The organism is Amycolatopsis sp. WAC 04197 (assembly GCF_003947475.1).
GTDB lineage: Bacteria > Actinomycetota > Actinomycetes > Mycobacteriales > Pseudonocardiaceae > Amycolatopsis > Amycolatopsis japonica.
In genome coordinates this window covers 1-55880 of record NZ_QHJK01000002.1, presented here as the reverse complement: position 1 = coordinate 55880, position 55880 = coordinate 1, and the positions used below count along the sequence as shown (strand labels likewise).

The 55880-nt window shown below is 68.0% G+C and carries 55 protein-coding genes (1 of these 55 running past the window's edge); 34 read left to right on the top strand and 21 right to left on the bottom strand.

Annotated elements, in window-relative coordinates:
- From DMC64_RS07320 to DMC64_RS07305, 4 genes are all read left to right on the top strand, one after another.
- A protein-coding gene (locus tag DMC64_RS07320; protein WP_125732985.1) for an acyl-CoA dehydrogenase crosses the window boundary here: on the top strand, positions 1-1836 show its 3' portion. It extends 9 nt beyond the left edge of the window; only the last 1836 of its 1845 coding nucleotides appear in the window; its start codon lies beyond the left edge, outside the window; the stop codon is at positions 1834-1836.
- Positions 1837-1960: 124 nt separating this feature from the next.
- The gene (locus tag DMC64_RS07315) at positions 1961-2236 is read left to right on the top strand and encodes a GlsB/YeaQ/YmgE family stress response membrane protein (RefSeq protein WP_037334416.1); all 276 of its coding nucleotides are present in this window, start codon (positions 1961-1963) and stop codon (positions 2234-2236) included.
- A gap of 73 nt (positions 2237-2309) precedes the next feature.
- Positions 2310-2603, top strand: coding sequence for a GlsB/YeaQ/YmgE family stress response membrane protein (locus DMC64_RS07310; protein ID WP_038521684.1), 294 nt, complete (start codon positions 2310-2312; stop codon positions 2601-2603).
- A 22-nt stretch (positions 2604-2625) separates the two neighbouring features.
- Positions 2626-3342 carry a leucine-rich repeat domain-containing protein gene (locus DMC64_RS07305; RefSeq protein WP_125732984.1) on the top strand — a complete coding sequence of 239 codons (717 nt, stop codon included), beginning with the start codon at positions 2626-2628 and terminating at the stop codon, positions 3340-3342.
- A gap of 3 nt (positions 3343-3345) precedes the next feature.
- Here DMC64_RS07305 and DMC64_RS07300 read toward each other — a convergent pair whose 3' ends face one another.
- From DMC64_RS07300 to DMC64_RS07290, 3 genes are read right to left on the bottom strand one after another with little or no spacing between them, the layout of a single operon-like run.
- Positions 3346-5190, bottom strand: coding sequence for a VanW family protein (locus tag DMC64_RS07300; RefSeq protein ID WP_125732983.1), 1845 nt, complete (start codon positions 5188-5190; stop codon positions 3346-3348).
- Positions 5191-5220: 30 nt separating this feature from the next.
- Positions 5221-5514, bottom strand: coding sequence for a co-chaperone GroES (locus DMC64_RS07295; RefSeq protein WP_007032412.1), 294 nt, complete (start codon positions 5512-5514; stop codon positions 5221-5223).
- A gap of 40 nt (positions 5515-5554) precedes the next feature.
- On the bottom strand, positions 5555-7363 hold the full coding sequence (locus DMC64_RS07290; protein ID WP_125733644.1) for an NHL domain-containing thioredoxin family protein: 1809 nt from the start codon (positions 7361-7363) through the stop codon (positions 5555-5557).
- Between the two features lie 179 nt (positions 7364-7542).
- On the opposite strand from DMC64_RS07290, the gene DMC64_RS07285 reads away from it, so the two are divergent.
- Positions 7543-8112 carry a hypothetical protein gene (locus DMC64_RS07285; protein WP_038521697.1) on the top strand — a complete coding sequence of 190 codons (570 nt, stop codon included), beginning with the start codon at positions 7543-7545 and terminating at the stop codon, positions 8110-8112.
- 141 nt (positions 8113-8253) lie between these two features.
- On the opposite strand, the gene DMC64_RS07280 is transcribed toward DMC64_RS07285, so the two are convergent.
- Both DMC64_RS07280 and DMC64_RS07275 read right to left on the bottom strand, forming a co-directional pair.
- Positions 8254-8715: an SRPBCC family protein gene (locus tag DMC64_RS07280; protein ID WP_125732982.1), complete on the bottom strand. Its 462-nt coding sequence runs from the start codon at positions 8713-8715 to the stop codon at positions 8254-8256.
- A 35-nt stretch (positions 8716-8750) separates the two neighbouring features.
- The gene (locus DMC64_RS07275) at positions 8751-11096 is read right to left on the bottom strand and encodes a hypothetical protein (RefSeq protein WP_037334397.1); all 2346 of its coding nucleotides are present in this window, start codon (positions 11094-11096) and stop codon (positions 8751-8753) included.
- A 276-nt stretch (positions 11097-11372) separates the two neighbouring features.
- On the opposite strand from DMC64_RS07275, the gene DMC64_RS07270 reads away from it, so the two are divergent.
- From DMC64_RS07270 to DMC64_RS07245, 7 genes are all read left to right on the top strand, one after another.
- Complete coding sequence (locus DMC64_RS07270; RefSeq protein WP_233629597.1) at positions 11373-11786, top strand: DUF3558 family protein; 414 nt, start codon at positions 11373-11375, stop codon at positions 11784-11786.
- The gene (locus DMC64_RS43195; protein WP_233629596.1) at positions 11783-11962 is read left to right on the top strand and encodes a hypothetical protein; all 180 of its coding nucleotides are present in this window, start codon (positions 11783-11785) and stop codon (positions 11960-11962) included. The genes DMC64_RS07270 and DMC64_RS43195 overlap by 4 nt, the downstream gene beginning before the upstream one ends.
- Positions 11963-12011: 49 nt before the next feature.
- Positions 12012-12620, top strand: coding sequence for a DUF3558 domain-containing protein (locus tag DMC64_RS07265; protein WP_125732981.1), 609 nt, complete (start codon positions 12012-12014; stop codon positions 12618-12620).
- Between the two features lie 337 nt (positions 12621-12957).
- Entirely contained in the window at positions 12958-13461 is a 504-nt protein-coding gene (locus tag DMC64_RS07260; RefSeq protein WP_125732980.1) for a hypothetical protein, read from the top strand.
- Positions 13462-14064 carry a DUF3558 domain-containing protein gene (locus DMC64_RS07255; protein WP_125732979.1) on the top strand — a complete coding sequence of 201 codons (603 nt, stop codon included), beginning with the start codon at positions 13462-13464 and terminating at the stop codon, positions 14062-14064.
- Positions 14061-15269, top strand: a complete 1209-nt coding sequence (locus tag DMC64_RS07250; protein ID WP_125732978.1) for a hypothetical protein — start codon at positions 14061-14063, stop codon at positions 15267-15269. Before DMC64_RS07255 ends, DMC64_RS07250 begins: the two co-directional genes overlap by 4 nt.
- A 1-nt stretch (position 15270) precedes the next feature.
- Positions 15271-16014, top strand: coding sequence for an ESX secretion-associated protein EspG (locus tag DMC64_RS07245; RefSeq protein WP_125732977.1), 744 nt, complete (start codon positions 15271-15273; stop codon positions 16012-16014).
- On the opposite strand, the gene DMC64_RS07240 is transcribed toward DMC64_RS07245, so the two are convergent.
- The 3 genes from DMC64_RS07240 to DMC64_RS07230 all read right to left on the bottom strand — a co-directional run bounded on the left by DMC64_RS07240 (position 16011) and on the right by DMC64_RS07230 (position 18452).
- On the bottom strand, positions 16011-16766 hold the full coding sequence (locus tag DMC64_RS07240; protein ID WP_037334383.1) for an amino acid ABC transporter ATP-binding protein: 756 nt from the start codon (positions 16764-16766) through the stop codon (positions 16011-16013). The genes DMC64_RS07245 and DMC64_RS07240 overlap by 4 nt on opposite strands.
- Positions 16763-17566 carry an amino acid ABC transporter permease gene (locus DMC64_RS07235; protein ID WP_037334379.1) on the bottom strand — a complete coding sequence of 268 codons (804 nt, stop codon included), beginning with the start codon at positions 17564-17566 and terminating at the stop codon, positions 16763-16765. The genes DMC64_RS07240 and DMC64_RS07235 overlap by 4 nt, the downstream gene beginning before the upstream one ends.
- A 70-nt stretch (positions 17567-17636) precedes the next feature.
- Positions 17637-18452 carry a basic amino acid ABC transporter substrate-binding protein gene (locus DMC64_RS07230; RefSeq protein WP_037334376.1) on the bottom strand — a complete coding sequence of 272 codons (816 nt, stop codon included), beginning with the start codon at positions 18450-18452 and terminating at the stop codon, positions 17637-17639.
- A gap of 148 nt (positions 18453-18600) precedes the next feature.
- Between DMC64_RS07230 and DMC64_RS07225 the strand changes: the two genes are divergently transcribed.
- Genes DMC64_RS07225 through DMC64_RS07215 form a run of 3 tightly spaced genes read left to right on the top strand, consistent with a single transcriptional unit; the run spans position 18601 to position 22060 of the window.
- Complete coding sequence (locus DMC64_RS07225) at positions 18601-20262, top strand: circularly permuted type 2 ATP-grasp protein (protein WP_199754932.1); 1662 nt, start codon at positions 18601-18603, stop codon at positions 20260-20262.
- Between the two features lie 11 nt (positions 20263-20273).
- Complete coding sequence (locus DMC64_RS07220; RefSeq protein ID WP_016338202.1) at positions 20274-21221, top strand: alpha-E domain-containing protein; 948 nt, start codon at positions 20274-20276, stop codon at positions 21219-21221.
- A complete protein-coding gene (locus DMC64_RS07215; RefSeq protein ID WP_037334373.1) occupies positions 21218-22060 on the top strand; it encodes a transglutaminase family protein in 843 nt (280 codons plus the stop codon). The genes DMC64_RS07220 and DMC64_RS07215 overlap by 4 nt, the downstream gene beginning before the upstream one ends.
- Here DMC64_RS07215 and DMC64_RS07210 read toward each other — a convergent pair.
- Both DMC64_RS07210 and DMC64_RS07205 read right to left on the bottom strand, forming a co-directional pair.
- Positions 22057-23061: an iron chelate uptake ABC transporter family permease subunit gene (locus DMC64_RS07210; RefSeq protein WP_125732976.1), complete on the bottom strand. Its 1005-nt coding sequence runs from the start codon at positions 23059-23061 to the stop codon at positions 22057-22059. The genes DMC64_RS07215 and DMC64_RS07210 overlap by 4 nt on opposite strands.
- Complete coding sequence (locus tag DMC64_RS07205) at positions 23058-24089, bottom strand: iron ABC transporter permease (RefSeq protein ID WP_233629595.1); 1032 nt, start codon at positions 24087-24089, stop codon at positions 23058-23060. The genes DMC64_RS07210 and DMC64_RS07205 overlap by 4 nt, the downstream gene beginning before the upstream one ends.
- A gap of 66 nt (positions 24090-24155) precedes the next feature.
- Here DMC64_RS07205 and DMC64_RS07200 point away from each other — a divergent pair, with 66 nt between their 5' ends.
- Positions 24156-25154, top strand: coding sequence for an ABC transporter substrate-binding protein (locus DMC64_RS07200; protein WP_125732975.1), 999 nt, complete (start codon positions 24156-24158; stop codon positions 25152-25154).
- On the opposite strand, the gene DMC64_RS07195 is transcribed toward DMC64_RS07200, so the two are convergent.
- Together DMC64_RS07195 and DMC64_RS07190 are read right to left on the bottom strand one after the other, a co-directional pair.
- Positions 25151-26008, bottom strand: coding sequence for an alpha/beta fold hydrolase (locus DMC64_RS07195; protein ID WP_125732974.1), 858 nt, complete (start codon positions 26006-26008; stop codon positions 25151-25153). The two genes, DMC64_RS07200 and DMC64_RS07195, sit on opposite strands and share 4 nt — an antisense overlap.
- Positions 26009-26092: 84 nt before the next feature.
- A complete protein-coding gene (locus DMC64_RS07190) occupies positions 26093-27505 on the bottom strand; it encodes a M20/M25/M40 family metallo-hydrolase (RefSeq protein WP_199754931.1) in 1413 nt (470 codons plus the stop codon).
- Positions 27506-27878: 373 nt separating this feature from the next.
- On the opposite strand from DMC64_RS07190, the gene pdhA reads away from it, so the two are divergent.
- From pdhA to DMC64_RS07175, 3 genes are read left to right on the top strand one after another with little or no spacing between them, the layout of a single operon-like run.
- The gene (pdhA, locus tag DMC64_RS07185; RefSeq protein ID WP_125732972.1) at positions 27879-29084 is read left to right on the top strand and encodes a pyruvate dehydrogenase (acetyl-transferring) E1 component subunit alpha; all 1206 of its coding nucleotides are present in this window, start codon (positions 27879-27881) and stop codon (positions 29082-29084) included.
- A gap of 1 nt (position 29085) precedes the next feature.
- Positions 29086-30078, top strand: a complete 993-nt coding sequence (locus DMC64_RS07180) for an alpha-ketoacid dehydrogenase subunit beta (RefSeq protein ID WP_125732971.1) — start codon at positions 29086-29088, stop codon at positions 30076-30078.
- 16 nt (positions 30079-30094) lie between these two features.
- The gene (locus DMC64_RS07175) at positions 30095-31441 is read left to right on the top strand and encodes a dihydrolipoamide acetyltransferase family protein (RefSeq protein WP_125732970.1); all 1347 of its coding nucleotides are present in this window, start codon (positions 30095-30097) and stop codon (positions 31439-31441) included.
- Positions 31442-31504: 63 nt separating this feature from the next.
- On the opposite strand, the gene DMC64_RS07170 is transcribed toward DMC64_RS07175, so the two are convergent.
- The 3 genes from DMC64_RS07170 to DMC64_RS07160 are packed head-to-tail and all read right to left on the bottom strand — an operon-like array spanning position 31505 to position 36595.
- The gene (locus DMC64_RS07170; RefSeq protein ID WP_125732969.1) at positions 31505-32857 is read right to left on the bottom strand and encodes a hypothetical protein; all 1353 of its coding nucleotides are present in this window, start codon (positions 32855-32857) and stop codon (positions 31505-31507) included.
- Positions 32850-33854, bottom strand: coding sequence for a hypothetical protein (locus DMC64_RS07165; protein WP_125732968.1), 1005 nt, complete (start codon positions 33852-33854; stop codon positions 32850-32852). Before DMC64_RS07165 ends, DMC64_RS07170 begins: the two co-directional genes overlap by 8 nt.
- Positions 33855-33856: 2 nt before the next feature.
- Complete coding sequence (locus DMC64_RS07160; RefSeq protein WP_199754930.1) at positions 33857-36595, bottom strand: hypothetical protein; 2739 nt, start codon at positions 36593-36595, stop codon at positions 33857-33859.
- 172 nt (positions 36596-36767) lie between these two features.
- Here DMC64_RS07160 and DMC64_RS07155 point away from each other — a divergent pair, with 172 nt between their 5' ends.
- The 3 genes from DMC64_RS07155 to DMC64_RS07140 all read left to right on the top strand — a co-directional run bounded on the left by DMC64_RS07155 (position 36768) and on the right by DMC64_RS07140 (position 40230).
- Positions 36768-37337: a TetR/AcrR family transcriptional regulator gene (locus tag DMC64_RS07155; RefSeq protein WP_125733640.1), complete on the top strand. Its 570-nt coding sequence runs from the start codon at positions 36768-36770 to the stop codon at positions 37335-37337.
- A 32-nt stretch (positions 37338-37369) separates the two neighbouring features.
- On the top strand, positions 37370-39298 hold the full coding sequence (locus DMC64_RS07150; RefSeq protein ID WP_125732967.1) for an ABC transporter ATP-binding protein: 1929 nt from the start codon (positions 37370-37372) through the stop codon (positions 39296-39298).
- Between the two features lie 449 nt (positions 39299-39747).
- Positions 39748-40230 (top strand): FxsA family protein, encoded by a 483-nt coding sequence (locus tag DMC64_RS07140; protein ID WP_038521751.1) that lies wholly within the window; start codon positions 39748-39750, stop codon positions 40228-40230.
- Here DMC64_RS07140 and DMC64_RS07135 read toward each other — a convergent pair.
- Both DMC64_RS07135 and DMC64_RS07130 read right to left on the bottom strand, forming a co-directional pair.
- Positions 40227-40817 (bottom strand): SCP2 sterol-binding domain-containing protein, encoded by a 591-nt coding sequence (locus DMC64_RS07135; RefSeq protein ID WP_063274062.1) that lies wholly within the window; start codon positions 40815-40817, stop codon positions 40227-40229. The two genes, DMC64_RS07140 and DMC64_RS07135, sit on opposite strands and share 4 nt — an antisense overlap.
- An 86-nt stretch (positions 40818-40903) precedes the next feature.
- Positions 40904-41539, bottom strand: coding sequence for an SCP2 sterol-binding domain-containing protein (locus DMC64_RS07130; RefSeq protein WP_125732966.1), 636 nt, complete (start codon positions 41537-41539; stop codon positions 40904-40906).
- 128 nt (positions 41540-41667) lie between these two features.
- Between DMC64_RS07130 and DMC64_RS07125 the strand changes: the two genes are divergently transcribed.
- Positions 41668-42333 carry a TetR/AcrR family transcriptional regulator gene (locus tag DMC64_RS07125; RefSeq protein ID WP_016338219.1) on the top strand — a complete coding sequence of 222 codons (666 nt, stop codon included), beginning with the start codon at positions 41668-41670 and terminating at the stop codon, positions 42331-42333.
- On the opposite strand, the gene DMC64_RS07120 is transcribed toward DMC64_RS07125, so the two are convergent.
- Both DMC64_RS07120 and DMC64_RS07115 read right to left on the bottom strand, forming a co-directional pair.
- Entirely contained in the window at positions 42316-43161 is an 846-nt protein-coding gene (locus DMC64_RS07120) for a MaoC/PaaZ C-terminal domain-containing protein (protein ID WP_037334328.1), read from the bottom strand. The two genes, DMC64_RS07125 and DMC64_RS07120, sit on opposite strands and share 18 nt — an antisense overlap.
- 2 nt (positions 43162-43163) lie before the next feature.
- Complete coding sequence (locus DMC64_RS07115; protein ID WP_125732965.1) at positions 43164-44498, bottom strand: 3-oxoacyl-ACP reductase; 1335 nt, start codon at positions 44496-44498, stop codon at positions 43164-43166.
- Positions 44499-44590: 92 nt separating this feature from the next.
- Here DMC64_RS07115 and DMC64_RS07110 point away from each other — a divergent pair, with 92 nt between their 5' ends.
- The 4 genes from DMC64_RS07110 to DMC64_RS07095 all read left to right on the top strand — a co-directional run bounded on the left by DMC64_RS07110 (position 44591) and on the right by DMC64_RS07095 (position 48174).
- Positions 44591-45880, top strand: coding sequence for an acetyl-CoA C-acetyltransferase (locus DMC64_RS07110; RefSeq protein ID WP_125679467.1), 1290 nt, complete (start codon positions 44591-44593; stop codon positions 45878-45880).
- 68 nt (positions 45881-45948) lie between these two features.
- The gene (locus DMC64_RS07105; RefSeq protein ID WP_037334320.1) at positions 45949-46902 is read left to right on the top strand and encodes a daunorubicin resistance protein DrrA family ABC transporter ATP-binding protein; all 954 of its coding nucleotides are present in this window, start codon (positions 45949-45951) and stop codon (positions 46900-46902) included.
- Positions 46899-47702, top strand: a complete 804-nt coding sequence (locus DMC64_RS07100) for an ABC transporter permease (protein WP_037334316.1) — start codon at positions 46899-46901, stop codon at positions 47700-47702. The genes DMC64_RS07105 and DMC64_RS07100 overlap by 4 nt, the downstream gene beginning before the upstream one ends.
- 100 nt (positions 47703-47802) lie before the next feature.
- A complete protein-coding gene (locus DMC64_RS07095; protein ID WP_125732964.1) occupies positions 47803-48174 on the top strand; it encodes a YciI family protein in 372 nt (123 codons plus the stop codon).
- A 60-nt stretch (positions 48175-48234) separates the two neighbouring features.
- Here DMC64_RS07095 and DMC64_RS07090 read toward each other — a convergent pair whose 3' ends face one another.
- The gene (locus tag DMC64_RS07090) at positions 48235-48741 is read right to left on the bottom strand and encodes a DoxX family protein (RefSeq protein ID WP_037334313.1); all 507 of its coding nucleotides are present in this window, start codon (positions 48739-48741) and stop codon (positions 48235-48237) included.
- Between the two features lie 131 nt (positions 48742-48872).
- Positions 48873-49904: a glycerophosphodiester phosphodiesterase family protein gene (locus DMC64_RS07085; RefSeq protein ID WP_038521772.1), complete on the bottom strand. Its 1032-nt coding sequence runs from the start codon at positions 49902-49904 to the stop codon at positions 48873-48875.
- A 71-nt stretch (positions 49905-49975) separates the two neighbouring features.
- Between DMC64_RS07085 and DMC64_RS07080 the strand changes: the two genes are divergently transcribed.
- The 7 genes from DMC64_RS07080 to DMC64_RS07055 all read left to right on the top strand — a co-directional run bounded on the left by DMC64_RS07080 (position 49976) and on the right by DMC64_RS07055 (position 55516).
- Entirely contained in the window at positions 49976-50737 is a 762-nt protein-coding gene (locus DMC64_RS07080) for a MerR family transcriptional regulator (protein ID WP_125732963.1), read from the top strand.
- Positions 50738-50849: 112 nt separating this feature from the next.
- Positions 50850-52040: an ATP-binding protein gene (locus DMC64_RS07075; RefSeq protein ID WP_007032375.1), complete on the top strand. Its 1191-nt coding sequence runs from the start codon at positions 50850-50852 to the stop codon at positions 52038-52040.
- A gap of 256 nt (positions 52041-52296) precedes the next feature.
- Positions 52297-52446 carry a hypothetical protein gene (locus tag DMC64_RS42940; RefSeq protein WP_007032374.1) on the top strand — a complete coding sequence of 50 codons (150 nt, stop codon included), beginning with the start codon at positions 52297-52299 and terminating at the stop codon, positions 52444-52446.
- 234 nt (positions 52447-52680) lie between these two features.
- Positions 52681-53604: a helix-turn-helix domain-containing GNAT family N-acetyltransferase gene (locus DMC64_RS07070; RefSeq protein WP_125732962.1), complete on the top strand. Its 924-nt coding sequence runs from the start codon at positions 52681-52683 to the stop codon at positions 53602-53604.
- 1 nt (position 53605) lies between these two features.
- A complete protein-coding gene (locus tag DMC64_RS07065) occupies positions 53606-53881 on the top strand; it encodes a hypothetical protein (protein ID WP_125732961.1) in 276 nt (91 codons plus the stop codon).
- A gap of 56 nt (positions 53882-53937) precedes the next feature.
- A complete protein-coding gene (locus DMC64_RS07060) occupies positions 53938-54294 on the top strand; it encodes a YciI family protein (RefSeq protein WP_125732959.1) in 357 nt (118 codons plus the stop codon).
- 7 nt (positions 54295-54301) lie between these two features.
- Positions 54302-55516, top strand: coding sequence for an RNA polymerase sigma factor (locus DMC64_RS07055; protein WP_125732957.1), 1215 nt, complete (start codon positions 54302-54304; stop codon positions 55514-55516).
- The last annotated feature ends 364 nt before the right edge of the window (positions 55517-55880 follow it).

The following is a 55880-nucleotide window of genomic DNA, read 5'->3' as shown; positions in this document are numbered from 1 at the left end:
TACAAGAGCAACGTCCGAGACCTGGAGTTCAACCTCTTCGAGGTCCTCGGCGTGCAGGACCGCCTCGGCAAGGGCGTCCTCGCGGAATCCGACGAGGAGACCGCCCGCGGCGTGCTGACCGAGCTGAACAAGCTCGCTTCCGGTCCCCTCGCCGACTCGTACGCCGACGCGGACCGCAACCCGCCGGTGTACGACCCGAAGACCTTCTCGGTGAAGATCCCCGAGTCGTTCAAGAAGAGCTACCAGGCGCTGATGGACGGCGAATGGTGGCGGCTGGGCCTGCCGAACGAGCTGGGCGGCTTCGGCCTGCCCCCGACCGTGCAGTGGGCCGCGGCCGAGCTCATCCTCGGTGCCAACGCGCCGCTGTTCATGTACATGGCGGGCCCGAACTTCGCCGGCATCGTCGACAAGAACGGCACCGACGAGCAGAAGCGCTGGGCGCAGATCATGATCGACCGCGGCTGGGGCGCCACCATGGTCCTCACCGAGCCCGACGCCGGTTCCGACGTCGGCGCCGGCCGCGCCAAGGCCGTCAAGCAGGAGGACGGCTCCTGGCACATCGACGGTGTGAAGCGGTTCATCACCTCGGCCGAGAACGACATGGTCGAGAACATCATGCACCTGGTGCTGGCCCGTCCCGAGGGCCCCGGCATCGAGACCAAGCCCGGCACCAAGGGCCTTTCGCTCTTCCTCGTGCCGAAGTTCCACTTCGACGGCGAGACCGGTGAGCTGGGCGAGCGCAACGGCGCCTTCGTCACCAACGTCGAGCACAAGATGGGCATCAAGGCCTCCACCACCTGCGAGCTGACCTTCGGCCAGCACGGCACCCCCGCCAAGGGCTGGCTGCTCGGCGAGGTACACGACGGCATCGCGCAGATGTTCCAGGTCATCGAGTACGCCCGCATGATGGTCGGCACGAAGGCCATCGCGACGCTGTCGACCGGCTACCTCAACGCGCTCGAGTACGCCAAGGAGCGCGTCCAGGGCGCGGACCTGCCGAACATGCTGAACAAGGCGGCGCCGCGCGTCACCATCACCCACCACCCGGACGTCCGCCGCTCGCTGATGCTGCAGAAGGCGTACGCCGAGGGCCTGCGCGCGGTGTACCTCTACACCGCGACCTTCCAGGACCAGGTGTGGACCGGCGAGGGCGACGAGGCTTCGCAGAAGATCGCGCACGGCGTCAACGACCTGCTGCTGCCGATCGTCAAGGGCGTCGGGTCCGAGCGCGCGACCGAACAGCTCGTGCAGTCGCTGCAGACCCTCGGCGGGTCGGGCTTCCTGCAGGACTACCCGATCGAGCAGTACATCCGTGACGCGAAGATCGACTCGCTGTACGAAGGCACCACGGCCATCCAGTCGCTGGACTTCTTCTTCCGCAAGATCGTCCGCGACAAGGGCGCTTCGCTGGCCTACGTCGCCGGGGAGATCACGAAGACCATCGAGTCGGAGATCGGCAACGGGCGGCTCAAGAACGAGCGCGGTCTGCTCAAGCAGGCGCTCGAGGACACCCAGGGCATGCTCGGCTCGCTGATCGGCTACCTGACCTCGTCGCAGGAAGACCCGCAGAACATCAACAAGGTCGGCCAGCACACGGTCCGCCTGCTGATGTCGGTCGGCGACCTGCTCATCGGCTGGCAGCTCATCAAGCACGCCGAGGTCGCCATCGGCAAGCTCGACGCGGGCGCGTCGGCCAAGGACGTCCCGTTCTACGAGGGCAAGCTCGCCGTGGCGTCGTTCTTCGCGAAGAACGTGCTGCCGGAGCTGACGTCGCGTCGCGCGATCGTCGAGGCCGCGGACAACAGCCTCATGGAGATCCCCGAAGCCGCGTTCTAAACGGTTTCGTGACGAAGAGCCCTTTCCGGTCCGGAGGGGGCTCTTCGTGGTTTCGAGGGGGATTTCCGGGGGAATTTCCGTGCTGAGTCCGCCCGTTGGCGGAGACCTCGGCAAAGGAGTCTCAATGACAGTCACCGGCATCATCACGGCGATCGTGGTCGGCCTGATCCTCGGGGTGCTCGGCAGGTTCTTCGCCCCCGGCAAGCAGTCCATCCCGATCTGGCTGACCATCGTCGTCGGTATCGTCGCCGCCTTCGTCGGCACGGCGATCGCCCGCGGGCTCGGCTACGCGGACACGAAGGGTTTCGACTGGCTCGAACTCATCACCCAGATCGTCATCGCCGGGATCGGGGTCACGCTGGCCGCCAACCTCTACGGACGCCGCGGTGTCACCCGGTAAGGGGTCTTGAGGCGCGACGAGCCGGTTTCGGTGTCACCGTGGGTTCACTCGATTCTCCAGCGAAGGAGGGACCATGTTGGGTGGCCTTTGGGGCATCATCACCACGATCGTGGTCGGGCTGATCCTCGGCGTCATCGGCCGGATGATCGCGCCCGGCGATCAGAAGATCCCGATGTGGCTGACGATCGTCGTCGGCATCGTCGCCGCGTTCATCGGCAACTGGCTGGCCGGCGTCTTCGGCGTCCGCGACACCGCGGGCATCGACTGGATCCGGCACGCCTTCCAGGTCGGCGCGGCCATCGTCGGCGTCATCGCCGCGGCCGCGATCTACGCCAAGATCAAGGGCGGGCATCGCGCCGCGACCTGACCCAGGACTACGGTCGGCCCCTGTGACCACTCGACTCGAACTCGGTGGCCAGGGGCTGACCTCCCTGTCCGGCATCTCCCTTCCGGCGACGCTGGAGTACCTGGATCTGTACGACAACCGGCTCACGTCCGTTCCCGACGAGCTGTGGTCGCTTTCGGGGCTCCGCGTGCTGAATCTGGCCGCCAACCGGCTGACCTCCGTCTCGTCCGCCATCGGCGCCTTGCGGAATCTGCACACGCTGGATCTGGGGCACAACGAACTTTCCGTCCTGCCGGACGAACTCGGCGAGCTTTCCGGACTGACCGAATACCTCTACGTGAGCGACAACCGGTTGACCGAGTTCCCCGCCGCGCTCTGTTCGCTCGGACGGCTGAAATACCTGGGGTGCACGGACAATCGCATCCCCACCCTTCCGGAGGATCTTTCCGGCCTGACGTCGTTGCGTGAATTCCGCTTGTACGGCAACGGATTGACCGGGATCCCGGAATCGATGGGGACGCTTTCCGCGTTACGCGAACTGCACCTGCGGAAGAACCTGCTGACTTCGTTGCCGTCCTCCATCGGGGATCTGGGCGAGCTGCGTCAGCTCGACCTGCGGGAGAACCGGCTCACCTCACTGCCGGAGTCCATCACGCGGCTGTCCAAATTGGACAAACTGGATCTGCGGTGGAACAAGGAGCTGCGCGAACCTCCGTGGCTCGCGGACTTCGAGGCGCGGGGCTGCATGGTGCTGCGGTGAAGCTCAGGCGCAGATGATCGTGGCCCTTGGCGAGTAGGTCGCGTTGCGGGTCTCCCGGCGGACCTCCGTACCGGTGACGACGTCGACGAGCACGCGGGTGTCCGACGTGCTGAACCCGGCCGCGCCGGGATCCGGGACGCAGCCGGGCCCCGACCCCATCTGCACCGGCTGGGGGACGTACGAATGCCGCTCGCCGGCGACGCTCTGCACCGAAAACCGTTTCGTACCCCAGATCCGCACCGTCACCGAGCCGTTCGCGGGGATCACCTGGAGCGCGATCCCGGTCGGGGCGTCGTTGACGATCTGCAGCTCGACCGGCGAACCGTCGGTGTTGATCGCCTTGGCGTCGCGCGCGACGGGATACCGGTCCAGGTAGTTGTCGTGCTCCAGATGGCCGCCGTCGGCGAGGCCCGCCAGGTACGCGGCGTTGTAGAGCGTGGTCGCGAGCTGCGAGACGCCGCCGCCGACCACGACCGGCCCGGTGCCGTCCTCGTTCACCGGGGCGGGCACGTAACCCGCGTCCGCCGTCCTCGCCCCGGACCGCGCGCCGAGACTGAACCGCTCGTTCGGCTTCACGATGGCGCCGGAGACCCTGGCGGCCAGCGTCTGCACGTTCGTCATCGCCGGCCCGCTCAAACCCGACGTGGTGAACTCGCCGATGACCTCGTTGATGCCGAGGACGTTCGCCGCCTCGGTGCTGACGGCCGGGCTGCTGGCGTCGTAGACCGCTTTCAGCTCCCGCTCTTCACTTTTGGCGAGCGTCGAGGTCAGCGACGAGAAGGTGAGGTCCCAGTTGACCTTTCTCGCGTCCTTCGACGGCTGGACCGCCGGCCGGTCGCCGACGAAGACGATCTGCGCGTCCGCCCCGTCGGTCTCGGTCTCCTTGAGCTGTGGCTGCGCCACCGCCCGCAGTTTGCCCTGGTCGATACGGACTTCGAGGTTGCCGTCGTCGCGTGCGGCGAACTGGAAGGACCCCGCGATCACGTTCGGCTTCAGCGTCGCGTCCTTGCCCTCGCCGCGGATGACCAGCGGCTTCGCGACGGCCGGGACGACGATCTTGACGAGCGCCGCGTGCACACCGGGCGAAGTCGCCTTCACCGGCGCGACGTTCACCTTGAACTCGACCCCGTTGTCGCTCAACCAGCCCTCGGTGACCGCGGTGACGGCCTCTTTGAGGTCGGCGAGGGTCTGCCCGTTCCGCGGTTCGACGGCGGCCGGGACGACGCCGCCGTCGGTCCCCGCGACCGGTTGGAAGGTGATGTTCCCTTCGACCGGCGGACGGTTCAGCTTGGTGGCGGCGAGGTCCGAGACGGCCTTTTCGAGCTTCGGCGCGTCGGTCCAGGTGACGACGCCGACCTCGCGGCTGGTGAAGAACGACATCAGCCGCGTGTACGGGCTCAGTGGCTGATGGCCGGCGCGGCCCAGCGTCTGCGGCCAGTCCAGGCCGAGCCCGGACGACGTCGGATACAGCACCGTGCGGACGTCGCCCGCCCGCACCCGGACCGGCTCGATCAGCCTCGGCTCCAGCTCACGGCGCAGCTTCGACTCGGCCTCCTTGTGCGTGAGACCGCCGACGTCGATGCCCGCGACCGTGACGCCGCGCGGGACGTCCCCGGCGCTGACGATCAGATCGACCGCGTACAGGAGCACGAACAGGCCCATGAGCACGCCGGTGACCATGAGGGCCTTGCCGAGGCCCTTGCGGAACTTCGACGCGGGCGTCGGCGGCGGATGCACCACCCTGTCACCCTCGAAGAGCTCGTCTACCAGGCCCTCGTCGGTTTCCGGGGCCGAGAGGAGATCGTCGGTGAACAGGTCGGCGCCCGGCTCGTCATGGTCTTCGCGCACCGCCCCTCACCACCCCTCCCGTGGCTCGAGTTACAGGTACAACCCCGTGCCGTGTTCGGTCCGTTCGGTCGCCACGGCGTGGATGTCGCGTTCCCGCATCACCAGGTGCCCCTCGCCCTGGATCTCGACCTCGTGCTGGTCGTCCGGGTTGAACAGCACGCGGTCGCCGGTCTTGACGTTCCGCACACTGTTGCCCACGCCCAGTACATCACCCCACGCGAGCCGCCGCGCCACCTGCGCCGTGGCGGGGATGACGATGCCGCCGGAACTTCGGCGCTCCCCGTCCTCGGGGGACAGCTTCACGAGCACCCTGTCCTGCAGCATCTGAATCTCGAGTTTCGGCCGATCTGACACAGGTACGACTCTACTTACCCGGGTCGCCCGCCATGACCAGGCTCAGCACGCTTTCTCCGCCGGTTTCGAACCGCACCGGCACACCCCAGTCCTGGCGGGTGATGCGGCAGGCGGGATGCTCGCCGCCGTCGTCACAGCTCGCCGCCTGCGCGACGACCTGCAGCACCCCTCCGGTGACGCCCTCGGCGAAGCGCAGCTTGCGGAACAGGTCCGTGCCCACTCCGGCGCCGTCGGCGAGCAGTTCCGGCGGCGACGCGCTGATCTCCAGCCGCGTCGACGGGCCGAACCGGTCGTCGAGCTTCTCGCCGGGCGGCGGGGTGAAGACGACGGAGAACTCCAGCTCACCCGGCGCGAGCACGGTCGGCGGACGGCGGACCGCGTGCGCGTCCCCGGCCACGGCCTGCTCCCCGAGCGGCACCGGCCCGATCCGGCCGCCCGCCGACTCGACGACCAGCAGTTCGCCGTCGTGCACCAGCAGTCCGGACGGCTCGGCGAGTCCGGTCGCGAGCGTGGTCACCTGGCGGGTGAGCGGGTCGTAGCGGCGGATGGCGCCGTTGTAGGTGTCGGCGATCGCGACGGTGTCGCCTGGGAGCACGGCGAGGCCGAGCGGATGCTGCAGGAGCGCCTTGTCGGCGGGTCCGTCGACGTGGCCGAAGGAGAACAGGTCGACGCCGACCGCGGTGTGCACGGTGAACGTCTCGCCCTCGGGCTGGATCCAGCGCAACGCCGACGTCTCCGCGTCCGCGAGCCACAGCTTCTGCCCGTGGGGCGTCAGGCCGGACGTCTGCGCGAAGAACGCTTCGTGGACGTCACCGTCACGCAGGCCCTCGACGGTCGTGCCCGCGAAGCGGCGGATGGTGCCCGAGACCGGCTCGAACACGCTCAGCGTGTGATTGCCCGCCATGGCGACCACGACGCCGCCCGCGGGACCCCACCAGGCGACGTCCCAGGGGCTCGTGAGGTCGATGTCGAGCGCTTTGCCGGTGTCGACGCCGTCGCGCCACTGGCGGCCGGTTCCGGCGACCGTGGAGACCTCGCCGGTGATCAGGTCGATCCCGCGCAGCCGGTGACCGGCCGTGTCGGCGACGACGGCGTGATAACCCGCGCGCTCGGCGACCTCGTACGGCAAGAGGGTGATCCCGGACGGCTCGGTGAAGCTCGCCAGGTCGAACGGGCCGTCCTGCGCGCCGCGCTCACCGCTGCCGAACCGGCGGATGATCGTCTCGCCGTCGGAGGCGAACTCGACGATGGAGTGGTTGCCCGTGTCGGCGACCAGGATGCGGCCTTCGGCGGTGGTGACGGCCTTGCTCGGGAACCGCAGCTCGGTGCGCTGCTCCTCGGCCGGGACGTACGGGCTGCCGCCGCGGCGGAGCGTTCCCTTGGCCTCGTGGGTCGCGACGAGGTCGGCGATCACCCGGCGCAGCGCCTCAGCGTGCCCCTCGCCGGCGGCGACGTGGACGACGTAACCCTCGGGGTCGACGACGACCAACGTCGGCCACGCCTTGACGGCGTATTGCGACCAGGTGGTCATCTTCGGGTCGTTGAGGACCGGGTGGTGCACCTCGTAACGCCGCACGGCGGCCTCGATCGCGGCCGCCTCGCCCTCGTGCAGGAACTTGGGCGAATGCACGCCGATGGTCACCAGGACGTCGGCGAACTCGGCCTCCAGCGGGCGCAGCTCGTCCAGCACGTGCAGGCAGTTGATGCAGCCGCTGGTCCAGAAGTCCAGCAGGACGACGCGGCCGCGCAGCCCGGCGAGCGTGATCCGCTCGCCGCCGGTGTTGAGCCACCCGTCACCGGCGAGCTCGGGGGCGCGCACACGGGACTGCGTTCGTGGGGAAGTCACGACATGAGTGAACTACACGCGTGGCCGTGCTGTTCCGAGGTCCAGGCGTTGAGAGGGCGAGCTCACCCCTCGGGAGGAGGCCCATGTGGGTGATGAGGGAGTGGTGTTAAAAGGGAAGGCGCCTTCGCGTTGCGCAATTTAGGCTCGAACACATGTCCACTGTTGAGCACGCCTTCACCATCGAGGAGGCACACGACCTCCAGGCGAGCTTGGCCGAACCCGTGCGTCCCGGGTTGAGCGAGGCCGAGCTCGACGACGTCGAAGCCCGCTTCGGCTTCCGGTTCGCCGCCGACCACCGGACGTTCCTGTCCGCCGGGGTGCCGATCGGCGACCGCTGGCCGGACTGGCGCTGCGGCAACCCCGACCAGCTGCGAAAACGCCTGGATTGGCCGGTCGACGGGGTGCTTTACGACGTCGAACACAACGGCTTCTGGCTGCCGGACTGGGGCATGCGCCCGATCGACCTCGCCGACGCGCTTTCACGGGCGCGATCGCATCTGGCGCTCGCGCCGCAGCTGGTACCCGTCTGCGGGCACCGGTATCTGCCCGGGATCGCCGGGAGCACGGGATATCCGGTGCTGTCGGTGTATCAGACCGACATCGTCTATTACGGCTACGACCTGCGGGGATACCTGCAGCACGACTTCTGCGGCCAGCCGCTGGGCCCGCCGCCGGAGGGCGGGCCGCGGCACGTCGAGTTCTGGTCGCGGTTCGTCGAATGAACGGTCCGTTCATGACTTGAGTTTGTGGAGTGGGGCCACTACATGTGGTGGCGTTGAGCGTAGCCGGTCACCACATGTGCCCCAAGTGGTAGCAAAGGTCCCTTGCTCTTTTCGGTGATCCGGGACCGGCCGTGGTATGGGTCAGGACTCGGCGGCGGCCTTCAGCCGGGCCAGCGTCGCGGCGATGTTCGCCCGGTTGGCGTCGTCCCGCTTCCAGACCCCGGTGAACAGCGACGTCGGCCCGCGCAGCCAGCCTGGCCGCCGGTCCCACGTGCTCTCGACGGCCACGCAACCGTCGCCAGACGCCTCGATGTCGTACTGCCAGCGCGCGACGGGAAGCCCGGCGACGGTGGTCACCTCGAACGCGAACCGCTTGCCCTCGTCGGCGTCCGTGATCGTCGAGAGCGTGCTCCAGCGACGGAGACCGCGGCGGTTCCGGCCGCGGAACTTGGCGCCGACGGCGGCCCCCGCGGCTCCGACCCAGCGGTGTCCCTCGTACTCCTCGGCCATGCCCGCGAGCACACCCGGGTCACTGACCAGGGAATACACCTTCTCGGGCGGGGCGGCGATCGCGATCTTTCCGGTGGCGCTGGGCTGAGTCATGACATACCTCCGTACTGAGGGTATGTGAAATACCCTCAGTTGTCCCGGCGGAGCATGCGGCTGATCCCGGCCGCGACCGTCGTCGCCAGCACCCAGCCCGACGCGGTGAACCCGGCCGCGACCCAGTTGTCCATGCCGTGCATGTACCAGCGCGACTTGTTGCCGAAGTCGACGATCGGGACCAGCAGGTCGATCGTGTACAGCACCGGATTCCACTGCAGTCCGGTGTCGTCCTGGTTGACCAGGCAGCGCGGCCCGCTCACCGTGAGATTGGGTTTGGTGACGCAGTCGTCGACCCCGAACCCGAACCACAGACTGCCCAGCACCAACAACGTCAACAGCCAGCCGAGCGCACGCACCGGACGGAAGCCGTAGCCGACCATCGACCGCTGCAACCAGCTCCACACGTGCACGCCGGGCCCGAAGAACTTGAAGCCCTTCGCGAGCGCCTCGTACCGGAACTGCTGTTTCTTCAACAGCACCGTGGAGGCGTGCTCTTCATTACCGGACGCGCGCAGCGTCGCCGCCAGCTGGTCGTAGGGGCCCGGGCGGTAACCGTCCATCGCCTTGCGCAGCAACACGATCCGATGGTCGATCGCCCGGTCGTCGTCGAGCGCGATGTCCTCTTGCAGTGCGTCGTAACGGAAATCCTCCAGCTCGATCCCCGTCGCCGACGCCCAGAACGCCTCGTTGTCACCTAGCGTGCCGCAATGCGCCCGGCGCAGCACAATCCGGCCGTCCGGCGGCACGGCGGGCGTGAGCAGGAATTCGTCGGCCGACACGTCACTGCCGTCGAGCGCGATCCCGTGCTGCGGCAGGGAACCGAGCCGCGCACCACGGAAGTCGACGCGTCGTGCGATCTGCGCGCCGTCGAGGTTGACCCCGCCCTGCGCGACGAACGGACGTTCCTTGTTCTCGGTGAGGATCAGATCCCGGCCGATCCGCGCGGTGCGGACGTCCAGCGAGTAGCTGGTCCGCGTGCGCGCGCCGGGCTCGGTCAGGCTCGTGCCGAAGAGGTTCACGCTGCCGCCGATCTCGGCGCCCTGCAACCGCAAGGTGCCCTGGACGGTCGCGTCCGTGAGCTGGAAGTTGCCCGCGATCTTCGCGCGCCGCGCGGAAAAGACGTCGCGGCGCGGGTGCAGGAACATCGAGTTCCACGCCAGCACGTTGCCACCGACGGTGATGTCGGCCATGCGCAACTGACCGGACGGCACCCGCAGGCTCGTCGCCTCGAGATCGCCGCCGATGGTGGTCCCGTCGAGATGGATCGCGCGGTCGTAGTAGGGAATGCTCTGCCCGCGGACGACCTGGACCTCGGCGCCCGCCAACCGCAGCGAACCGCCGATACGGGCGTTGACCATCCGCAACGTCCCGGTGGCCTGCATGCCGTCGCTCAGCTCGAGATTCCCGTTGACCGTCGAGCGATCCGCGACCAGCGCGGGCCGCGGATCGATGTACGGATCGTTCGATTTCCACGCGTCGACGACGATCGGCCCCGACTGGTTCACCGAGAGCTTGGCCTCGCGCAGGATGATGTCACTGTCCACAGTGGCGCTCGGCAGGTACATGATCCCACTGGCGGAGAAGCGTTTACGCTGCGCGGCGGGCCCGTAGTTGTCCACCTCGCACAGCAGACTGCCGCCGATGTGGATGCCGTTGCCGTTGAGCGCGAAGCCGTCCCGGTTGTTCAGCGTCGCGCCGGAGAAGTTGACGTTACCGCCGGCCCGCATACCCGGGATGCGGACTTCTCCGTTGGCCACCAACCGATACGCCAGCAGCGCGCCGACGATGTTGACCCGGTCGGCCTGGATCGCCTTGCCGCGAGGATGCGTGATCACCGTGCGGGTCAGCACGACCGAACCCTCGATGACCGCGTCGGTGAGATTGACCGCCGCGTTCGGCATCCCTCGCTCGCGGTCGTCGCCGCGCTGGACCGTGGTCTCCTCGATCTCGTGCTCGGCGTCGACGTGCACGACACTGCGGATGAGGCGGACGTCGTTGCGGGTGCGGAGGTTGCGCGCCTTGAGCCCCGGCAGCCAGCACTTGCGGAACACCAGCCCGAGCAGATGCGCCTCGCGGACGTCCGGCGGATGCTCGAACCGGCACCGCTCGAAACGGAACAGATACTTGATGTCGGCGGCGCGCAGATCGAGCGTCCCGGTGATGTACGCGTCCTCGACCTGCACGATCGGCGCGTTGGTCGCCTGGCGGCGCCACCGGAGCAGCCCCGTCGTCCCCGGCTTCATCAGCTCGGACGCCGGGACCTCGTACCGCTTGTCGGGGTTCGGGTCGAACGGGTCGAGCGGCGGCAAGGACGTGTCGCCGTTCTGGTCACCTTCCCCCGGATCGCGCGGCCCGTTGTTGCGCCGAAAACCCGGCATCGTTTCGCTTCCCTCCCCCGTCGTTCCTCGGCCCCCAGCGAAGCCGATCACGCACGGGGTTCGCAAGTGGCCCGGGACAGTGGACCGGAACCTGCCACGGGACCGCGACGGCAGAACGGCCGACTCGGGTGCTGGAACAGGCCGTTTGCGGCCGCGGTGGTGATCTTGGGCGGATTCGCCGCCGGGGCGGTGGTTCGCTGCTACGGTCACTCACCGGAGTCGGCGGTGGACTATGGGTAGGTCGCGCCCATCGTGGCCCGTGCGGGGAGGCACGACATGAAGCGTTTCTTGTTCTTGGCTGCGGCGATATCGCTCGTGGCCGGTGGCTGCGGCACACAGGTAACCGGCACGGCGACGACGAGTGCACCACCCTCGACACGGCTTCCGTCCGATGGCGCGCCGGCAGTCGCGGAACCGATCATTGACACTGCAGCCATCGAGGCAGACCTGTGCAGTGACATCTCCACAGCCGAGATCGAGGCGATCGGTGGCAAGGTCAAACGGACCATGACCGACGACGGAGCCATGGGCAAGAGTTGCGGTTGGATCTTCGAACCCGGCCCCAGCAGTGTGACCGCCAGTCTCACCCCTGGAAACAAGGACGGTTTGAGCAGCCTGTATGCCAAGCACGCGCAGAGTGGCCTCTCGACCTTCAAACCTATCGACTCGATCGAAGGCCACCCGGCGTGATTTATGACAACGGCGGCGAAGGGAAAGGGCGCTGCGTGCTCGCAGTCGGCATTCGAGACGACCTCACTTACACAGTGACTCCGCTGCTGACCACAGGGAACCCGATCCTGTCCGATCCCTGCGGCATGGCGATCAAGGTGGCAGCCGCAGCGATCAAGAATCTCAACAAGTCCTGACCAGCCCGAACGGTGACCTCCGGAAATGCGAACAGGAAGGCTCGCTGAAATGCGACGGCTCGTCATCGCCGCGGCGATCACCTGCACAACTTTGCTACTCGTGTCGGGTTGTGACGGCACCACGACCTCAGCGAGTCCCGCCCCCGCGCCCGCCTCGTCAGTAGGTCTACCGCGAGCCGGTGCCCCGGCTGTACAAAGTCCGCTGAAGACCGACCTGTTGATCACGGATCCCTGCGGTGCCGCCACCGAGGGGGAGGTCGAGGCCGTGGGGGGGGGAACACTCAAAAGCGCAGCGGCCGAGGACATCGCGAACGGGCGAGGTTGCGCCTGGATCTTCGCGAACTCCGCAGGGAACATCAGCGGCGCATTGAACGTCAGTCAGCCCGATGACCTCAGTCACCTCTACGCCCTCAAAGCACAAGGTAGCGGTCTCACGACGTTCAAGCCCCTACCGAACATCGCCGGATACCCAGCAGTCCAGTACGCGAATGGCGGAGAAGGCCGGGGCGCCTGCCAGCTCGCGGTGGGACTCCGTGACGACGTGACATACGTCCTGGTCACACAACTACGGCGCGGCAGTGCCTACCTGGAGGACCCGTGCGGCTTGACCGTCAAGTTCGCCGAGTTCGCTGTCCAGCATCTGAAAGCGGCCCAATGACCTGAAGCGGCTGGAAGGTGGGAATCCTCGATCAGGATCAGCCGACCCCGCGCCCTCATCGCGACCTCCAAGATCGCGAGCGAGAGCATGGACGTGCCCGCCGGGTCAAGGCACGACCAGAACGCCCCTTTCTGCTGACGGCAGGGCAGAAGACACCTACTCAAACCGGACAAGCGCCCTCTATCAGACCAGATCACGCTGAAATCCCATCTTTCGACGGTGATCTTCCACAAAGGGGCTGATCAACGGTTTACCTGCTGCTATGGTCACCGATTGGAGTCAATGGTGAACTACGGGTAGGCCGCGCCCCTTCGCGGCCCGTGCGGGGAGGCACGACATGACAGGACCGGGAGCCGGCCCTCAGGGGGTCTACAACCAGCTGAACACGACGCCGCCACAGGTACCGCCTTCAGGCTCGGGGCTGATCCAGGGGGCCACCGCAGCACCGGCGCAGGCACCCGCGCCGGATTACACCAACCTAGGTGCCAACCAAGCCCAGGCGGACTTCGCCGCAGCGTCCTCGAACGGCGGCTGGGAGTTCGACTCAGAAGCCATGAGCAAGGTCATCGAGTCGCTCGAGGACTGCATCGAAAACAATTTCAGCAGCGCCATGAGGGAGGCCGCGCACCTGACCGGTATCGACGCGATGGGTGACGAGGTCGCCAGCCAAGGCTACGTCAAGATCGCGAACGAGTCAGGAGCCTCTTACCAAACGTTCCTGGACGGCGCACGCAAGTTCACCAGGGCCTACGCCGACAAGCTGGTGGAAATCAAGACCGCGTACGAAAAGCAAGACCAGGCTGCGATCGACGCTCTCCGTTCCGTTGGAAAGGCTCTCTGAATGCGTGCTCGACTCCTCTCCGTTCTCGCTGTGGCTGCCGTGCTCACGGCAGGATGCAACGGGGAAACCGGCGGTAAGGCCGAGCCGTCGACACCCAAGTCTGACGCCACGACCCTCCCACGCGCGGGGGCTCCCAAAGTGACAACCCCGTTGAAGACGGAAAAGTTCACGACCGAACCTTGCAGCGCCGCGACCGATACAGAGATCGGAAGCATCGCCGGGAAGGTGAAGAGCTCGAAGGTGGAGCAGGTCGCGGGCGGCCCGACCTGCTCGTGGATCCTCGCCGACCTCGCGGGCTCGATCAACGGGGGCCTGAACGTCAGCCAGCCCGAAGGCTTGAGCCATCTCTACGCTCTCAAACAACAGGGCAGCGGCGTCACGACGTTCAAGCCTGTGCCTGACATCGCCGGATATCCGGCCGTCGTTTTCGCGAACGGCGGTGAAGGTGCGGGCAACTGCAATCTGGCTGTCGGACTCCGCGACGACATGATGTACACCGTGGTCACGGCTCTGTTCGACGACAGCCCTGCGTACAACGACCCCTGCGGTACCAGCGTGAAGCTGGCTGAGCTGGCGATTCAACGTTTGAAGGCAGCACAATGACCTACAGCGGTTGGGAAATCTTCACCAAACTCAACGCCAACCCGAACCACACGAAACGGTTGGACGCGGCGCAGGTCGCTTCTCATCACCTGATGGTCGCCCATCAGGAAATGAGTCAGACGCTGGAGAAGAGCCAGACCGCGCTCAGCACGTTCTGGAAGGGCAAGGCTGCCGACAGCGGAACAGCAGGCCTCGCCCCGCTCATCGCGACGTCCAAGATCGCCGGCGAGAACATGGACCGCGCCCGCCAGTCGATGTTCGACCAGAACGCCTCCTTCCATTACACGCGCGGCAATGTCCGCCCGGTCGAGAAGGAGCGCGCGGGGGACAGCGGGCCCGAGGACATCCTGTCCATCGGCGCGAGTGACGACGAGATCGCGGCGGCGAAGTTCGACGCCGACACCAAGCACAACGTCGAGATCTACGAGCCGTACTACCAGAGCACCCAGCCGCGGCAGCAGTCGCTCGCGCCGGTCTATCCGGCCGCGCATGATCCGAACGTGTCGGCGGGGCCGATCACGCCGGATCCGATCGATCCCGGGCAGACCAAGGTCAGCGGGTTCAGCGGCGGGCCGGGCGACTCCGGGCGGCACAGTGCTCCCGGTGGGTACACAGGCGGGCCGAGTTCGTACAGTGCGCCTCCGGGGGCCGAGGGGTATCAGGCGCCGAGGCCGCCGCAGGTTCCGCCGGCGCCGAGGGTGCCGCAGATGCCGCGGCCACTGCCGTCTCCGCGGCCGAACGACCAGACCGACCTTTCCCGGGTGAACGACCGGATCCAAGCGAAGCCGATCGACTATCGCCAACCCGGCTTCGGGCCCGGCGGGCCGGGCACCGGTGGACCCGGTGGCGGCAACGGCTTCGGGCCGGGATCGGGCGGTTTCAGTGGCGGTTTCGGGCCCGGCGGCGGGTTCGGGCCGGGTGGGTCGACGGGCGGGCCGGGGAGTATGGGGCCCGGTCGCGGCGTCGGCGCCGCGATGCCCGGTGAAGGCGCGATGCGCGGTACGCCGGCGGGCGGTGCCGCGGCGGCGGGTCGTCCCGGCGCGCCGGGTATGGGCGGTGGCGGCATGGGTGGCGGCGCCGGCAAGGGCAAGGGCGGCGAGGACGAGGAGCACCAGCGCAAGATCACGCTGCAGGAAGAGGACGGCGACTCCCTCTTCGGTGGTTACGACGGTGACAAGCCGGTTCCGCCGGTGATCGGCGCGTAACGTGCTGCAGAAACCCGTCGAACTGACGCTTCAGACCTACGAAACCCTGCTGGACCAACACAATCTCGGCGACATCCATCCGACGCTCGTCCGGGGCGCGCAGTGGTACCTGCCCGAGGAACGGCGTGAGCTCGCCGCCACCGCGCAGTCCGAATTGGACAGACAAGGACTGCTCAGACGCGGCAAGATCGACGACGAATTCCTCGACACACTGCGTTTCCTGCAGCGGCCGGCCGTTGAGTACTACTCGTGGGTGAAGTCCGAGGGGCGTGAACGGACGGTTCGCGCCGCGGGAAGTGGCCGGGAAGCGGTCAGCGTCGTTCTGGTCGACAAGGTCGTCTACCTGACACCGACGCGGCCGGACACGCTGGCGCAGGATTTCACCGGCCTGCTTCCCGAGGCACCCGCCGCGCGCACGCCGTCCTTGAACTGCTCGGAAGCCGATCTCCAGGTCCTGATGAAGGGCGAAATGCTCACCGGCTCCGGCCCGAGCATCCGCGACGCCAAGAAGATCCTCCAGTGGATCCGGTCGCCGCACACCTTCTTCGGCAGGCTTTACGTCGCCATCCGTGACGGCGGCGGCAACCGGAAACGCGTCGAAAGGCCGCCGGGCTGGATGGACACCGAACACGGCCGCGTCGTGTTCGGCCCGGACACCAAGGGCTGGGTGAGCCTCATGGGTGCCGGGCCGCACGAAATCGCCGCGAAGGTCGTCCAGCTGGAGTCGCAGCTTCGCGGGCGCTAGCCCTGGTGGTTCGGGTTCAGGACCCGCGAGAGGAACGTCTTCGTGCGCTCCTCCTGCGGGTCCCCGATCACCTGGTCCGGCGCGCCCTGCTCGACGACGACACCGCCGTCCATGAACAGCACGATGTCGGCCACTTCACGCGCGAACTGCATTTCGTGCGTGACGACGAGCATCGTCATACCCTCTTGCGCGAGTTGCCGCATGACCGCGAGGACGTCGCCGACCAGTTCCGGGTCCAGCGCCGACGTCGGCTCGTCGAACAGCATGACGTCGGGATCCATCGAGAGCGCCCTGGCGATCGCGACACGCTGCTGCTGCCCGCCGGAAAGCTGTGTCGGCAGCGAAGACTCCTTCTCCGCCAGCCCCACCTTCGCGAGGTTTTCCCGCGCGACGCGTTCCGCCTCTTCCTTGCCGCGCTTCAACACCTTGCGCTGAGCGACGGTGAGGTTTTCGAGCACGCTCAGGTGCGAGAAGAGGTTGAACGACTGGAAGACCATGCCGATCTTCGTGCGGGCGCCGTCGATGTCGACGTCCGGATCGGTGATCTCGCTGCCGTTGACCACGATCTTGCCCTGCTGCGGTTCCTCGAGGAGGTTGACGCAGCGCAGCAGCGTCGATTTGCCGGAACCCGACGGGCCGATGATGCAGACGACCTGGCCGCGCTGGACCTCCAGGTCGATGCCCTTGAGCACCTCGAGCTCGCCGAACGCCTTGTGCAGTCCCGAAACTTCGACGATCGTCTGGGTGCTCATACCGTTCCTCCGCCGGGCACTCCGGCTCCGTATTTCTTCTCTAGCCGCTGCTGCAGGATCGACAGCGGAATGGTGATGACGAGGTAGCACAGACCGGCGACGACGATCGGGGTCAGGCCCTTGGCCTCCAGCAGCGCCTGACGGCTGAACTGTGCGAGTTCCTGCTGCGCCGGGGTGGTGCCGAGCAGGAACGCCAGCGAAGAGTCCTTCGTCAGCATGATCAGCTCGTTGGCCAGCGGCGGCAGGATGATCCGGAACGCCTGCGGGATCACGATGGTGATCATCGTGCGGGCGGGTGACATGCCGAGCGAACGCGCGGCCTCGATCTGGCCGCGCGGCACCGCCTGGATACCGGCGCGAATGGTCTCCGCCATGTAGGCCGAGGACACGATGCCCAGCGCCAGCATGATCGCGACGTTGCGCGGCAGCTGGGTGTTGAACGCCGTGGGCACACCGATGCCGACGGCGAGGAAGATCAGCAGCGCGGGCAGACCGCGGAAGAACTCGATGTACCCGCGCGCGAACCAGCGGTACGGGCCGACCGAGGAAAGTCTCATGAGGGCGAGCACGAGGCCCAGCCCGAGGCCGAGCGCGAAGCCCAGCGCGGTGAAGATGACGGTGTTCTTCAGCGCGACCGTGATCACGTCCGGGAACTGCTTGGCGGCGACTTCGAGATCGAAGAACGCCTTGCCGATCTTGCTCCAGTCGGCCAGCAGCGCGAGCACGATGACGATCACCAGCAGCAGGACGTATTGCCCGGTCCGGAACGCCGAACGTCGCTGGCGGCGGCTCAAAGCCATTTCTCTCCTCAAACAGGTGGCGACAAACCTGTGGCCGGTGCGCTGGGCACCGGCCACAGGGGACGGATTATCAACCGGCGGTCGGGCTGCCCGGTTGCCAGGTCGGCGCCTTGCCGAACCACTTCTGGTAGATCTGCGCGTAGGAGCCGTCCGCCACGGACGCCTTGAGCACCTCGTTGACCTGGCCGAGGAGGGCGCTGTTGCCCTTCTTCACGCCGATGCCGTAGAACTCGTTCGTCTTGAACTCGGTGACCACCGTCGTGTCCGGGTTCGTCTTCGCGAAGTCGTAGAGCACGCCGTTGTCGTTGACGCCCGCGTCGACCGTGCCGTTCTTGACGGCCTGCTCCAGCAGCGCGAGGTCGTCGAAGGTGACGATCTCGGCGCCCTTCGCCTTCTCCTTGGCGTAGTCGGCGCCGGTGGTGGCCGACTGGACACCGATCTTCTTGCCCGTCACGTTGGAGAGGTCCTTGATCGGCGAACCGGTCTTGACCAGCAGCGCCTGGGTCGCCTCGAAGTACGGGTCGGAGAAGTCGAACTTCTCCTTGCGCTTGTCGGTGATCGTCATACCGGCCGCGGCGAGGTCGCACTGTCCGCTGTTCATCGCTTCGCCGGACTCGATGTTCTCGAAGGCGATGTCGACGATGCTCTGCTCGACACCCAGCTTCTTGCCGACCAGGTCGACCAGGTCGACGTCGAAGCCGACGATCTTGTCGCCCTGCTTGACCTGGAACGGCTGGTAGGGCAGGTGCGTGCAGGTGGTGACCTTGCCGGACGCGACGAGCTGGACGCCGCCGGCCGCGGTTCCGCCTTCCTCGCCGCACGCGGACAGCGCACCCGCGGCCAGGGCGAGCGCCGGGATCAGGGCGAGCGCTTTGAATCGAGCCACGTCGTCACTCCTCGTAGTTCCCATGTGTCGAGAGCACGCATATTGCCACTCATCCGGCGGCAATCACAGCACTACGACGTTACAGCGCCGTTTCGGCCGTCACGGGCGTTGCATGAGGTATCGCGCCGACATGGCAGGGTGAGCGAGTATGGCGACCATGAACAACAACTCGGCGCCCCGTCTCCCACCTGCGGGCCGCCGCCCGCGGACGACGACGTCGGCCCGGCGCGCGGCGAAACCCGGGGCGCAGTTCGACGGCTATCTTTCGCCGTCGCGGCCACACGCGGGCGCGTACGACGAGATGTTCACCCCCGACGGCACGGTCCGCCAGCCGTACCGCGCGCTGTACGAATCGATCTCCGCGCTGACGTCGGCGGACCTTTCGTCCCGGTCGGCGGCGATCGACCGGGCGATGGTGGATCAGGGCATCACGTTCTCGCTGTCGGGCCAGGAACGCCCGTTCCCGCTCGACCTGGTCCCGCGCGTGATCACCACCGCCGAATGGAGCAAACTCGAACGCGGTGTGGCGCAACGGGTCCGCGCGCTCGAAGCCTTTCTCGCCGACGTGTACGGCGACCGGCAGATCCTGCGTGACGGCGTTCTCCCCCGACGGCTGATCACCTCGTGCGAGCATTTCCAGCGCGAGGCGTTCGGGATCAACCCGCCCAATGGCGTCCGTATCCATGTGTCCGGTGTGGACCTGGTGCGCGACGAGGAGGGCACCTTCCGGGTGCTGGAGGACAACCTCCGCAACCCGTCCGGCGTGTCGTACGTGATGGAGAACCGCCGCACGATGGCGCGCGTGTTCCCGGATCTGTTCGCCCAGCACCGGGTGCGCCCGGTCGGCGATTACGCCTCGCATCTGCTGCGCGCGCTGCGGGCGGCGGCCGCGGCGAACGTCGCCGACCCGATGGTCGTCGTGCTGACACCCGGCGTGCACAACTCCGCGTATTTCGAGCATTCGCTGCTGGCCAGGCTCATGGGGGTCGAGCTGGTCGAGGGCCGCGACATGTTCTGCCGGGACAACGTCGTCTACCTGCGCACCACCGAGGGCGAACGGCAGGTCGACGTCATCTACCGGCGGATCGACGACGAGTTCCTCGATCCGGTGCACTACCGGCCGGATTCCGTGCTCGGCGTGGCCGGGATCCTCAACGCGGCGCGCGCGGGCAACGTGGTGATCGCGAACGCGGTCGGCAACGGCGTCGGCGACGACAAGCTCGTCTACACCTACGTGCCCGAGATGGTGAAGTACTACCTCAACGAGAAGCCGCTGCTGCCCAACGTCGACACCTTCCGGTGCTGGCTGCCGGACGAGTTCGACCACGTCATGCGGCATATGGACGAGCTGGTGATCAAACCGGTCGAAGGTTCGGGCGGGTACGGCATCGTGTTCGGCCCGGAGGCGACCCAGGCCGAGCTGACCGCGCTCAAACGTAAAGTCCGGGCGAACAAACGCGGCTGGATCGCCCAGCCGGTGGTCCAGCTGTCCACCGTTCCGTCCAAAGTGGACGACAGGCTGGCGCCGCGGCACGTCGATCTACGGCCGTTCGCGGTCAACGACGGCAAGGAGATCTTCGTCCTGCCGGGCGGGCTGACCAGGGTCGCGCTCCCGGAGGGCAGTCTGGTCGTCAACTCGTCGCAGGGCGGCGGCTCCAAGGACACCTGGGTACTCGCGCCGCGCTCCTCGACGGCGGAACGGGAACTGGACCGGCCCGCGCTCGGCGCACTGTCCCAAGTGGACGGTCTGGTCGCCGAACAGGGTCCCGAGCTGACCACCACCCAGCAACAGCAGCAGCAACAGGCATAAGGGAGGTTGATGTGCTCGCCCGCAACGCGGAATCGCTGTACTGGATCGGCCGGTACGTCGAACGCGCCGATGACACCTCCCGGATCCTCAACGTCTCCGTGCACCAGCTGCTCGAAGACGCGAGCGTCGACCCGGACCACGCGAGCCGCCAGCTGCTCGCCGTCCTCGGCATCTCGCCGGAGGGCATGGACACCCTCGACGTGTGGAAGCTGACCGAACTGGTCGCCTACGCCAAGGACAATCCGGCGTCGATCGTCGGCTCGATCAACTCGGCCCGCGAGAACACGCGCGGCGCCCGCGAGGTCGTCTCGACCGAGCTGTGGGAATGCCTGAACGCGACGTGGAACGCGGTGCCGGACAGGCAGCGGTACGCGCGCCGCGCCGGACCGCACGCGTTCCTCTCCTTCGTGGAGGAGCGCGCGGCGATGTTCGCCGGGCTCGCCGATTCGACGATGAGCCGCGACGACGGCTGGCTGTTCATGGTGCTCGGGCGCTCGGTCGAACGCGCGGACATGGTGGTGCGGCTGCTGCTTTCGCGGGTGCAGGACAGCGCGTCGTCACCCGGCTGGATCACCGTGCTCCGTTCGGCGGGCGCGCAGGACACCTACCTGCGGACCTATCGCGGCGCGCTCGACGCCGCCCGGGTCGTGCAGTTCCTGTTGCGGGACACGCTCTTCCCGCGTTCGGTGTTCCACGCGTTGCGCCAGGCCGAGGAATGCCTGGAGCGGCTGGATCCCGGTGTCAACTCGCGTGCCAACGAGAAGTCCGAGGCGCTGCGGCAACTCGGCCGCGCGCGCAGCGAGCTGGAGTTCCTGCGGCCGTCGGATCTGCTGGAGGACCTGCCGAAACGGCTCGGCGCCCTGCAGACCTCGATCAAGGACATCGGCGACGCGGTTTCGGTGCAGTACTTCCATTCGTCGCCTTGGGTGGCCTGGAGCGGTGCGGAGGTTTCGCTGTGACCTGGCAACTTCGGGTGGCCCACCGGACCGGGTACCGGTACGCGACGCCGGCCACGCAGTCGTACAACGAGGCGCGGCTGACCCCGCGCTCCGACCGGCGGCAGACCACGGTCGTGAACCGGGTCGAGACGACGCCGGCGACCCGTGCTTACCGGTACACGGATTACTGGGGCACCGTCGTGACCTCGTTCGACCTTCACGCGCCGCACACCGAGTTCACCGTGCTCGCGACGTCGGTGGTCGAGACCGCCGACGAGGGCGAGCCGGTCCGTTCGGCGACATGGAAGGACCTCCGCAGCGACACCGTTGTCGACCACCGCACCGAGTACCTGACGCCGACGCCGTACACGCCACGCGATCCGGAGCTGACGAAGGTCGCGCGCGAACTGCGGAAGGGGCTCGACCCGGCGGAGGCCGTGCTCGCGGTCTGCGAATGGGTCAACCAGCAGCTGAAGTACCAGCCGGGGACGACCGGCGTGCACAGCACCGCGACCGACGCGTGGCGTGCGCGCGAAGGGGTTTGCCAGGACTTCGCGCATGTCACGCTGGTGATGCTGCGCGCGATCGGCGTCCCGGCGCGCTACGTCTCCGGGTATCTGCACACGAAACCGGAGGCGAAACTCGGCGAGACGGTCGAAGGCGAAAGCCACGCCTGGGTCGACGTCTGGACCGGCGGCTGGTGGGCCTACGACCCGACGAACGCGATCCCGGTCGGGCCGCGGCACGTCTGGGTCGCGTACGGCCGCGACTACGCCGACGTGCCGCCGCTCAAGGGCATCTTCACCGGTGGCGGTCAGTCCACTTTGGACGTCTCGGTGCAGCTGACCCGGCTGACCTAAGCCCGTCGCCTGAGCAGCAGCCAGAGCAAATAGGCGCCGCCGAGGGCTGCCGCCACGACGCCTGCGGGCAGCAGCGAGGACTCCAGCAGCCGCTGGCCGAGGTAGTCCGCCGCGACGACCAGCGCCGCGCCGACGAAGGCCGAAGCCGCCAGGTTGGGCCCCGGCAGACGCGTCATCCGGCGCGCGAGCTGGGGCGCGGCGAGCGCGATGAACGGCAGCGGCCCGGTCGCGGCGGTGGCGGCGGCGACCAATGCGACCGCGACCAGCACCAAGGTCAGGCGTACGCGATGGACGTCGACGCCGATACCGGTGGCGGTGTCGTCGCCCATCTCCAGCATGCGCAGCGCGCGGCCGTTGGCGAACACGACCGGGGCGAGCACCGCCACCGCGATCGCTAACGGCACGAAGAAGCTCCAGTCGCGGCCGGCGAGGTCGCCGACCAGCCAGCCGACGGCCTGCGCGGCGGCTTCTAGGTTCGCCTTCACCAGCAGGTACGAGTTCACGCCGACCAATACCGCGCTGACCGCGATCCCGAGCAGCACCAGCCGCGAGCTCAGCAGACCGTGCGGTGCGCACAAGGCCATCACGACCAGCGCGGTCAGCAGCCCGCCGGCCACCGCGCCGACGGAGACGAGCCCCGGACCGGAGCCGAAGAGCAGCAGGGTCACGATGCCGCCGGTCGCCGAGCCGGTGGTGAAGCCGATGATGTCCGGGCTGCCGAGCGGGTTGCGCGTGATCGTCTGGAAGACCGCGCCCGCCAGTGCCAGCGCGGCCCCGACGAGGATCGCGACCAGCACGCGCGGAAGCCGTCCCATGACGACCAGGTACTGCGCCTTCGTGCCCGAACCCGCGAGTGTGGCGAGCACTTCGCCGGGGCTCATCTCGTAGTCGCCGGTGCCGACGGAAAGCACGACGAGCGTCAGTGTCACCAGGGCCAGCGCGGCGACGACGATCACCGATCGTCCGTCCACACCGGACTCACGGCGGACGAGCGCGGTCATCGGCGCACCGCCTTCAGTCGCCGGGCCACGATCACGAACGCGATCCCGCCGACGACGTCGGTCATCACGCCGACCTGGATCTCGCCCGGCGAGCCGAGCAGGCGGCCGAGGACGTCGCAGCCGAGCAGCAGCACCGGCCCGAGCAACGCCGAGATCAGGAGCACCCATCGCTCGTCCTGGCCGATCAGCGTGCGGACGACGTGCGGGATCATCAGGCCGACGAAGGCGATCGGCCCGCAGGCCGCGGTCGCCGACGCCGAAAGCAGGCCGACGGCGACCATCCCGGCGACGCGGACGAGCGCCGGATTCGCGCCGAGACCGCGTGCCGTGTCCTCGCCGAGCGCCAGCGCGTTCAGCGCGCGGGCCAGCACGATCGCGATCACCACCCCCGCGACGAAGAACGGCAGCAAGACCGACAGCTGGTCCAGGTTCCGGTTCACCAGCGAGCCGACCAGCCAGAACCGCATGGCCTGCAGGTTGTGCGTGTTGACCATCTGCATGCCCTGGTTGATCCCGACGAACACCGCCTGGACGGCGACACCGGCCAGCACCAGCCTCAGCGGGCTCGTCGCGCCGCGTGTCCCGCCGATCACCGAGACCAGCGCGGTTCCCGCGAGTGCCCCGGCGAAGGCGAACCAGACGTACTCGCCGGGCGAAGTCACCGAGAACAGCGTCGAGCCGAGCACGATCGCGACGGCGGCGCCGTGGTTGATGCCGAGCAGACCGGGTTCCGCGACCGGGTTGCGCGTGATCGCCTGCATGAGCGAGCCCGCCAGCGCGAGCGCCATCCCGACCAGGACACCCAGCACCGTGCGGGGCAGGCGATCGTCGCGGACGACGACGTCGTTGTAGCTCCCGTCGTAGGCGAAGAGGGCGTGCAGGACTTCGCCGAGCGAGAGGCGGTTCGAGCCGAAGCCGATCGACAGCAGGATGACCGCGGCAAGCGCTACCAGCGACCCCGTCAGGACCAGCGTTCTCAAGGAAACGCTGGTTCTCCGGGTTGTGCCGCGCTCCGTGACCTGGACCATGGCGTTCACGATAAGGGAAGGCTAGCCTAACGCCGAACTTCGGTCCCTCGCTGAAAGAAGATCTCCATGCACCTCTCCCGACGCGGCTTTCTCGCCGGCACCGCGGCGCTCGGCGCCACCGGCCTCCTGACCGCCTGCGGCTACCAGGACGAGACGCCCGCGCAAGGAGGGGGCGCGACCTGGTCGTTCACCGACGACCGCGGCCGGAAGCTCGAAGGCGAGCGGCCGACGCGGATCGTCGCGCAGGTCACCGCGGCGGCGGCGCTGTGGGACCTCGGCGTGAAGTCGGTCGGGATCTTCGGCCCGTCGAAATTCGCCGACGGCAAACCGGACCCGCAGGCGGGCGGCGTCGACCTGAACGCGGTGACCTCGCTCGGGAACGTGTGGAACGAGTTCAACTTCGACAAGTTCGTCTCGTTGAATCCGCAGCTGCTGGTCAGCGTGATGTACCTCAAGGACCAGATGTGGTACGTCCCGGACACGCAGACGGAGAAGGTCGACAAGGCCGCGCCGAGCGTCGGCGTCCGGCTGCAGGACATCTCGATGCCCGAAGGGATCGCGAAGTTCATCGCGCTCGCGAAGGCGCTCGGCGCCGACACGGAGACTCCGGCGATCAAGGCCGCGAAGGAGGAGTACGAGAAGGCTGACGCCGCGCTCGCCGAGGCGGCGAAGAAGGCCGCTGGGCTGAAGATTCTCCTCGTGTCCGCGCAGAAGGACGCCGTCTACGTCTCGAACGCGCCGAAGTTCGCGACCTCGAAGCACTACCAGAGCAAGGGGCTGGACTTCGTCACGCCGGAGGCGCCGGACGAGAGCCAGGGCGGCTACTACCAGCAGATCAGCTGGGAGAACATCGGCAAGTACCCGGCCGACGTGATCATGTACGACAACCGCGGCGGTTCGCTCTCGCTCGGCCCGGACGGGCTCGGCGGCGTGCCGACCTGGGCTCAGCTGCCCGCCGTGAAGGCCGGGAAGCTGATCCCGTGGAACAACGAGACGCCGTTCTCCTACCAGCGTTTCACGCCGCAGCTGACGGAACTGACCGCGGCGCTGAACAAGTTCGCCTAGCCAAGGAACTCCCGTAACGCCGCCGCGAGGTCGGCCGGATTCTCCTCGGCCATGTGGTGCCCGGATTCGATCGCGAAGCCGCGGACGTCGTCGGCCCATTCGCGCCACACCGCGATCGGGTCGCCGTACAGCTCGGCCATGTCGTCGCGGCTGGACCACAGCATGAGGACGGGACAGCCGAGCTTCCGCCTGGCCGCCTTGTCGGCGTCGTCGGCTTCGCGGTCGGGCCCGAGGCCGGCGCGGTAGTCCTCCAGCATCGCGTGGACCGTCTCGGGATCGTGGATCGCGCGCAGGAAGTCGGCGTGGTTCTCCGCGCCCATCGCTTCGGGATCGCCGCCGTACCAAGCGTCCGGGTCGGCGTTGATCACCCGCTCGGCGGGTTTCGCGAGCTGGCCGAAGAAGAACCAGTGCCACCATTTCCGCGCGAAGTCCGCGTCGGCCCGCGCGAGCGCCTCACCGATCGGGACGCCGTCGAGGACGACCAGTTTGGTGACCGCTTCGGGGTGGTCCATGGCCAGCCGATGCGCCACGTAGCTGCCGCGATCGTGCCCGGCGACGGCGAACCGTTCGTGGCCGAGATGCCGCATGAGGGCGACGATGTGCCTGGCCATGGCACGTTTCGAGTGCGCCGAGTGGTCTTCGGCGGTCTCGGGTTTCGAGGACTGGCCGTAGCCGGGGAGATCCGGGCAGACGACGGTGAACGCGTCCGCGAGCCGCGGCGCGACGTCGTACCAGGTGGTGTGGGTGCGGGGATGTCCGTGCAGGAGGACGAGCGGCGGCCCCGATCCGCCGTGGCGGACCCTGAGGGTCACTTCGCCCGTGTCGACGTTTTCGAGCTCGAAGCCTTCGAACATGATCCTCCCGCGCGTGCGATGAAAGGTCCTTTCCTGGCAAATTTTGCTAGGAAAGGACCTTTCATCGCAGCGTGAGCCGGGAGATCAGCTCTTGGCGTGCGCGTCCAGGATGTGTGCGACCGCCTCGGTGACCCGCTGCGCGAAGTCGATGTTCAGCCACTCGTCCGGCACGTGGATGTTCGAGTCCGGCCCGCAGGCGCCGGTGACCACGAACTGCGCGTCCGGGTACTTCTCGCCGAGCAGCCCCATGAACGGGATCGATCCGCCCATGCCGAAGCTCTTGTGCGGCTCGCCGAAGACCTCACCGCTGACGTGGTGCAGCACCTCGTCGAGCCACGGCGCGGTGTCCGGCGCGTTCCAGCCGTTCTCCGCCTGGAAGTCGCCGAGCTCCACCGAAGCGTCGTACGGCACGTCGGTGGTGAGCACGCGGCGGACCGCCTCCATCGCGGCCTGCGCGTCGGCGGTCGGCGGCAGGCGGAAGCTCAGGGTGAGCGTGGTGCTGGCGCGCAGCACGTTGCCCGCGTCGGCCGGGAGCGGGAAGCCCTCCGCGCCGATCACCGACAGCGTCGGCCGCCACGAGTTGTTGAGCAGCAGTTCCAGATCGTCGTCGGACACCGTCCGGCCGACCACCGGGAAGAGCGTCTTCGCCGCACCGGGAGCGATCTCGACGACACCGCGAGCGTCCTCCACGCGGTTCTCCGGGATGTCGACGCTCAGCTCGGCGAGCTTGATCTCGCCGGTCTCGGCGTTCTCGATCCGGTCGAGCAGGACACGCAGGACGCGGAACGAACTCGCCACGATGCCGCTGGCCATGCCGGAGTGCTGCGCGGACTCGAGCACCTTCACGGTGACGTTGACGTGCAGCATGCCGCGCAGGCTGGTGGTCAGCCACAGGCGCTTGTAGTCGGTGCCGCCGGCGTCGAGGCAGACGACCAGCGAGACCGCGCCGAGCTTCTCCTTCAGGTGCTCGACGTAGGCGGGCAGATCCGGGCTGCCGGATTCCTCGCCGGTCTCCAGCAGCACGACGGCGCGGGAATGCTCGCCACCGGCGGCGCGCACGGCTTCGATCGCCGTCGTCGCCGCGTAGCCGGAGTAGCCGTCGTCGACCGCGCCGCGGCCGTACAGCCGCCCGTCGCGGATCACCGGCGTCCACGGGTCGAGCCCCTCGGACCAGCCGCCCACCGGGGGCTGTTTGTCGAGGTGCCCGTACATGAGCACGGTGCCCTTGTCGGCGGCTTCGGACGTCGCCGGGATGTCGACGACCAGCAGCGGGCTGCGGCCTTCGAGCTCCACGACCTCGAGCGTCGCGCCGGGGATCTCCCGCGCGGCGATCCAGGAGCGGACGTGCTCGACGGCGGCGGCGAGATGGCCGGTCTTCGCCCACTCGGCGTCGAACGCCGGCGACAGGGCCGGGATCGCCACCAGGCCGGACAAGCTGGGAAGGACGTCGTTCGTCCAGTTCGAAACCACGGTTTCGCGTACGGATTTCTGCTCCACGTCCGCCATCCTGCCACGGGTGCCGGAGAGTGGGATGGATCACAACGGCGGGCACGGATCGTCATCGCCCGCGCCGGACAGGACACCCGTCCGGGTCCGTCGTCCGCTGGTCGGCCCGCGGGTGAATCCCCTACTTTCGGCGGCCCCACACTCGGGCTTCCTAGCATTTTCCCTGATCAGGCACCCTTTCTCAGCAACAAATCAGCATCCGCCACTGACCAAAACGGCATCCGGCATGCCAGGATGTGCGCACGAACCGTCAACGCCGACGGTGACCCAGCGCTTCAGATCCGACGCGCTGGTCCCCGCCGGCGCAGTCACTGTGGCCGCCACAAGTGGCCGCCAGAGGCGCCGACATCAAGGAGAGCAGCGCATGCCGTCCGAACACTGGACGCACCCGGAACCTGGAGACGGTCCCGCCGCCGTAGCGGCGCAACCTTCCCCCGAACAGGTGATCGCCGGTTTGCGAGCAACGAGCGAAGGTGGCGCTGAGCTGACTCAGCTGCTCACCCCCGAAGGCGAACGGGTCTCCTCGCCGCAATTCGACCGCTACGTCGACGACATCGACGCCGAAGCCCTCAAGGGCCTGTACCGCGACATGGTCCTGGTCCGCCGCGCGGACCGCGAGGCCAACGCGATGCAGCGCCAAGGCCAGCTCGGCATCTGGGTGCCGCTGCTCGGGCAGGAGGCCGCGCAGATCGGCTCCGGCCGCGCGCTGCGGAAGGGGGACATGGCGTTCCCCAGCTACCGCGAGCACGGTGTCGCGTACACCCGCGGCGTCGACCTCAAAGAGGTGCTCGGCATCTTCCGCTGCACCGACCACAGCGGCTGGGACTACAAGGCCCACGGCTTCCACCCGTACACCATCGTGATCGGCAACCAGGTGCTCAACGCCGCCGGTTACGCGATGGGCCAGAAGTTCGAAGGCAAGGTCGGCGACGACGACAGCGAAGCGACCATCTGTTACTTCGGTGACGGAGCGACTTCGCAGGGCGACGTGCACGAAGGCTTCGTCTGGGCCGCCGTCTACGACGCGCCGCTCGTGTTCTTCTGTCAGAACAACCAGTGGGCGATCTCCGAGCCCACCGAGCGCCAGTCGCGCCTGCCGCTGTACCAGCGCGCCCGCGGCTACGGCTTCCCCGGCATCCGCGTGGACGGCAACGACGTCCTCGCCTGCCTCGCGGTCTCCCGCTGGGCGCTGGAGGAGTGCCGCCACGGCAACGGCCCGGTGCTGATCGAGGCGTTCACCTACCGGATGGACGCGCACACCACCACCGACGACCCCACCCGCTACCGGCTCTCCGACGAGCTGGAGGAGTGGAAGCTGAAGGACCCGATCGAGCGCGTCCGGGCGTACCTCGCCCGCGGTGGCGGCGCCGACCAGGCGTTCTTCGACCAGGTGCAGGCCGATTCGGACGCGTTCGCGGCCGAGCTGCGCGACTACTGCTTCAACATGCCCGAACCGCCACCGGACCGGATCTTCTCCAACGTGTACGCGGAGTCCACTCCGCTGCTGGACGCGCAGCGTGAAGAGTTCCTGTCCTACATGGACGGTTTCGTCGGGGCGGGGGAGCACTGAAATGGCCGACCTCCAGAAACTCACCATCGGCAAGGCCCTCAACCTCGGCCTCCGGCGCGCCATGGAAGAGGACCCGAAGGTCCTGATCATGGGTGAAGACGTCGGCAAGCTCGGCGGCGTCTTCCGCATCACCGACGGCCTGCAGAAGGACTTCGGCGAGCAGCGCGTGCTGGACACGCCGCTCGCGGAATCGGGCATTATCGGCACCGCGGTCGGCCTCGCCGTCCGCGGTTTCCGCCCAGTGTGCGAGATCCAGTTCGAAGGCTTCATCTTCCCTGGCTTCGACCAGATCTCCAGCCAGGTCGCGAAGCTGCACTACCGGACGCAGGGCAAGATCAAGATGCCCATCGTGATCCGGGTGCCGTTCGGTGGCGGCATCGGCGCGGTCGAGCACCACTCGGAGTCGCCGGAGTCGCTGTTCGCGCACATCCCCGGCCTGAAGGTCGTTTCGGTTTCGAACGCCGTCGACGCCTACTGGGGCATCCAGCAGGCGATCAAGTCCGACGACCCGATCCTGTTCTTCGAGCCGAAGAAGCTGTACCACTCGGGCGCGATGAAGTCCGAAGTCGACACCGACACCACGCCGGACCCGCTGTTCAAGTCGCGCGTCGTCCGCGAAGGCACGACGGCCACCGTCGTCGCGTACGGCCCGTCGGTGAAGGTCGCGCTCGACGCGGCGACCGCCGCCGAGGACGAGGGCAAGTCCCTGGAGGTCATCGACCTGCGGACGCTGTCCCCGCTCGACCTGGAGCCGGTGTTCGAGTCGGTGCGCAAGACCGGACGGCTCATCGCGCTGAGCGAGGCGCCGTCGGAATCGTCGCTGACTTCCGAAATCGCCGCGCGTGTGCAGCAGGAATGCTTCTACTCGCTGGAAGCCCCCGTGCTGCGGGTGACCGGATTCGACACGCCGTACCCGCCGGCCAAACTCGAGGAGCACTACCTCCCCGATCTGGACCGGGTGCTGCACACCGTCGACCGTTCGCTCGCCTGGTAAGGGGGAAATCGCTGAAATGCCCGAGTACAAACAATTCCCCCTGGCCGACACGGCGGAGGGGCTGACCGAGGCCGACATCATCGCCTGGCAGGTCAAGCCGGGTGACACCGTGACGGTGAACCAGATCGTCGTCGAGGTCGAGACCGCGAAGGCCGCCGTCGAACTGCCCATCCCGTGGGCGGGCGTGATCACCGAACTGCTCGTCGAACCGGGCCAGACGGTGGAGGTCGGCGCGCCGATCCTCACCATCGACGTCGACCCCGGCGGCAAGGCGGCCCCGGCACCCACCGCTCCCGCGGCGGAAGAGCCGGCGGAAGAGGAGATGAAGCCGCTGGTCGGCTACGGCTCCAAGGCCGTCGTCACGCAGCGCCGGGCGCGGAAGGGTGCTGCTCCCGCTGCTGCTCCGGTGGCCGCGGCTCCTGCTCCCGTCGCCCCTGCCGCGCCTGCGGTCGCTTCGAAGCCGAAGGGCGGGTACGTGCCGCTGGCGAAGCCGCCGGTGCGCAAGCTCGCCAAGGACCTCGGCGTCGATCTGCACGCGCTCACCGGCACCGCCGACGGCGGCGTCATCACGCGTGACGACGTGCAGGCGGCCGCCAACGGTTCGGCCGCACCCGCGGTTTCGTCGTCCACTGTGTCCGATTCGGACAGTGGCTACGACCCCGCGACCCGGGAACGCCGCGTGCCGATCAAGGGCGTCCGCAAGGCCACCGCCGCCGCGATGGTGCAGAGCGCCTACACCGCCCCGCACGTCACGGAGTTCCTGACCATCGACGTCACGCCGATGATGGAATTCCGGGAGAAGCTGAAGAAGTCGCGCGAGTTCGCCGGGGTCAAGGTCACCCCGCTGACCTTCGCGGCGAAGGCCGTCTGCCTGGCGGCCAAGCGCACTCCGGACGTCAACGCGGTGTGGGACGAGGCGGCGCAGGAGATCGTCTACAAGGACTACGTGCACCTCGGGATCGCCGCGGCCACCCCGCGCGGGCTCGTCGTGCCCAAGGTCCGTGACGCGGATTCGATGTCCCTCAAGGAACTCGCGATCGCGCTCACCGAGCTGACCGACGTCGCCCGCGAGGGCAAGACCACCCCGGCGGCCATGCTCGGCGGCACGATCACCATCACCAACGTCGGCGTCTTCGGCGTCGACACCGGTACGCCGATCATCAACCCCGGCGAGTCCGCGATCCTGTGCCTCGGCGCGATCAAGGACACCCCGTGGGTGGTCGACGGCGAGATCAAGGTGCGCAAGGTGCTCCAGCTTTCGCTGAGCTTCGACCACCGCGTGGTCGACGGGCAGCAGGGTTCGGAGTTCCTGGCCGACGTCGGCGCTCTGCTGGCCGACCCGGCGGTCGCGATCACCTACTGACGTTTCGCGCGTGAAGGCCCCCTTCCCTCGGCTCAGTCGCGGGAAGGGGGCCTTCACGCGCATCTACTTCTTCGGCCCTGGCGGGTAGCGCCACCAGGGCATAGGGCTGGCCGAGGCCGGAACCGACTCCTTCACCAACGCGTTCCGCAAGCCCGCGAGCTTGGCTTGGATCGGCACGATCACGGGGACGTCGGAGCCGAAGTCGAACAGCTCTGGCTCCGGTTCGTGCGAGAAGAACATCCCGTGCGGCAACAGTGTCCCGCCCCATTCCCGGTTTTCCGCGCCGTCGGGCCTGCTCACCTCGACCGAGATCCAGAACGTGATCTTCGCGCCGTCCTTCTTGATCGGTGCCGGTTCGGCCCGCCAGCGGGTGAAGAGGTCCGCGAAGGGCCATTCGCTGGGATTGGCGCTCGCTTCGAGCGGGGTGCCGTGACGCGAATCCGTCGTGACGGCGAAGGTCAGGTCCTGGTCCGGGATCCGGGGATCGATCAGCGGCCCGCCCAGTTCCTCCGTCCAGTTCAAGCCGGCGAATTGCCGTCCGCCGGTGAGGACGGGGAACATCCCCTTCGCGCTGACCGCACCCCATCGCCAATGGGTGTGGAAACAGTGGAAAGCCCCCGGCGAGGACGGCAGGCTGCCGTCGTCGGCCGAAGGGAAGTGGTGGTAATTGTCCCAGGTTTGGAGATCGGGGCCGGTGTCGCGCTTCGTCCGCTCCCGGAGTCCCGGCCCGATCAGGTCGTGATGCAACGGTTTCTCCGCGCCCGCGAACACATCCTGCAGCAGTGGTGGCCTTCCGCCGTGGATGTTCTCGTCGGCGATCGAGAGACTGACATGCTCTTCATCGCGGAACACCCCGCCGAGGTCGTGTCCGTCTCCCTTCCGGTGCAGCGCCAGGTCGAACCGGAGGTCCGCGCGGAAGTACGACGGTCCGGGGAGATTCTCCTTGCCCGGTTTCAGCCGGAACTCCAGCAAGGGGAAGAACCTGGCCGCGCGGAGAACCGAGCCGGGTTCGTGCGCGGGATGTTTCGAGTACGCCCCGAACAGATAGCGCTGGCTGACGGTCAGGACATCGTTGCGGACACCGGGAATCGCGATCTCCGCCTCGTAGTCCACCCCGAGCCCGCCGACCACCGGATAGAGTGCGAAGTCGCCGATCGACTGCCCGCCGCGGACGAGTTCGTAGGGCGCGCTTTTCGCGAGCATGTCCTTCCCGAGGACGAAGGCCCGCTTTTTGGCCTTGAGCAGCGGATCCGGTCCGCCCGAACGGATCCGCGGCGGTGGCGCGGCGACCCAGACCCTCGGGAACCGGATGTCGGAGGCCAACGGATAGTCCCGATGCCAGACGGAGTCGAGGATCAGCCCGCCGTCGTCCAGCCGATCGCGGAACTCCCAGCCACCGAAGAATCGCTCAGCCATTCGAGCCCACCACTCTCAGCATCGCTTTCTCCGTGACGTCGTTGACCACGTCCCGGACCCGGGCGACGACGTCCCAGACACCGACCCCCACCCTGGCCGAAGCCCCTCGGGACAGGGAGACGAACTCGGCCGGCGCCAGCGGTGACCACGCCTGCCAGCTGTATTCGAACCGCCCGGAGCCGCCGACCGTGAGCGCTTCGAGGGCGACTCCGCCCGGAAACCGCGTGGGCACCAGCCGCACCGCCATCGAGTGCCCGCTCGCCGGAGAGATCACGGCGAGCTCCTCGCCCCAGCGAATCCAAAAAGGACAGATGGCGTCCCGTTCCTCGTCCTCGTCACCGCTGAGATAGATGAGCCCCGCCTCCTTCCCGTGGTCGTGATAGGTCTCCGGATCCGGTGAAGGCAGCCTGGCGACGGTCGTGTCCGCTACGAGCAGACGACAGGTGGATCCGAAGGAGCGGACCACCCCGGCGGCGTCCACCCAGATCTCCACCATCTCCCCGAACACCGGGACCGGCGGCTCGGCCGGAGACGGCCGGAGCGTGCGGGCGAAGCGGCAGACCGTGGTGCCGCCGCGATCGCCACCGCCTTCGGAGCCCGCCCAGGTGTCGAGCAGACGAAGGTCGCCGGGCACGATTCCGGCCAGGCGCCCGTCCTCCGCCGTGAGCCGGCGTCGCGCATCGGCGAGGAACGCCGCCGCGGCCTCACGCGCCTGGATCGGTGACGGCGGTCGAGGCCCGCCCGTCCGGCGGGCGCCGCCGAACCAGAGCGCCCCGCTGGCCGGATGCACCTGAAGCCGGCGCTCCCGCACGTCCGGGAACAGCGCGCGCTGGATCAGTTCGGCCTTGCCGCCGATTTCGGCGGGGTCTCCCGGGCGATAGATCCGGATCGACTCCTTGACCTTCGGCGGCCCGTGCGGCGGTTCGGGCCGCGACGGCGGGACGATCGGCTCGATGAACGGTGCTCCCGGCGGCGGGTCGTGATGGAACACCCGCATCCCTATCGCTGCTGCCCGGTCTTGGGGTCGTACTCGACCTCCACGGCGACGACCTGGTCGGTCGGCAGGACTTCGACCCATTCATCGAAGATCTGGTAGGGCAACGCCGGGCGGAACCCGCCGTCGAGCGGGTCGAAACCGGTTTCGAACACGCGCTCCGTGGCCAGAGTGTTGTCCATGTTCGTATTGGCGGCCTCGAGTTCCTGGGCCAGTTCGTCGAGTACCCAGCCGATGGTCTGGCCACGCCAGGTCTCCGGGTCACCCGTCTGCCATTCGTACTGTTTGCCGAGAGCGGCCTCGCCCTCGACATCGGCGCGTTTCAGCCAGTCGATGGCCTTGGTCTCGTGACCCGGCCGGATCGGGAGCACCACCTTGACCCAGGCGGCGTTGAGGAATTCGTTGCGCCGTTCGTCCCCGTCGGACTGGATCAACCAGCCGAGCGAACTTCCGGTGGGCGCCGGGTTCGATTTCTCGGTGATCAGGTAGTTGACGCGGTATTCCGGGTCCTTGACGGGATCGCCCGGCCCGCGGTTCTCCGAGCTGGTGTGGGAATACCAGCTCACCACCGTCTCGCCGTCGATCGGATCCGGCGACTTGTTGTCCCAGTTGTGCGGCGGCACCGGATAGCGGCCCTTGGTGTCCGGCCCCGCCGGGTCGGTGACGTTCATCGGCCGCCAGTAGTCGGGCGCGACGAAGTAGAGCATCCGGTCGACGTCGAACATCTGCCGGATCAGCTCGGCGGCCAGATGTCCGTCCGGGACCTGTTTGTTGAGCTGCTTGACCAGATCCGCGAACACGACCTGGCGTTCCTCCTTGCGGAGTTCCTCCGACGACCGGGCACGGACCTTGCTGACCAGGTCGACCCGGTCACTGACGGCCTGCGCGTACGTGCGGCGCTGGATCACCGCGACCGCGGCCTCGTACTCCTTGAGCGCGCGGTCATAGGATCCCTGGTCCGGGTGGGACTCGGGCGGTACCCACGTCAGCGAGAACGTCAGCGTCATCGAATCGGTGCCCGCCCAGCTGGCTTCGCTCGCCGTCAAGGAGAACTTCCCGCTCTTCGCGTTCTCAGGCCGTACTTCGATGTGGTGCGGGATGAGTTTGGCCGGCCCGCCGTTGCCGTTCTTCGCCTCCAGGACCACGATCCGGTCGCTCAGCTTGTACCCGGGAGCGGGCGGGACGGCCACGAAATCGTTGACCGCGTGGACGTGCTCGTTGTCCTCGTCCTCGTTGTTCATCCACAGCAGGCTTCCGTCCAGCAGATACGTCGCGCCGTTGTGCGGCGGGTTGCCGTTCTCCCGGTGATACCAGCGAAACGGGAAGACGCCGGTGAAGGTGACCGTCTTCTCTTCGAGTGCTGCGAGTGGCTCGGGTTTGCGCAGCGACGAAAGGTCCGGAGCCGGCACCACGTGGACGAGTTCACCGAGCCCCAGTTTCCGGCCGGGCGCCACCGACGGCTTCGGATCCGTTCCCGGCGGCGTGATCCCGCCTGGCCCGAGGAACACCTGCCAGCTCAGCTGCGTGCCGAGATGCTGCATCTGGACACCGACCTTGCGCATTTTGCGCCGCAGCTCGTAGTTGACGAGCTTGTTCGTGGTGTTCTGCACGACGTACCGACGGCTGGAGGTGTCCGTGGTCTCCGTGACGGTCTTGAAGGTCGTCTTGAAGTTACGGACGATCTCGCTGCTGACCTTCGAACTCTGCGTCCGGCTGTGCTTGTGGGTCTGTTCCGACGATTTGCCGGTCGACGTGGTCGTGCTGAACGTCGTGCTGACGTCGCCGTGATAGATCCCCGCGAACTTGGCCCCGGCGCTGGCACTCGCGCCGAGTGTGGTGTCGTTCGCGTTGTCCTCCTTGACCGCGTCCGCGACGTCGGTCTGTTCGGTCAGGCTCTCCTCGACCCGGCGCGTCGTCTGCTCGGACTGCTCGGCCGTCCGTTCGGTCAGCGTGCGGCGTGAGCTCGTTTCGACGACCTCGACGGTGCCGCCGGGGCTCAGCCAAAGATGCCCGGCGGGAACACCGAGGAAGGTGTCGAACTCGAAGAAGTACTCGCGGAACAGGTTGACGAGGCCGACCGGCGAAAGGATCCCTTCGACGGGTGCTTCGTCCGCCAGCGCCGCGACGGCCGCACCAGGCACCCGCTCCCCGGCGAAGCGTTCCGAACTCTGCGCACCCATCCAGCCCACGAGCGGCTGGTAGACACCGAAGACCTCGCTCGCGTACGGGTAGGTACCGGCGAAGTCGGCGACGGGCCGCCCGGTGAAGACCTGTCCTGCCGGCGAAGGCAGCGACTGGACGTTCGCGACCGTGCCTCCCGCGGTCTTCGCGAACGGCACCACACTCCACGGCCGCCCCGCCCCGGACGCGGCGACGAGGAAGAGCTCACGTTCGGTCTGTGCGGCAGGTGCGACGAAGGAGATCGTCTGGGTCCCGTTCGGCGAGCTGATCACCTTGCCCGCGTACTGGCGGCTGATCGTCGTGTCCTTCTCGAGGAACGCGCCGTTCAGCGCGGTGACATCCGGATACCGGCGAGGATCCTGGACATCGACCTCGGCGGCCAGTGCCAGCGCGAACCGCTGGTTCACGCCGATGAAGTCGCCGGGCGAGCCCTGCAGGGTGTAGGTCCAGACGTGATAGTGCGCGTTCGGGCCGCTGGTGGACAGCGGCACCTTTCCGGTGAACGTCACGGTCAATGGCACGGTGCTCCGCCCCTCGTCGATCTTCGCTGAATCGATGTCCATGCTTCAGCGGGCGGATCTTTCGAGCAGTGGACGGAGGGTTCGCCCAAAGGGCTTGATCGACCGCCCGTTGGTGCGGCGAGCCGGGTCGCGCCTTATTCGCTTGACGGAGTGAGCGCTCACTCCGCACACTGGACGCATGACAGAAACCACCGCCCGGCGGAGAGCGCCGGGGATGAGCGCCGACGAGCGGCGCCGGATGATCGTCCAGTCCGTGCTGCCCTTGCTGGTGGAGCACGGCGCCGGTGTCACGTCGAGCCAGATCGCGCGCGCCGCGGGCATCGGCGAAGGCACCGTCTTCCGCGTGTTCAAGGACAAGGACGAACTGTTCGCCACCTGCTTCGCCGAAGCGCTGAAGCCCGACCAGGTACTCGACGCGATCGCGGTCATCGACCTCGAACAGCCCCTCGACGACAGGCTCATCGAGGCGGCTGACGCGCTCAGCGCGCACCTCCAGCGGATGGGCGCGCTCATGGCGGTCATGCACGGTTCCGGCAAGCGTCCGGAGCATCGCCATGACGATCGCCGAGACCGGCGCAAGGAGTCGATGAGCGTGATGCGCGACGCCATGGCCGAACTGTTCGAGCCGGAGAAGGACCGGCTCCGCCTGCCGCCGTCGCAGTCCGCGGCACTCTTCCTGTCGCTGCTGTTCAGCGGCCGGATCCGGTTCAGCGAGACCGGGGACGAGCCCACCACGATGGAGCTCGTCGACGTGTTCCTCAACGGCGCCCTGGCGGCCGCGTGATCGGCCCGCCCGGTGGGAGCCTTGAACTGTTCATGGCTCGCGGCAGGCGCCGTCGTCCGCCGTCGACGGTGCCCGACAGCGGGCTGACCGGCCCGGTCGACATCCCGGAGCCCGAACCCGAAGCCGTCCCGAAAGACCTCAAGTCCCGGCTCAACCGCATGTGGGTCAACGTCGCGGGGACGGTCCGCGGCCTGCCGAAGGTCGCGAAGCTGACCTGGCAGGCAAGCCCGGTGCTGACCATCGTGATCACCCTGGTGACGCTGCTTTCCGGTCTCCTCCCGACGGCGACCGCGTACATCGCGAAGCTGCTGATCGACTCCGTGGTCGCGGCGATCCAGGGACACGGGACGAAGAGCGCGATCGTCGGTGTCGCCCTCTTCCAGTTCGGCATCCTCGTGCTCACCGCGATTTCGCAGGCGCTGACCACCTATGGCCAGTCGCTGCTGCAGGAACGGATGACGCTGACCATCCGCCATCAGGTGATGGACCACGCGAGCGAACTGCATCTTTCGTACTTCGAGGGTTCCGCGTCCTACGACATGTTGCGCCAAGCCGCGCAGGAGGCGCCGACCCGGCCGCTGTCGATGATGAACTCCGCCTTGGGCCTGGTCCGGACCGTGATCACCTTCGGCAGCATGATCGCGCTGCTCGTCTCGATCAGCCCGCTGCTGGCGCTCGTCGCCCTCTTGGCGCCGATCCCCGCGTTCATCTCGCAGTCGAAGTACGGCGCCCGCGCCTTCTGGCTGACGTTGATGATGTCGCCGCTGAAACGGCGGATGGACTATCTGTCCTCTTTGGTCACCACCGACACGTATGCCAAGGAGACCAAGCTCTTCGGCCTCGGCCCGTACTTCGTCGACCGGTTCCAGCGGCTCGGGCAGGTCTTCTACGACCGTCAGCGGATACTGACCCGCAAGCGCAGCGTCAGCTCGACATCGTGGGGTCTGCTCAGCACGGCCGCCGGATCCGCGATCGCGCTGTACATCGCGTTGGAGGCCGTCGGCGGCAGGCTCACCCTCGGCGACCTCGCGCTGTACACGGCGGCCGCGGCGTCGGTGCAGACGTCCGTCCAGGGTCTGTTCACCGCGTTTTCCGGGATGTACGAGAACAATCTCTACCTCGACACGCTGTATCGCTTCCTCGGGACGAAACCGGAGATCGTCGCGCCGCCCGAGCCGCGACCGCTTCCGTCCACTGTGGAGGGACACATCCAGTTCGAGGAGGTGTCCTTCACCTATCCAGGAGCGGCCGATCCCGCGCTCGACGGGGTGAGCTTCGAGATCCGGCCGGGCGAAACGGTCGCCGTCGTCGGCCGCAACGGGGCCGGGAAGTCGACGCTGTTCAAACTGTTGTGCCGGCTGTACGACCCGACGGGCGGCCGGATCCTGCTCGACGGCGTCGACATCCGCGAATACGACCCGGTGGCACTGCGGCGACAGATCAGCGCGATGTTCCAGGATTACGTGACCTACCAGGGCACCGCCGCCGAGAACATCGGACTCGGCGACCTGACGCACCTCGTCGACCGCGAACGGATCGAGACGTCGGCGAAACGCGCCGGCGCCGACGAGCGGATCGAGCGCCTGCCCAGCGGGTACGACAGCCCGCTCGGGCGCTGGTTCGACCAGGGCGTCAGCCTGTCCGGCGGCGAATGGCAGAAGATCGCGCTGGCCAGGGCGTTCCTGCGGGAAGCGCCGATCCTGATCCTCGACGAACCGACGTCCGCGCTGGACGCCCAAGCCGAGCACGACCTCTTCTCGCGGCTGCGGGAACTTTCGGAGGGGCGCACGACGCTCTACATCTCGCACCGGTTCTCCACCGTGCGGCAGGCGGAGCGAATCCTGTTGCTGGAGCACGGAAAGGTCGCCGAATACGGGACACACGACGAGCTGATGGCGGCGGAGGGGGGCTACGCCGAACTGTTCACGCTGCAGGCGGCCGCATACCTCGACGAGGCCTGACCGTGCGGCGGATCATGGTCGTGGGTTGCAGTGGCGCCGGGAAGTCGACGTTTTCGCGACGACTCGGCGCCGCGCTCGGCTTGCCGGTCATCCACCTCGACCGGCTCTACTGGCGGCCGGGGTGGACACCGGCGCCGGACACCGAGTTCCACGCCGCGCAACTACCCGCGCCGCATCTGCCTCCGGCGGGTGCTGGTGCGGAGCCTGCGCGAATACGGCCGGGACAACCAGGCGCCCGGCTGCCCCGAAAGACTGGATCCGGAGTTCTATTCCTACGTCTAGCGCTGGCCGAAGCACCACCGGGAACGGACGGTGCGACGACTGGCGGAGCAAGACGCGCACGCACGGCGGATCGTGCTGACCACGCCACGTGAGGCGGAGGAGTTCCTTCGCCGGATCTGCTGACCGGGGGTTGGGAGCAAAACGGGCAAGCCGTACGTTGTCCAGGTATGGCTGTCGCGTTCCTGCTCTATGTCGTCGCCGAGATCGCCGCCGTGTGGGCGGTGGGCTCGGCCATTGGCGTGCTCGGCACGATCGCGCTGCTCTTCGCCGGCGCGTTCGTCGGATCCTGGCTCGCACGCCGTGAAGGCGGCCGCGCCTTCCGGGCGTTCGCCGAATCCGCGCGGCTCGGCCGTCCCGCCGACGCGGAGAAGGAACTCACCGACGGGATGCTGATCGGGCTCGGCGGTCTGCTGATCCTGCTGCCCGGTTTCGTCAGCGACGTCATCGGCCTGCTGTTCATCCTGCCGCCGACGCGGAGTGTCGCGCGCAAGGTGTGGCAGAAGCGGATGCAGCGCCGGGCGGTCAAGTTCGCGAACCGCGCCCGTGGGCCGGTGATGGTCGTGGACAGCGAGGTCGTGACGGACACGCCGCCCGCGGAGGCCGCCAAGAAGCAGCCGCCGGTGATCGAGGGCCGCATCGTCGAGGGCTAAGCGCCGCTCGGCTTCGGGATGTCGAAGTACCCGCTGAACCGCACGGCCGGCGCGTACTCGCCCTTCACCTTCACCTTGCCCGTCACGAACATCGCCGCCACCGCCGCGTTGCCGGTCGCCATCCGGATGAAGTCGTCGACGGAAAGGGTGATGGTGGTGTCCGGAGTGCGCGCGAGATCCGTGCTCGAAACGCAGACGCCGTCTTCGATGACCGTTTGAAAACGATCGAAACCGTCTTCTCCGTCACCATCGGTGAAACGCCACGCGACGACGAAGTCGACATGGCGAGCGCGTTCGGGAACGAAATGGTCCGACATTCTGCGGAAAATCTCGTCGAGGAACGCGGAACGCAGTTCCGGGTGGTCGGCGATCGCCTTGAGCTGCTCCCGCGACGCCCGTTGCACGACGTCGACGAGCACCTCGGTCTCCAGTGAGCTCAGCTCGATGCCCGCACCGGTTTCGCCCAGCATGTGCAGGGTTTCGAGCACCTGGGTGAACTGCTCGGGGCTCAGTTTGGCGAGTTCGAGCTTCTCCGCGAACGCGTTGACGACGTGCTCGCCACCGGTGCGCGTCTTGTGCGTCCTCAACGGACGGGAAAGGCGTACCTTGTCCCGCCAGCGCCGGTTCGGGGAATTTCGGGGCACGGCACGGAAGTGTATCTGCTCGGCCGGGTTCAGGACGGTTTCGGAAGGTCGAAGAAACCGATGAGACCGGCCGCGAACGCCAGGTCACCTTTTACTTTGATCTTTCCGGTGACGAATAGCACAGCGGGCGTCGCCTGATGGGTGATGAGCCGGAAGAAGTCGACGGGCGCGATCGTGATCGTCACCCTCGGCTTCTCCTTCATGCCGCGGCTGACCGTGCACTCACCGTGCGAAATCACCGTCTCGTAGCGGTCGTAACCGCCGTCGCCGGTACCGCCGGACAGCCGCCAGTGGACGACGGCGTGCAGTGTCTTCGCGCGGTCCTGCCGGATGTGCGCGCCCATGCGGTCGAAGATCTCCCGGAGCACGCGCTCCCGGAGCGGCCGTTCGGCGACGACGCTCTCGAGTTGCGTGCGCGAGGCACGGGCGACGAGGTTCGCGAACCGGGCCGGGTCCACCTTGCGGAGGTCGAACGCGGGCGCGGACTCGGCGAGCCGCCCCAGCGCGGTGAGCAGCCGCCGGACGTCGTCCTTGCCGAGGTCCTTCGGGTCGATGGCGCCCGCGACCTCGTTGACGTCGAGAGAGTGCGCTTCGGCCGAGTCCGGCTCGATCCGTTCCAGCGCGTCGACCAGCGCGCGGCCGGTCAGCCCCACGATCTCGGTCATCTTCCCTCCAGTTCCACCTACCAAGGCGTAAGGCTACCCGCCAGTAGGTAGGCGGGCAAGCGTGCCGAAATCACCCATGCCGGTGGCAGCCCGGTAGCGTCTTACGCGAGCTAATGGGAGGTCATGAGTTGTCCGAGGAAGTGCCGCGTCCCGCCGAACGCGCCAAAAGGCTGCCGAGAGCGGTGCGGGAACGCCAGATCCTGGACGCAGCGGTCTCGGTGTTCTCGCGCTACGGCTATCACTCCGCGTCGATGGACGAGATCTCCGAGGTCGCCGGCGTGTCCAAGCCGATGATCTACACCTACCTCGGCTCCAAGGAAGACCTCTTCGGCGCGTGCATCCGCCGCGAAGCCACCCGCCTGCTGGAGGCGGTGCAGGACGGGATCAAACCCGATCTGCCGCCCGACATGCAGCTTTGGCACGGTCTGCGCGCGTTCTACCGCTTCGTCGCCGACTATCGCGAGTCCTGGACGGTGCTGCACCGCCAGGCCATGACCGTCGGCGGCACCTTCGCCGCGGAGATCACCGACATGCGCACCCGCGCGATCGAGCTGGTCGCCGCGCTGGTCGTCTCCGCCGGCACCCGCAAGGGCCTCGGCGAGCAGGCCGAGTTCTCCGGCGCCGGGCTGTCCGCCGCGCTGGTCGGGGCGGCCGAGTCGCTGGCCGACTGGGCGCTCGACCACCCCGATGTCTCCGACGGCGTACTCGCCTCGTGGCTGATGAACCTGGTCTGGCTCGGGTTCAACGATCTGGTCGAGGGCGAGATCTGGAAGCCGTCAGAGAGCGACGACTGAGCCCTCCAGATGCGGCTTCGGCTTGCGCGCGTTCCACAGCTCGAACGCCCAGCCATCGCCCTCACTCCACGTGGTGAAAGCGGCCTTGGCGGGCAACAGGACCGGCTGCTTGAACTTGACGTCGACGGTGAACGCCTCCGGCAGCCTGCCTTCGAACGCCGCGAGCGCGTGCGCCTTCGTCCACATGCCGTGCGCGATCGCGGACGGGAACCCGAACGCCTTCGCGGTGATCGGGTGCAGGTGGATCGGGTTGCGGTCGCCGGAGACCTCGGCGTAGCGGCGGCCGATGTCGCCGGGCACGTGCCAGATCGCGGTGGGCGAGGGCTGTGAGAGCTGGCCGCGCGAAGTCTTCTCGCCGCTGCCACCGCCGCGGCGCAGGTACGTGCTGACGTCCGTCCACACTGGACTGTCGTTGACGAGCAGCTCGCTGATCACGTCGAACTGCTTGCCCTTCTCGTGCGGGCGCAGATCCTCGGCGCGCACGCGCAGGGTGAACGACTCGTCGAGCCGCAGCTGCCGGTGCTGGGTGATCCGGTTGGCGACGTGCACCATGCCCAGCAACGGGAACGGGAAGTCGTCCTCGGTCATCAGCGCCATCTGCAGCGGGAACGCGAGGATGTGCGGATACGTCGCCGGGAGCACGTCGTCCAGCCGGAATCCGCACACCTGGTTGTACGCGGCGAGATGGGCCGGATCGACGACGACGCCCTCGCGGACGAACTCGGTCGACGGCAGCGCGTTCCCGCCGCTTTTGCGCAGCGAACCGAGCAACGCCTTGGGATACAACGAAGAAAGGCTCGGCGACTCGTGGAGTTCCTTGACCGCCATGTTCACGCCCCCAGCAGTGCCTGGCCGCAGACGCGGACCACGTTGCCGTTGACCGCGGCCGAAGCCGGGTTCGCGTACCAGGCGATCGTCTCGGCGACGTCGACCGGGAGCCCGCCCTGGCCGAGGCTGGACAGCCGCCGCCCGGCCTCGCGGATGAACAGCGGGACGGCGGCGGTCATCTTGGTCTCGATGAAACCGGGCGCGACGGCGTTGATCGTGCCGCCGTACTCGGCGAGCTTCGGCGCGCCGACGTTCACCATGCCGATGACGCCCGCCTTGCTGGTGGCGTAGTTGGTCTGGCCGACGTTGCCCGCGATGCCGGCGATCGAGGAGACGCCGATGATACGGCCGTTCTCGCGCAGCACCTTGTCCGTGAGCAGCTTCTCGTTCACCGCGAGCTGCGACGCGAGGTTGACGGAGATGACCGAGTCCCAGCCGCCTTCGGTCATGTTGCCCAGCGTCTTGTCGCGGGTGATGCCCGCGTTGTGCACGACGATGTCGACGCCGCCGTGGCGGGTGACGAGGTACTCGGCGAGCTTCTCGGGAGCGTCGGCGGCGGTGATGTCGAGCTGCAGCGCCGAGCCGCCGACCTTGTTGGCCACCTTCGACAGGTCCGCGCCCTGCGCGGGGATGTCGAGCGCGACGACGTGGGCGCCGTCGCGGCCCAGCACCTCGGCGATGGCGGCGCCGATACCGCGGGAAGCGCCGGTGACCAGGGCGACCTTGCCGTCCAGCGGCTTCGCCCAGTCAGCGGGCGCGGAGGCGGTCTTGGTCTCGGTGCCGACGCGGATGACCTGGGCGTCGACGAAGGCGGACTTCGACGAGAGCAGGAACCGGAGCGTGGACTCAGTAGCCTCTTCGGCCCCTTCGGCGACGTACACGAGCTGAGCGGTCGCGCCGCGCTTCAGTTCCTTGCCGACGGAACGGACGAAGCCTTCGAGCGCGCGCTGGGCGATCCGCTCATTGCCTTCGGCCAGCTCCGGCGGCGTCCCGAGGACGACGACGCGGCCCGACGGCCCGACGCTACGGATCACCGGGTGGAAGAAGTTGTAGACCTCGCGAAGCTGCTTCGGGTCCTTCACGCCTGTCGCGTCGAAGACGAGCGCGGCGTGCCTGTCCGTCGCGGCGGTGATGACCTCGATCCCCGCGCGGTGCAGCTGCGCCTCGATCACCTTTTCGAGGCGACCGCCCGGCGCGGCACCCAGAAGTGCGGGACCCTCGAGAGCGGGCTGGCCGGGCTTGTACCGGCGGAGCGTCGCGGGGTTCGGCAGGCCGAGCTTCGGCACCACGAACTTCCCCACCGGGGATTTCGTGAACTGCTGGTACCTGTCAGCCATTACGTGCCTCCCGTGCAGTTTGCGTCACGTCGCATTCTAACCTACTCGCTAGTAGGTTACAGTGTGAGAGAGCCTACGGAGGAGTGGAAAAAATGGCCACGAAAAGGACGGCACCCGTGCGCAAGGTCGCGATCATCGGCGGCAACCGGATCCCCTTCGCCCGCTCGAACGGTCCGTACGCGAAAGCGTCGAACCAGGACATGTTCACGGCCGCCCTCGACGGCCTGGTCAGCCGCTTCTCCCTGCAGGACGAGGTGATCGGCGAGGTCGCCGCCGGCGCGGTGCTCAAGCACGCCCGTGACTTCAACCTCGCCCGCGAAAGCGTCCTCGGCAGCAGGCTGAACCCCGCCACCCCGGCCTCCGACGTGCAGATGGCGTGCGGCACCGGCCTGCAGGCGATCATCAACGTCGCCAACAAGATCGCCCTCGGCCAGATCGACTCGGCCATCGCGGGCGGCGTCGACACCACGTCCGACGCTCCGCTGGCGGTCAACGACGACCTGCGCCAGATCCTCGTGCAGCTGAACGCCGCGAAGACGCTCCCCGAACGGCTGAAGCTGGCCGCGAAGCTGCGCCCCGGCCACATCGTCCCCGAGATCCCGCGCAACTCCGAGCCGCGCACCGGCCTGTCCATGGGCGAGCACGCCGCGCTGACCGCGAAGGTCTGGGAGATCACGCGCGAGGCGCAGGACGAGCTCGCCGCCACCAGCCACCAGCGGCTCGGCGCCGCGTACGACAAGGGCTTCTTCGACGACCTGGTCACGCCGTACCTCAAGCTGGCCCGCGACCAGAACCTGCGGCCGGACTCCAGCGTCGAGAAGCTCGCGAAGCTGAAGCCCGCCTTCGGTGGTCCTGACGGCACGATGACCGCGGGCAACTCGACGCCGCTGTCCGACGGCGCGTCGACCGTCCTGCTCGCGACCGAGCAGTGGGCGAAGGCGCGGAAGCTGCCGGTGCTGGCGTACCTGACGTTCTCGCAGACCGCGGCCGTCGACTACGTCCACGGCGACGAAGGCCTGCTGATGGCGCCCGCGTACGCCGTCCCGCAGATGCTCACGCGTGCCGGACTCACTCTGCAGGACTTCGACTTCTACGAGATCCACGAGGCCTTCGCCTCGCAGGTGCTCGCCACCCTCAAGGCGTGGGAGGACCCGCAGTTCGCGAAGTCGAAGCTGGGTCTCGACGAACCGCTCGGCTCCATCGATCGGGCGAAGCTGAACGTGAACGGCTCGTCGCTGGCGGCCGGGCACCCGTTCGCCGCGACCGGCGGCCGAATCGTCGCCACCCTCGCGAAACTGTTGAACGAGAAGGGATCCGGCCGCGGACTCATCTCGATCTGCGCCGCGGGCGGCCAGGGCGTCACCGCGATCCTCGAAAAGTAGCGTTCGCCCGCAGCGGATCGGGGAAAAACCCGGGTGTCTTTGTCGGTGCCCGGGTCTAGCGTGTGCGCATGTTCGCGGTTCAGGCGAAAGCGCTGGTCAAGACCTACGGTTCCACCCGCGCGCTCGACGGGGTCGATTTGTCGATCCCGACGGGCAAGGTGCTGGGGCTGCTGGGGCCGAACGGCGCCGGCAAGACGACGACGGTCCGCATCCTGACCACCCTGCTCCGCCCGGATTCGGGCGAGGCGGAGGTGGCCGGGCACGACGTGCTGGCCCAGCCCGACGCCGTCCGGCGGTCGATCGGGCTGTCCGGGCAGTACGCCGCCGTGGACGAGAACCTCACCGGCTTCGAGAACCTGTACATGGTCGGCAGGCTGTACGGGAGCAAGAAGGCGGCGGCGAAGTCCAGGGCGCGCGAGCTGCTCGCCCGGTTCCGGCTGGAGGACGCGGCGGATCGGCCAGCCAAGACGTACTCCGGCGGCATGCGGCGGCGGCTCGACCTCGCGGGTGCGCTGGTCGCCGAGCCGACCGTGGTGATCCTCGACGAACCGACCACCGGGCTCGATCCGCGCGGCCGGATCGACACCTGGGAGGTCATCAAGGAGCTCGTCGCCGACGGCACCACCGTGCTGCTGACCACGCAGTACCTGGAGGAGGCCGATCAGCTCGCCGACTCGATCGTCGTGATCGACAAGGGGAAGGTCATCGCGCGCGGCACCGCCGACGAGCTCAAGCAGGAGATCGGCGGTGAACGGCTGGAGCTCGTCGTGGCGGACACGAGCGATCTCGCCATGACCGCGCAGGTGCTCACCGAGGTCGGCTCGGGCACGCCGTCGGTCGACGAGCACACCCGCAAGGTCGACGTCCTGGTCGAGGGCGGGCCGAAGGCGCTGATCGAAGCACTGCGGCGGCTCGACGGCCACGGCGTCGCCGTCCAGGACGTCGCGCTGCACCGGCCGACGCTCGACGACGTCTTCCTTTCGCTGACAGGGCACGCCACGGACGAGGGGGAAAAGAAGTGAGCGCGGTCGCGAAGGCCTTTTCCGACGGTGGCGTGATCACCTGGCGGAACCTGAAGAACGTCCAGCGCAACCCGGACTGGCTGATGGCGGCGACGCTGCAGCCGATCATGTTCGTGCTGCTGTTCGCGTACGTCTTCGGGGACGCGATCGGCGGCGAGGCGGGCGGGCTCGCGTACCGGGAGTTCCTGATCGCCGGCATCTTCGCGCAGACGGTCGCGTTCAACTCGGCGTTCACCGTGATCGGGTTCGCGAACGACCTGCAGAAGGGCATCATCGACAGGTTCCGGTCGCTGCCGATCTCGCGGCTCGCGGTGATCTTCGGCCGGACGACGTCCGACCTGGTGATCAGCGTGGTCGCGCTGGTCGTCATGTCGCTGTGCGGGCTGCTGGTCGGCTGGCGGATCCGCGGCAGCTTCCTCGACGCCGTGCTCGGCTACCTGGTGATGCTGATGTTCGCCTGGGCGCTGTCCTGGGTCGGCGCCTGGATCGGGCTGGTCGCGCGCAGTGTCGAGGTGGCGCAGAGCGCCGGGCTGATGTGGATGTTCCCGTTGAGCTTCATCTCGACGGCGTTCGTCCCGGCGGACAAGCTGCCGGGCGTGCTCAAGGCCATCGCCGACTGGAACCCGTTCACCGCGGTGATCAACTCGGCCCGCGACCTGTTCGGGAACCGTTTCGGCGCGCCCCCGACGGGCTGGCCCGCCGAGCACGCGTCGCTGTACGCGATCCTGTGCTGCATCGCCATCATCGCGATCTTCGCGCCGCTGGCGACGGCCCAGTACAAGAAGGTCGCGAGCCGGTAGAAAAACTTCTGTGCACAAATGTCGAACCGCCGTCGAGCCGCTCGACGCGTCGGTGAAGGGCGGGGTAGAAACAGCCCCGCCAAGACACTGAGGAGCGACGATGCGGTTTCTGATGATGCACCGGCTGGACGAGAGCGCCCCGGAGGCCTGGAACCCCAGCAAGGAGTTCATCGAGAAGATGGGCGCCTTCATCGAGGACTCGTTCGAGAAGGGCATCCTCATCACGGCGGAGGGCGTGCACCCCTCCGAGCGGGGCGCGAGGGTCCGCAAGGTGCGCGGCGGCAAGATCACCGCGACCGACGGCCCGTTCACCGAGGCCAAGGAGGTCATCGGCGGGTTCGCGCTGATCAACGCGAAGGACCTGGCGGAGGCCGTCTCGTTCGCCGAGTCCTACGCGGCACTGTTCGAGGAGATCGAGGTCGAGGTCCGCACCGTCGTCGAGGCGGAGGACATCGAGGCCTTCACCTCATGACCCCACGCGTTTAGTCCTCTGGATGCGCTTTTCCGCATCCAGAGGACTAAACGCGGGTCGTCACTTCGTGATGGCCTTCTCGGCCTTCTTCGCCAGCTTCTCGGCGCGCTTCTCCGTCTTGGCGGCGGCCCGCTTGGCGCGCCAGCCGAGCGACGGCTTGCCCGCGGTGTCGGCGGCGGCCAGCAGCAGGCCACCGGCGAGACCGGCGTTCTTGATGAACTGGATCTGCTGCTGCTGACGCTCGGCCGGTTCCTTGATCTCCCAGAACCGGTGCGCGGCCAGCGTGGTCGGGACGAGGCTGCCGAGCAGCAGCATCGAGGCCAGGCGCGGCGCCTTGCCCGCGGCGAGCGCGACCCCGGCGCCGACCTTCACCGCGGCGTCGATCCGGACGAGGGTGGCGGGGTCGCGCGGCACCGATTCCGGCACCACGCCCTCCAGTTTGTCGAAGGACTCGGTGAGGAACGGCTCCACGGCTTTGGCGTGCCCCTGGGTGTCCTTCAGCGCACCGATCCCGCCGGAGATGAAGATCGCGGCGAGGAGCGGACGTGCGACGCGACGGAGAATCACGGTCGTAAACCTTTCTGGATCCGGACCCGGGAAACAAACCTATCCCCAGTCTTCCCGCCCGCCACCGCGCCGAACCGCGCTAACGGTGTATCCCGGAATATTTCTCTGACGCTAGACAGCACTAGATTTCGCTAGCGCGCCCGATACGCCTTCGGCAGCTTGAAGCCGCGGTCGGCCGCGACCTGCCGCAGCCGGTCCGGATAGTCGGTGATGATGCCGTCGACGCCGTCGTCGATGAGCTTGTGCATGGTGGCCGGGTCGTCGATCGTCCAGGGCACGACCTTGATCCCCGCCCGGTGCGCCTCGGTGACCAGCGCCTTCGTGGTGAACGGCCGGTAGTCGGGGTCGCCGACCTTGCCGCCCTGCGGGTTGCCGTGCACCGGCGAAAGCGCGCTCGCGCCGAACGACTTCACCGCGCGGACGGGGCTGCCGCCGAAGTCGTCGATGTCGAGACCGCCGAGCCAAGGCGACTTGCCCGGCTGCCCGACCTGCAGGAACTCGGGCTGGGTCAGCGCGACCGTCGGGATCCACGGCGCCACTTCGCGAAGCCGCATCAACGCGCCCCAGTCGAAGCTCTGGACGGTGACGTTCCGCGCGAACCCGCCACGCAGGATCTCCCGCACCACCCGCTGGACGAACTGCTCACGCGGCGCCGTCTCGTGCGGGGCGGCGGCCTCGACCTTGGTCTCGATGTTGAACTCGATCCCCCAGGCGTGGTGGTCCCTGGCGAGCTGGAACAGCTCGGCGAGCGTCGGCATCTTGGCGCCGGGGGACAGTGTCTGACCGGGGTGGGCGGGCTGCCGGATCGAGCCGCAGTCGAGCGTGCGGACCTGCGCGAACGTCAGATCCTTCACGTACTTGCCGACGTACGGGTACGCCGGGTCGCCAGGCGTCGCGGGCGCGGTGTCGCGGCACTTCGCGGGTGTCGTCTTGCGGTCGTGGGTGATGACCTCGCGACCGTCCTTGGTGATCTGGATGTCGAGTTCGAGCGTGGTCACCCCCAGCTCCATCGCCTTGCCGAAGGACGCGAGCGTGCTCTCGACCGTGAGGCCGAGCCCGCCGCGGTGAGCTTGGATGTCGAAGGCGCGACGCGGTTGCGCGTCGGCGACCCCGGCCGTCGTCAAGGTCAGCGCAGCGGCCATGACCAGCGCGAATGTCTTCATCCGTGAACCATGCCACGGTCGGGTGAACTTCGATTGACTTTGACGCAACGTCAACCTCTACCTTCGTGGACATGCCGAACGAGACGGAGTGGTCGATCCAGGACATCGCCCGCTCGGCCGGGACCACAAGCCGCACGCTGCGCCACTACGGCGACATCGGGCTGCTCGAACCGAGCCGGGTGGGGAGCAACGGATACCGCTACTACGACCAGGACGCGCTGGTGCGGCTGCAACGGATCCTGCTGCTTCGCGAACTCGGGCTGAGCCTGCCCGCGATCGGCGAAGTCCTCGAAGGGGAGCAGGACACGACGGCGGCGCTACGCACCCACCTGAAGTGGCTGGAGCAGGAGCGACAGCGGCTCGGACGGCAGATCGAATCGGTCAAGACGACCTTGAGGAAGACGGAGAGAGGTGAACAACTGATGGCAACGGAAGTGTTCGACGGCTTCGACCACACGAAGTACGAGAAGGAGGTCACCGAACGCTGGGGCGCCGACGCCTACAAGCAGGGTGACCGGTGGTGGAAGTCGCTGAGCGCCGAGGACAAGAAGGCGCACCAGCAGGAACAGAAGGACATCGCGGCCGCGTTCGGCGAGGCCCGCGCGCAGGGCCTGCCCGCCGACGGCGACGAGGCCCAGGCGATCACGCGGCGGCTGTACGAATGGCTCCGGCCGGCCGTGCGAGCCGTGTCGAAGGGTTACTTCGCCGGTCTCGGGCAGCTGTACGTCGACGACCCGCGTTACGGGCAGTACGACGAGAAGTACGGCGCCGGCACCGCGGAATACATCCGTGACGCGATGACGATCTACGCGGAACGCAACCTGAGTGAGTAGGAACGGGGGACGGGGCTGCAGACCCGTCCACTCGGAGTAACCCGCCACGACACGCCTATCCCTCTATGGCGGAATATCGGGCGAGAGCTAGAAACCCCGATAGCGTGTGAGAGTGGATCCCATCCGCAACCCCTTCGCCCCGGGTGCCGGTCAACGGCCGCCCGAGCTGGCAGGTCGCGTCCGCGAGCTCCAGGCCTTCGAGGTCGTGCTCGAACGGGTCGCGCGGGGGAGACCGGAACGCAGCCTGATGCTGACCGGCCTGCGCGGCGTGGGGAAGACCGTATTGCTGGGCGAGCTGCGCTCGCGGGCCATCAAGCACGGTTGGGGCGCCGGCAAGATCGAGGCCCGCCCGGACACCGAACTGAGGCGGCCGCTCTCGGCCGCGCTGCACCGCGCGATCCGCGATCTCGCCGTGCGCCATCGCGCGCCGGACCGGGTCGAGCAGGTGCTCGGCGTGCTCAAGGCGTTCGCGCTGCGCGCCAACAAACCGGACGCGAAGCTGCGCGACCGCTGGCAACCGGGCATCGACGTGCCCGCCGCGCAGGGCCGCGCCGATTCCGGCGACATCGAGATCGACCTGGTCGAACTGTTCACCGAGGTCGCGGAGCTGGCGGCCGACGTCGGCACCGGGGTCGCGCTGCTGATCGACGAGATCCAGGATCTGCTGCCGGAGGACGTTTCCGCGCTCTGCGCCGCCTGCCACGAGCTGTCGCAGTCCGGGGCGCCGTTGGTCGTGGTCGGCGCGGGACTGCCCCACGTACCCGCCGTCCTGTCGGCGTCGAAGTCGTACTCCGAGCGCCTCTTCCGCTACGCGCGCATCGACAGGCTGGAGCGTGAAGACGCCGACCTCGCGGTGATGGCGCCGATCGAACGTGAGGACGCGGGCATCGAGCCGGAGGCGCTGGACGCCCTGTTCGACGCGTCCGGCGGCTATCCGTACTTCATCCAGGCCTACGGCAAGGCCGCCTGGGACGCCGCGCCGGCGGACCCCATCACCGTGAAGGACGTCCAGGTCGCCGCCCCGGAGGCCGAGTCCGAGCTCGCGGTCGGCTTCTTCGGCTCCCGCTACGAACGCGCGACGCCCGCGGAACGCGAGTACCTGCTCGCGATGGCGGAGCTGACGCAGGGGCGGGACGAGTCCGCCGGGACCGCCGATGTGGCCGTCTACCTGGGGCGGAAGCCTTCGTCGCTGTCACCGGCGCGGGACAGCCTGATGAAGAAGGGGCTGGTGTACTCCGCCGAACGCGGGCACATCGCCTTCACCGTCCCGCACTTCGGCCACTACTTGCTCGGCCGGGACTAAGCCTCTCTCAAGCTTTATAGCCTCAGCTCTAGAAAACGGTAGAGACCCCTACCGTCGCTTCGTCGCGCCTTCCGGTGTTATCAAGAAGTGACCGGCGCCACCAAATCTCTCCGGTTTTACGCTCATGTTGCCGATGATTCATCGGCAGGTGTGCCAAGTCACCGGATAATCGTTGGCATCCTTGTGAAAAAGGGTGCATACTAGGAGCACAGCCACGAAGACGCAAGACCTACTCCCAAGGGGATGACAAAAACCGATGAACAACATCGCCGCCAAGCTCCGTGCCCGTCGCGCCGAGGCTCGCACTCGCCGGGCGCTGAACCGGGCGATCGACACCGCGGCCACCGCGACCGTTCGTCAGGAGCTCATCGCTATCTCCCAGGCGCGTCACACGCACATGCGCTGACCCGACAACAACCGTTGTAGGTGTCGCCCGTTCGAGTGACCTACGACACATAGTGCGTGAGGTGTAACGCCGTGGAACGCGGCGTCGATACCCACTACGACCCCGTGATGCTGGCGGACCCCCGACCTGGCAGCATCACGGGGTTTCCATATGTCCGGACCCCGAAAGATTCTTGCCTTCACCGCTTCGCGGAGTAACACTTGACCTCGTCAACAAATCTGTTGAGGTGGTCAAATGAATCGTTCCGCAGACCGGGTGGCGACCGTCCGGGCCTTCAACCGCCTGTACACCGGCGTGATCGGCGTCCTCGACGAAGGACCGGCCGACGCCGAGTACTCCCTGAGCGAAGCCAGGGTCATTTTCGAACTCGCGCAGCAGGACCAGACCCAGGTCACCGACCTGCGCAAACGTCTCGACCTCGACGCCGGGTACGCGAGCAGGCTGCTCGCGAGGCTCGAGGGGCGCGGCCTGCTCACCCGTGAACGCAGCGACGAGGACGCCCGCCGTCAGATCGTCCGGCTGACCGAGAACGGCCGCAAGGCCTTCGCCGTCCTCGACGAACGGTCGGTGGGCCGGATCGGCTCGCTGCTCGGCCGGTTCGGCGACGACGAACAGCAACGGCTGCTCGGCGCCATGGACACGATCACCTCGCTGGTCGGCGAGCGCGCCGCGGATCCGACGCTGGTCCTGCGCCCGCCCCGGCCGGGTGACTTCGGCTGGGTGGTCCACCGTCACGGCGCCCTCTACTCCCGCGAGTACGGCTGGGACGAACGCTTCGAAGCTCTCGTCGCCCGTGTCGTCGCGGAGTACGTCGACAGGCGCGGCGATCCGCGCCAAGCGGGCTGGATCGCCGAACTCGACGGGGAGCGCGTCGGCAGCATCTTCTGCATGCCCGCCGAAGACGGCGTCACCGCGAAGCTGCGCATGTTGCTACTCGAACCGGCCGCACGAGGACGGGGTGTCGGGAAACGCCTGGTCAGCGAGTGCGTCGAGTTCGCGAGGGCGTCCGGCTACCCGGCGATGGAGCTCTGGACGGTCTCGTTGCTGGAGGCGGCGAGGGCGATCTACCAGAAGGCCGGCTTCCAGCTGGTGAGCGAAGAGACGATCACGGGCTTCGGTTACGAGCTGACCGGGCAGACCTGGCGGCTGGAGCTGTGACGTGTTCGTCGTCTACTGCCCCGTCTGCGATCGGCGGTCCGTGGTCGGGGTCGACTCGATCGATTTCGTCGACGACCTGACGCCGGGCATGATCTCCGTTTCCGGCCGCTGCCCGGACGGCCACTACGCCGTCCTGCTGACCGGGAAATCCTTCGCGCCCGACGCGCCCTGTGTGCGCGAAGTCCAGCACGTGTTGAAACGCCGTCGCCGCCGGACCAGGCTTGGTGCCTGGTTCGCGCGGCAACGTGAACTGCACGACCGGCTCTTCCGCTATTGATGTCGATTCCCCGGGGGCTCGTTCGTCTAGGGGCCATCGATTCCAAGGAGGACACCATGCCCCAGTACGTCGGTTTCCTGCGGTCCCAGTCGGATTCGCATGATCACCTCGGCCCCGACGAAGCACAACGCGTGCTCGAGAGCTACATCGCCTGGGCCGACGAACGCACGAAGGAGGGCCGGTTCGTCGTCGGCGGCGGGCTGTCGCGAGGCGGCCGGGTGCTGCGCGGCACGGGCGGCGAGGTCGGCGCGACCGACGGGCCGCACACCGAAGCCACCGAGATCGTCGGCGGCTACCAGGTGATCGAGGCCGTGGATCTCGACCAGGCGGAGAAGATCTTCGCGACGCATCCGCATCTGAAGTTCGGGCCGATCGAGGTGCGCAAGGTCGGCGAACGCGGTTGTGAGGACTGACGCCGTCATGAGCCGCCCGGCCGGCGTGGTGGAGCATCTGTTCCGGCACAGCGCCGGGCGGATCGTCGCCACGCTGGCCAGGGCGCTCGGCCCCGAACGCCTGGACCTGGCCGAGGAGGCCGTCGCCGACGCGCTGGAGCAGGCGCTGCGGACCTGGCCGCAGACCGGCGTGCCGGACAATACGCGCGGTTGGCTGTTCCGGGCGGCGAGGAACCGGGCGATGGACGTCGTCCGGCGCGAACAGACCTTGCGCGCGCTGCTGCCGCGGCTCGTGGAGCTGAACGGCCACGAAGCCGACCGGCGTACGGACGACGAGCTCGTGTTGATGCTGCTGTGCTGTCATCCCGCACTGCCGATGGTCTCGCAGGTGGCGCTGACGTTGAAGACCGTCGGTGGGCTCGGGGTGAACGAGATCGCGGCGGCCCTGCTGACGAAACCGGCGACCGTGGCGCAGCGGCTCGTGCGGGCGAAGAAATGGCTGCGGGAGTCGGGGAAGCCGCTCACGCTGCCGGGGCCGGACGCGCTGGAGTCCAGAGTGGACAGTGTGCTGGCCGTGCTCTATCTGCTGTTCAACGAGGGCTACGACGCGACGACCGGCGAGGTCGCGGTGCGCGGCGAACTGTGCGGCGAGGCGATCCGGCTGGGGCGGCTGCTGCTGGCCGAGCCGAAGACGGATCTGCCGAGGGTGCGGGCGCTGGTCGCGCTGATGCTGTTGCAGGGGAGCAGGCTGCCCGCGCGGGTGGACCGCGACGGTGACCTGCTGTTGCTCGACGAGCAGGACCGGGATCGCTGGGATCACGCGATGATCGCCGAGGGGACGCGGCTGTTCGAGCGGGCGTGCACCGGGCCGGAGATGTCGGCGTATCACGTCGAAGCGGCGATCGCGCTGTGCCACAGCACGGCTTCGCCGCCGGATTGGCGCCGGATCGTCGGCCTGTACGACGACCTGCTGGCGCTGCGGCCGTCGCCGGTGGCGCGGCTGAATCGCGCGATCGCGCTTTCGATGGTGGACGGCGCGGCGGCCGGGATCGCCGAACTCGAAGCCGTCGAGGCCGAACTGCCGGACTACACGCTGCTGCCCGCCGTCCTCGGCGCGCTGTGGCTGCGGGCCGGCGACCCCGGGCGAGCCGCGGACCACTACCGGCGTGCGCTCGCGCTGCCCTGCTCGGAGCCGCGACGTCGCTTCCTCAACCGACGACTGGCGTCCTGCCCACCCGATTGACCAGGCTTTTTTCGCTTCCCCCCGCGTACCCCACCCCCCACCGCTCCCAGGGGGGCGCGCCCCGCACCAGCGTATCGCGAGGGGGCGACGCGGGGTGGGTTCCGGTGGGGGTGGGGGCCGAGTTGTCCACAACGGCGGGTGGGTGTGGACAACTCGGGGTGGGTGTCTCGAAGGGGGCCTTGGGGACATTGAGCGTCCCAAAGGGACCCTTCAGGACGCGGAGATCCGGCAGGCGACACGTCGCGAAAGATGCTCCTATTGATGTCAAGGGGTGTGGGTGAGGTCTGTGATGAGTGCTCGGTGGATTTCGCGTGCTGTGTAGCGTTTGAGGCAGCGGATGATGTGTCGTTTGGGGAGGCCTTGG

What these genes read in the sequence shown, in the direction of transcription:
- DMC64_RS07240 (WP_037334383.1), bottom strand. Translation starts at nt 16,766, where the DNA reads ATGAGCACCCAGACGATCGTCGAAGTTTCGGGACTGCACAAGGCGTTC.
- pdhA (WP_125732972.1), top strand. Translation starts at nt 27,879, where the DNA reads ATGCCGTCCGAACACTGGACGCACCCGGAACCTGGAGACGGTCCCGCC.
- DMC64_RS07165 (WP_125732968.1), bottom strand. Translation starts at nt 33,854, where the DNA reads ATGCGGGTGTTCCATCACGACCCGCCGCCGGGAGCACCGTTCATCGAG.
- DMC64_RS42940 (WP_007032374.1), top strand. Translation starts at nt 52,297, where the DNA reads ATGAACAACATCGCCGCCAAGCTCCGTGCCCGTCGCGCCGAGGCTCGC.
- DMC64_RS07130 (WP_125732966.1), bottom strand. Translation starts at nt 41,539, where the DNA reads ATGACCGAGATCGTGGGGCTGACCGGCCGCGCGCTGGTCGACGCGCTG.
- DMC64_RS07260 (WP_125732980.1), top strand. Translation starts at nt 12,958, where the DNA reads ATGACAGGACCGGGAGCCGGCCCTCAGGGGGTCTACAACCAGCTGAAC.
- DMC64_RS07280 (WP_125732982.1), bottom strand. Translation starts at nt 8,715, where the DNA reads ATGACTCAGCCCAGCGCCACCGGAAAGATCGCGATCGCCGCCCCGCCC.
- DMC64_RS07250 (WP_125732978.1), top strand. Translation starts at nt 14,061, where the DNA reads ATGACCTACAGCGGTTGGGAAATCTTCACCAAACTCAACGCCAACCCG.
- DMC64_RS07175 (WP_125732970.1), top strand. Translation starts at nt 30,095, where the DNA reads ATGCCCGAGTACAAACAATTCCCCCTGGCCGACACGGCGGAGGGGCTG.
- DMC64_RS07275 (WP_037334397.1), bottom strand. Translation starts at nt 11,096, where the DNA reads ATGCCGGGTTTTCGGCGCAACAACGGGCCGCGCGATCCGGGGGAAGGT.
- DMC64_RS07080 (WP_125732963.1), top strand. Translation starts at nt 49,976, where the DNA reads ATGCCGAACGAGACGGAGTGGTCGATCCAGGACATCGCCCGCTCGGCC.
- DMC64_RS07205 (WP_233629595.1), bottom strand. Translation starts at nt 24,089, where the DNA reads ATGGTCCAGGTCACGGAGCGCGGCACAACCCGGAGAACCAGCGTTTCC.
- DMC64_RS07070 (WP_125732962.1), top strand. Translation starts at nt 52,681, where the DNA reads ATGAATCGTTCCGCAGACCGGGTGGCGACCGTCCGGGCCTTCAACCGC.
- DMC64_RS07285 (WP_038521697.1), top strand. Translation starts at nt 7,543, where the DNA reads ATGTCCACTGTTGAGCACGCCTTCACCATCGAGGAGGCACACGACCTC.
- DMC64_RS07055 (WP_125732957.1), top strand. Translation starts at nt 54,302, where the DNA reads ATGAGCCGCCCGGCCGGCGTGGTGGAGCATCTGTTCCGGCACAGCGCC.
- DMC64_RS07225 (WP_199754932.1), top strand. Translation starts at nt 18,601, where the DNA reads ATGGCGACCATGAACAACAACTCGGCGCCCCGTCTCCCACCTGCGGGC.
- DMC64_RS07310 (WP_038521684.1), top strand. Translation starts at nt 2,310, where the DNA reads ATGTTGGGTGGCCTTTGGGGCATCATCACCACGATCGTGGTCGGGCTG.
- DMC64_RS07255 (WP_125732979.1), top strand. Translation starts at nt 13,462, where the DNA reads ATGCGTGCTCGACTCCTCTCCGTTCTCGCTGTGGCTGCCGTGCTCACG.
- DMC64_RS07235 (WP_037334379.1), bottom strand. Translation starts at nt 17,566, where the DNA reads ATGGCTTTGAGCCGCCGCCAGCGACGTTCGGCGTTCCGGACCGGGCAA.
- DMC64_RS07265 (WP_125732981.1), top strand. Translation starts at nt 12,012, where the DNA reads ATGCGACGGCTCGTCATCGCCGCGGCGATCACCTGCACAACTTTGCTA.
- DMC64_RS07085 (WP_038521772.1), bottom strand. Translation starts at nt 49,904, where the DNA reads ATGAAGACATTCGCGCTGGTCATGGCCGCTGCGCTGACCTTGACGACG.
- DMC64_RS07160 (WP_199754930.1), bottom strand. Translation starts at nt 36,595, where the DNA reads ATGGACATCGATTCAGCGAAGATCGACGAGGGGCGGAGCACCGTGCCA.
- DMC64_RS07295 (WP_007032412.1), bottom strand. Translation starts at nt 5,514, where the DNA reads ATGCTGCAGGACAGGGTGCTCGTGAAGCTGTCCCCCGAGGACGGGGAG.
- DMC64_RS07115 (WP_125732965.1), bottom strand. Translation starts at nt 44,498, where the DNA reads ATGGCTGACAGGTACCAGCAGTTCACGAAATCCCCGGTGGGGAAGTTC.
- DMC64_RS07120 (WP_037334328.1), bottom strand. Translation starts at nt 43,161, where the DNA reads ATGGCGGTCAAGGAACTCCACGAGTCGCCGAGCCTTTCTTCGTTGTAT.
- DMC64_RS07210 (WP_125732976.1), bottom strand. Translation starts at nt 23,061, where the DNA reads ATGACCGCGCTCGTCCGCCGTGAGTCCGGTGTGGACGGACGATCGGTG.
- DMC64_RS07180 (WP_125732971.1), top strand. Translation starts at nt 29,086, where the DNA reads ATGGCCGACCTCCAGAAACTCACCATCGGCAAGGCCCTCAACCTCGGC.
- DMC64_RS07150 (WP_125732967.1), top strand. Translation starts at nt 37,370, where the DNA reads ATGGCTCGCGGCAGGCGCCGTCGTCCGCCGTCGACGGTGCCCGACAGC.
- DMC64_RS07110 (WP_125679467.1), top strand. Translation starts at nt 44,591, where the DNA reads ATGGCCACGAAAAGGACGGCACCCGTGCGCAAGGTCGCGATCATCGGC.
- DMC64_RS07105 (WP_037334320.1), top strand. Translation starts at nt 45,949, where the DNA reads ATGTTCGCGGTTCAGGCGAAAGCGCTGGTCAAGACCTACGGTTCCACC.
- DMC64_RS07170 (WP_125732969.1), bottom strand. Translation starts at nt 32,857, where the DNA reads ATGGCTGAGCGATTCTTCGGTGGCTGGGAGTTCCGCGATCGGCTGGAC.
- DMC64_RS07195 (WP_125732974.1), bottom strand. Translation starts at nt 26,008, where the DNA reads ATGTTCGAAGGCTTCGAGCTCGAAAACGTCGACACGGGCGAAGTGACC.
- DMC64_RS07270 (WP_233629597.1), top strand. Translation starts at nt 11,373, where the DNA reads ATGAAGCGTTTCTTGTTCTTGGCTGCGGCGATATCGCTCGTGGCCGGT.
- DMC64_RS07200 (WP_125732975.1), top strand. Translation starts at nt 24,156, where the DNA reads ATGCACCTCTCCCGACGCGGCTTTCTCGCCGGCACCGCGGCGCTCGGC.
- DMC64_RS07155 (WP_125733640.1), top strand. Translation starts at nt 36,768, where the DNA reads ATGAGCGCCGACGAGCGGCGCCGGATGATCGTCCAGTCCGTGCTGCCC.
- DMC64_RS07315 (WP_037334416.1), top strand. Translation starts at nt 1,961, where the DNA reads ATGACAGTCACCGGCATCATCACGGCGATCGTGGTCGGCCTGATCCTC.
- DMC64_RS07060 (WP_125732959.1), top strand. Translation starts at nt 53,938, where the DNA reads ATGCCCCAGTACGTCGGTTTCCTGCGGTCCCAGTCGGATTCGCATGAT.
- DMC64_RS07095 (WP_125732964.1), top strand. Translation starts at nt 47,803, where the DNA reads ATGCGGTTTCTGATGATGCACCGGCTGGACGAGAGCGCCCCGGAGGCC.
- DMC64_RS07140 (WP_038521751.1), top strand. Translation starts at nt 39,748, where the DNA reads ATGGCTGTCGCGTTCCTGCTCTATGTCGTCGCCGAGATCGCCGCCGTG.